The organism is Roseivirga sp. UBA838, from assembly GCF_002296035.1.
In the GTDB taxonomy this organism is placed as follows: domain Bacteria; phylum Bacteroidota; class Bacteroidia; order Cytophagales; family Cyclobacteriaceae; genus Roseivirga; species Roseivirga thermotolerans.
The window spans coordinates 1-55,485 of the sequence record NZ_DBHC01000041.1 but is presented as its reverse complement, the minus strand read 5'-3'; the positions used below and the strand labels follow the sequence as shown (position 1 = coordinate 55,485).

60 protein-coding genes and 1 tRNA gene are annotated in these 55,485 nt (G+C 44.1%); 26 read left to right on the top strand and 35 right to left on the bottom strand.

Translation table 11 applies throughout. The features are described from left to right. Positions 1-168: 168 nt before the first annotated feature. The 3 genes from B3O12_RS14940 (at position 169) to B3O12_RS14930 (ending at position 3,226) form a co-directional block, all read left to right on the top strand. Positions 169-762, top strand: a complete 594-nt coding sequence (locus tag B3O12_RS14940; RefSeq protein WP_286756879.1) for a 2OG-Fe(II) oxygenase — start codon at positions 169-171, stop codon at positions 760-762. A 41-nt stretch (positions 763-803) separates the two neighbouring features. Continuing rightward, a complete protein-coding gene (locus tag B3O12_RS14935; RefSeq protein WP_286756878.1) occupies positions 804-1,811 on the top strand; it encodes an ImmA/IrrE family metallo-endopeptidase in 1,008 nt (335 codons plus the stop codon). 212 nt (positions 1,812-2,023) lie between these two features. Then, positions 2,024-3,226: a YncE family protein gene (locus tag B3O12_RS14930; RefSeq protein ID WP_286756877.1), complete on the top strand. Its 1,203-nt coding sequence runs from the start codon at positions 2,024-2,026 to the stop codon at positions 3,224-3,226. A gap of 143 nt (positions 3,227-3,369) precedes the next feature. Here B3O12_RS14930 and B3O12_RS14925 read toward each other — a convergent pair whose 3' ends face one another. Beyond that, positions 3,370-4,071: an SIMPL domain-containing protein gene (locus B3O12_RS14925; RefSeq protein ID WP_286756876.1), complete on the bottom strand. Its 702-nt coding sequence runs from the start codon at positions 4,069-4,071 to the stop codon at positions 3,370-3,372. Positions 4,072-4,273: 202 nt separating this feature from the next. Between B3O12_RS14925 and B3O12_RS18765 the strand changes: the two genes are divergently transcribed. Continuing rightward, positions 4,274-4,546, top strand: coding sequence for a LuxR C-terminal-related transcriptional regulator (locus B3O12_RS18765; RefSeq protein ID WP_349675968.1), 273 nt, complete (start codon positions 4,274-4,276; stop codon positions 4,544-4,546). Between the two features lie 76 nt (positions 4,547-4,622). Here B3O12_RS18765 and B3O12_RS14920 read toward each other — a convergent pair whose 3' ends face one another. The 4 genes from B3O12_RS14920 to B3O12_RS14905 form a co-directional block, all read right to left on the bottom strand. Further along, positions 4,623-5,309: a hypothetical protein gene (locus tag B3O12_RS14920; RefSeq protein ID WP_286756875.1), complete on the bottom strand. Its 687-nt coding sequence runs from the start codon at positions 5,307-5,309 to the stop codon at positions 4,623-4,625. Positions 5,310-5,468: 159 nt separating this feature from the next. Beyond that, entirely contained in the window at positions 5,469-6,197 is a 729-nt protein-coding gene (locus B3O12_RS14915; RefSeq protein ID WP_189628438.1) for an RluA family pseudouridine synthase, read from the bottom strand. Further along, on the bottom strand, positions 6,197-7,774 hold the full coding sequence (locus B3O12_RS14910) for a peptide chain release factor 3 (RefSeq protein ID WP_189628437.1): 1,578 nt from the start codon (positions 7,772-7,774) through the stop codon (positions 6,197-6,199). The genes B3O12_RS14915 and B3O12_RS14910 overlap by 1 nt, the downstream gene beginning before the upstream one ends. 64 nt (positions 7,775-7,838) lie before the next feature. Continuing rightward, entirely contained in the window at positions 7,839-8,708 is an 870-nt protein-coding gene (locus B3O12_RS14905) for a lysophospholipid acyltransferase family protein (RefSeq protein ID WP_286756874.1), read from the bottom strand. A 151-nt stretch (positions 8,709-8,859) separates the two neighbouring features. Here B3O12_RS14905 and dnaK point away from each other — a divergent pair, with 151 nt between their 5' ends. The 3 genes from dnaK to B3O12_RS14890 are packed head-to-tail and all read left to right on the top strand — an operon-like array spanning position 8,860 to position 12,064. Beyond that, a complete protein-coding gene (dnaK, locus tag B3O12_RS14900; protein ID WP_286756873.1) occupies positions 8,860-10,776 on the top strand; it encodes a molecular chaperone DnaK in 1,917 nt (638 codons plus the stop codon). Between the two features lie 24 nt (positions 10,777-10,800). Then, the gene (locus B3O12_RS14895; RefSeq protein WP_286756872.1) at positions 10,801-11,517 is read left to right on the top strand and encodes a TetR/AcrR family transcriptional regulator; all 717 of its coding nucleotides are present in this window, start codon (positions 10,801-10,803) and stop codon (positions 11,515-11,517) included. A gap of 52 nt (positions 11,518-11,569) precedes the next feature. Then, positions 11,570-12,064 carry an acyl-CoA thioesterase gene (locus tag B3O12_RS14890; protein ID WP_286756871.1) on the top strand — a complete coding sequence of 165 codons (495 nt, stop codon included), beginning with the start codon at positions 11,570-11,572 and terminating at the stop codon, positions 12,062-12,064. Positions 12,065-12,150: 86 nt separating this feature from the next. On the opposite strand, the gene B3O12_RS14885 is transcribed toward B3O12_RS14890, so the two are convergent. Continuing rightward, the gene (locus tag B3O12_RS14885) at positions 12,151-12,744 is read right to left on the bottom strand and encodes a hypothetical protein (protein ID WP_189628432.1); all 594 of its coding nucleotides are present in this window, start codon (positions 12,742-12,744) and stop codon (positions 12,151-12,153) included. Positions 12,745-12,746: 2 nt separating this feature from the next. Then, the gene (locus B3O12_RS14880) at positions 12,747-13,412 is read right to left on the bottom strand and encodes a CAP domain-containing protein (RefSeq protein ID WP_189628431.1); all 666 of its coding nucleotides are present in this window, start codon (positions 13,410-13,412) and stop codon (positions 12,747-12,749) included. A 124-nt stretch (positions 13,413-13,536) separates the two neighbouring features. Here B3O12_RS14880 and B3O12_RS14875 point away from each other — a divergent pair, with 124 nt between their 5' ends. Next, positions 13,537-14,007 (top strand): C40 family peptidase, encoded by a 471-nt coding sequence (locus tag B3O12_RS14875; RefSeq protein WP_189628430.1) that lies wholly within the window; start codon positions 13,537-13,539, stop codon positions 14,005-14,007. A gap of 193 nt (positions 14,008-14,200) precedes the next feature. Then, entirely contained in the window at positions 14,201-15,280 is a 1,080-nt protein-coding gene (locus B3O12_RS14870; protein ID WP_286756870.1) for a BF3164 family lipoprotein, read from the top strand. Positions 15,281-15,624: 344 nt separating this feature from the next. Here B3O12_RS14870 and B3O12_RS14865 read toward each other — a convergent pair. From B3O12_RS14865 to B3O12_RS14845, 5 genes are all read right to left on the bottom strand, one after another. Next, positions 15,625-15,698: transfer RNA gene (locus B3O12_RS14865), tRNA-Ala, on the bottom strand. Continuing rightward, the gene (locus B3O12_RS14860) at positions 15,689-15,928 is read right to left on the bottom strand and encodes a GIY-YIG nuclease family protein (RefSeq protein WP_286756869.1); all 240 of its coding nucleotides are present in this window, start codon (positions 15,926-15,928) and stop codon (positions 15,689-15,691) included. Before B3O12_RS14860 ends, B3O12_RS14865 begins: the two co-directional genes overlap by 10 nt. Before the next feature lie 149 nt (positions 15,929-16,077). Then, the gene (locus tag B3O12_RS14855) at positions 16,078-16,680 is read right to left on the bottom strand and encodes a hypothetical protein (protein WP_286756868.1); all 603 of its coding nucleotides are present in this window, start codon (positions 16,678-16,680) and stop codon (positions 16,078-16,080) included. A gap of 5 nt (positions 16,681-16,685) precedes the next feature. Next, positions 16,686-18,305 carry an alkaline phosphatase PafA gene (gene pafA / locus B3O12_RS14850; RefSeq protein WP_286756867.1) on the bottom strand — a complete coding sequence of 540 codons (1,620 nt, stop codon included), beginning with the start codon at positions 18,303-18,305 and terminating at the stop codon, positions 16,686-16,688. A gap of 6 nt (positions 18,306-18,311) precedes the next feature. Next, the gene (locus B3O12_RS14845; RefSeq protein WP_286756865.1) at positions 18,312-20,963 is read right to left on the bottom strand and encodes a WG repeat-containing protein; all 2,652 of its coding nucleotides are present in this window, start codon (positions 20,961-20,963) and stop codon (positions 18,312-18,314) included. Positions 20,964-21,070: 107 nt separating this feature from the next. Here B3O12_RS14845 and B3O12_RS14840 point away from each other — a divergent pair, with 107 nt between their 5' ends. From B3O12_RS14840 to B3O12_RS14830, 3 genes are all read left to right on the top strand, one after another. After that, positions 21,071-21,382: a hypothetical protein gene (locus B3O12_RS14840; RefSeq protein WP_189628419.1), complete on the top strand. Its 312-nt coding sequence runs from the start codon at positions 21,071-21,073 to the stop codon at positions 21,380-21,382. A 63-nt stretch (positions 21,383-21,445) separates the two neighbouring features. Continuing rightward, positions 21,446-21,961, top strand: coding sequence for a DUF4920 domain-containing protein (locus tag B3O12_RS14835; RefSeq protein ID WP_286747370.1), 516 nt, complete (start codon positions 21,446-21,448; stop codon positions 21,959-21,961). 214 nt (positions 21,962-22,175) lie between these two features. Beyond that, a complete protein-coding gene (locus B3O12_RS14830) occupies positions 22,176-22,895 on the top strand; it encodes a pentapeptide repeat-containing protein (RefSeq protein WP_189628417.1) in 720 nt (239 codons plus the stop codon). A gap of 248 nt (positions 22,896-23,143) precedes the next feature. On the opposite strand, the gene B3O12_RS14825 is transcribed toward B3O12_RS14830, so the two are convergent. The 6 genes from B3O12_RS14825 to B3O12_RS14800 form a co-directional block, all read right to left on the bottom strand. After that, on the bottom strand, positions 23,144-23,494 hold the full coding sequence (locus tag B3O12_RS14825) for a hypothetical protein (protein ID WP_286756864.1): 351 nt from the start codon (positions 23,492-23,494) through the stop codon (positions 23,144-23,146). Between the two features lie 3 nt (positions 23,495-23,497). Then, the gene (locus B3O12_RS14820) at positions 23,498-24,676 is read right to left on the bottom strand and encodes a trans-sulfuration enzyme family protein (protein WP_286756863.1); all 1,179 of its coding nucleotides are present in this window, start codon (positions 24,674-24,676) and stop codon (positions 23,498-23,500) included. A 1-nt stretch (position 24,677) separates the two neighbouring features. Further along, positions 24,678-26,135 carry a Na+/H+ antiporter NhaC family protein gene (locus B3O12_RS14815; RefSeq protein ID WP_286756862.1) on the bottom strand — a complete coding sequence of 486 codons (1,458 nt, stop codon included), beginning with the start codon at positions 26,133-26,135 and terminating at the stop codon, positions 24,678-24,680. 157 nt (positions 26,136-26,292) lie between these two features. Beyond that, the gene (locus B3O12_RS14810) at positions 26,293-27,087 is read right to left on the bottom strand and encodes an SDR family NAD(P)-dependent oxidoreductase (RefSeq protein WP_189628413.1); all 795 of its coding nucleotides are present in this window, start codon (positions 27,085-27,087) and stop codon (positions 26,293-26,295) included. Beyond that, complete coding sequence (locus B3O12_RS14805) at positions 27,077-28,063, bottom strand: SDR family oxidoreductase (RefSeq protein WP_286747378.1); 987 nt, start codon at positions 28,061-28,063, stop codon at positions 27,077-27,079. The genes B3O12_RS14810 and B3O12_RS14805 overlap by 11 nt, the downstream gene beginning before the upstream one ends. Further along, a complete protein-coding gene (locus B3O12_RS14800) occupies positions 28,063-28,779 on the bottom strand; it encodes a CPBP family intramembrane glutamic endopeptidase (RefSeq protein ID WP_286756861.1) in 717 nt (238 codons plus the stop codon). The genes B3O12_RS14805 and B3O12_RS14800 overlap by 1 nt, the downstream gene beginning before the upstream one ends. A gap of 172 nt (positions 28,780-28,951) precedes the next feature. On the opposite strand from B3O12_RS14800, the gene B3O12_RS14795 reads away from it, so the two are divergent. After that, positions 28,952-29,677, top strand: coding sequence for a DUF6503 family protein (locus B3O12_RS14795; RefSeq protein WP_286756860.1), 726 nt, complete (start codon positions 28,952-28,954; stop codon positions 29,675-29,677). Positions 29,678-29,685: 8 nt separating this feature from the next. Here the strand turns inward: B3O12_RS14795 and B3O12_RS14790 are convergent, their stop codons facing one another. Continuing rightward, positions 29,686-30,327: a hypothetical protein gene (locus B3O12_RS14790; protein ID WP_189628409.1), complete on the bottom strand. Its 642-nt coding sequence runs from the start codon at positions 30,325-30,327 to the stop codon at positions 29,686-29,688. Between the two features lie 139 nt (positions 30,328-30,466). On the opposite strand from B3O12_RS14790, the gene B3O12_RS14785 reads away from it, so the two are divergent. The 6 genes from B3O12_RS14785 to B3O12_RS14760 all read left to right on the top strand — a co-directional run bounded on the left by B3O12_RS14785 (position 30,467) and on the right by B3O12_RS14760 (position 35,586). Continuing rightward, positions 30,467-30,850: a metalloregulator ArsR/SmtB family transcription factor gene (locus B3O12_RS14785; RefSeq protein ID WP_189628408.1), complete on the top strand. Its 384-nt coding sequence runs from the start codon at positions 30,467-30,469 to the stop codon at positions 30,848-30,850. Positions 30,851-30,852: 2 nt separating this feature from the next. After that, positions 30,853-31,548: a YjjG family noncanonical pyrimidine nucleotidase gene (locus tag B3O12_RS14780; protein WP_286756859.1), complete on the top strand. Its 696-nt coding sequence runs from the start codon at positions 30,853-30,855 to the stop codon at positions 31,546-31,548. Positions 31,549-31,625: 77 nt separating this feature from the next. Beyond that, a complete protein-coding gene (gene pruA, locus B3O12_RS14775) occupies positions 31,626-33,257 on the top strand; it encodes an L-glutamate gamma-semialdehyde dehydrogenase (RefSeq protein ID WP_189628406.1) in 1,632 nt (543 codons plus the stop codon). Positions 33,258-33,797: 540 nt separating this feature from the next. Continuing rightward, on the top strand, positions 33,798-34,280 hold the full coding sequence (locus B3O12_RS14770; RefSeq protein WP_286756858.1) for a hypothetical protein: 483 nt from the start codon (positions 33,798-33,800) through the stop codon (positions 34,278-34,280). Then, positions 34,267-34,704, top strand: a complete 438-nt coding sequence (locus B3O12_RS14765; RefSeq protein WP_286756857.1) for a PaaI family thioesterase — start codon at positions 34,267-34,269, stop codon at positions 34,702-34,704. The genes B3O12_RS14770 and B3O12_RS14765 overlap by 14 nt, the downstream gene beginning before the upstream one ends. A gap of 384 nt (positions 34,705-35,088) precedes the next feature. Beyond that, the gene (locus B3O12_RS14760; protein WP_286756853.1) at positions 35,089-35,586 is read left to right on the top strand and encodes a hypothetical protein; all 498 of its coding nucleotides are present in this window, start codon (positions 35,089-35,091) and stop codon (positions 35,584-35,586) included. 225 nt (positions 35,587-35,811) lie between these two features. Here the strand turns inward: B3O12_RS14760 and B3O12_RS14755 are convergent, their stop codons facing one another. The 4 genes from B3O12_RS14755 to lepB all read right to left on the bottom strand — a co-directional run bounded on the left by B3O12_RS14755 (position 35,812) and on the right by lepB (position 39,934). After that, a complete protein-coding gene (locus tag B3O12_RS14755; protein WP_286756851.1) occupies positions 35,812-36,816 on the bottom strand; it encodes a DUF4407 domain-containing protein in 1,005 nt (334 codons plus the stop codon). 121 nt (positions 36,817-36,937) lie between these two features. Further along, complete coding sequence (locus B3O12_RS14750; protein WP_286756849.1) at positions 36,938-38,311, bottom strand: M28 family peptidase; 1,374 nt, start codon at positions 38,309-38,311, stop codon at positions 36,938-36,940. A 10-nt stretch (positions 38,312-38,321) separates the two neighbouring features. Continuing rightward, positions 38,322-38,756 (bottom strand): hypothetical protein, encoded by a 435-nt coding sequence (locus B3O12_RS14745; RefSeq protein WP_286756848.1) that lies wholly within the window; start codon positions 38,754-38,756, stop codon positions 38,322-38,324. Further along, a complete protein-coding gene (gene lepB, locus B3O12_RS14740) occupies positions 38,756-39,934 on the bottom strand; it encodes a signal peptidase I (RefSeq protein WP_189628399.1) in 1,179 nt (392 codons plus the stop codon). The genes B3O12_RS14745 and lepB overlap by 1 nt, the downstream gene beginning before the upstream one ends. A 175-nt stretch (positions 39,935-40,109) precedes the next feature. Here lepB and B3O12_RS14735 point away from each other — a divergent pair, with 175 nt between their 5' ends. From B3O12_RS14735 to B3O12_RS14720, 4 genes are read left to right on the top strand one after another with little or no spacing between them, the layout of a single operon-like run. Beyond that, on the top strand, positions 40,110-40,745 hold the full coding sequence (locus B3O12_RS14735; protein WP_286756847.1) for an ABC transporter ATP-binding protein: 636 nt from the start codon (positions 40,110-40,112) through the stop codon (positions 40,743-40,745). After that, positions 40,742-41,986, top strand: coding sequence for an ABC transporter permease (locus tag B3O12_RS14730; protein ID WP_286745853.1), 1,245 nt, complete (start codon positions 40,742-40,744; stop codon positions 41,984-41,986). The genes B3O12_RS14735 and B3O12_RS14730 overlap by 4 nt, the downstream gene beginning before the upstream one ends. Further along, on the top strand, positions 41,986-42,453 hold the full coding sequence (locus tag B3O12_RS14725) for a hypothetical protein (protein ID WP_189628396.1): 468 nt from the start codon (positions 41,986-41,988) through the stop codon (positions 42,451-42,453). The genes B3O12_RS14730 and B3O12_RS14725 overlap by 1 nt, the downstream gene beginning before the upstream one ends. Beyond that, positions 42,440-42,868 (top strand): hypothetical protein, encoded by a 429-nt coding sequence (locus tag B3O12_RS14720; protein WP_189628395.1) that lies wholly within the window; start codon positions 42,440-42,442, stop codon positions 42,866-42,868. The genes B3O12_RS14725 and B3O12_RS14720 overlap by 14 nt, the downstream gene beginning before the upstream one ends. A gap of 19 nt (positions 42,869-42,887) precedes the next feature. Here B3O12_RS14720 and B3O12_RS14715 read toward each other — a convergent pair whose 3' ends face one another. From B3O12_RS14715 to B3O12_RS14685, 7 genes are all read right to left on the bottom strand, one after another. Further along, entirely contained in the window at positions 42,888-43,328 is a 441-nt protein-coding gene (locus tag B3O12_RS14715; protein WP_286756846.1) for a c-type cytochrome, read from the bottom strand. Beyond that, positions 43,318-43,953 carry an SCO family protein gene (locus tag B3O12_RS14710; RefSeq protein ID WP_308440952.1) on the bottom strand — a complete coding sequence of 212 codons (636 nt, stop codon included), beginning with the start codon at positions 43,951-43,953 and terminating at the stop codon, positions 43,318-43,320. Before B3O12_RS14710 ends, B3O12_RS14715 begins: the two co-directional genes overlap by 11 nt. A 2-nt stretch (positions 43,954-43,955) precedes the next feature. Further along, positions 43,956-44,498 carry a CopD family protein gene (locus tag B3O12_RS14705; RefSeq protein ID WP_286756845.1) on the bottom strand — a complete coding sequence of 181 codons (543 nt, stop codon included), beginning with the start codon at positions 44,496-44,498 and terminating at the stop codon, positions 43,956-43,958. Between the two features lie 325 nt (positions 44,499-44,823). Then, a complete protein-coding gene (locus B3O12_RS14700; RefSeq protein ID WP_286745859.1) occupies positions 44,824-45,651 on the bottom strand; it encodes an MOSC domain-containing protein in 828 nt (275 codons plus the stop codon). Then, on the bottom strand, positions 45,648-46,472 hold the full coding sequence (locus tag B3O12_RS14695) for a hypothetical protein (protein ID WP_286756844.1): 825 nt from the start codon (positions 46,470-46,472) through the stop codon (positions 45,648-45,650). The genes B3O12_RS14700 and B3O12_RS14695 overlap by 4 nt, the downstream gene beginning before the upstream one ends. Continuing rightward, a complete protein-coding gene (locus B3O12_RS14690; RefSeq protein ID WP_286756843.1) occupies positions 46,469-47,080 on the bottom strand; it encodes a TIGR04282 family arsenosugar biosynthesis glycosyltransferase in 612 nt (203 codons plus the stop codon). The genes B3O12_RS14695 and B3O12_RS14690 overlap by 4 nt, the downstream gene beginning before the upstream one ends. A gap of 1 nt (position 47,081) precedes the next feature. Beyond that, positions 47,082-47,471, bottom strand: coding sequence for a rhodanese-like domain-containing protein (locus B3O12_RS14685; RefSeq protein WP_286756842.1), 390 nt, complete (start codon positions 47,469-47,471; stop codon positions 47,082-47,084). A 248-nt stretch (positions 47,472-47,719) separates the two neighbouring features. On the opposite strand from B3O12_RS14685, the gene meaB reads away from it, so the two are divergent. After that, a complete protein-coding gene (gene meaB / locus B3O12_RS14680; RefSeq protein WP_286756840.1) occupies positions 47,720-48,700 on the top strand; it encodes a methylmalonyl Co-A mutase-associated GTPase MeaB in 981 nt (326 codons plus the stop codon). 164 nt (positions 48,701-48,864) lie between these two features. On the opposite strand, the gene B3O12_RS14675 is transcribed toward meaB, so the two are convergent. Further along, positions 48,865-49,572, bottom strand: coding sequence for a head GIN domain-containing protein (locus tag B3O12_RS14675; RefSeq protein ID WP_286745867.1), 708 nt, complete (start codon positions 49,570-49,572; stop codon positions 48,865-48,867). Positions 49,573-49,755: 183 nt separating this feature from the next. Here B3O12_RS14675 and B3O12_RS14670 point away from each other — a divergent pair, with 183 nt between their 5' ends. Beyond that, positions 49,756-51,090: an NAD(P)/FAD-dependent oxidoreductase gene (locus B3O12_RS14670; RefSeq protein ID WP_286756839.1), complete on the top strand. Its 1,335-nt coding sequence runs from the start codon at positions 49,756-49,758 to the stop codon at positions 51,088-51,090. Positions 51,091-51,100: 10 nt separating this feature from the next. Beyond that, a complete protein-coding gene (locus B3O12_RS14665; protein ID WP_286756838.1) occupies positions 51,101-52,528 on the top strand; it encodes a 4Fe-4S binding protein in 1,428 nt (475 codons plus the stop codon). Between the two features lie 9 nt (positions 52,529-52,537). Here B3O12_RS14665 and B3O12_RS14660 read toward each other — a convergent pair whose 3' ends face one another. From B3O12_RS14660 to B3O12_RS14645, 4 genes are all read right to left on the bottom strand, one after another. Beyond that, on the bottom strand, positions 52,538-53,272 hold the full coding sequence (locus tag B3O12_RS14660) for a hypothetical protein (protein ID WP_189628382.1): 735 nt from the start codon (positions 53,270-53,272) through the stop codon (positions 52,538-52,540). 247 nt (positions 53,273-53,519) lie between these two features. Further along, the gene (locus B3O12_RS14655; RefSeq protein WP_286756837.1) at positions 53,520-53,936 is read right to left on the bottom strand and encodes a hypothetical protein; all 417 of its coding nucleotides are present in this window, start codon (positions 53,934-53,936) and stop codon (positions 53,520-53,522) included. A 1-nt stretch (position 53,937) separates the two neighbouring features. After that, positions 53,938-54,426: a DinB family protein gene (locus B3O12_RS14650; protein ID WP_286745876.1), complete on the bottom strand. Its 489-nt coding sequence runs from the start codon at positions 54,424-54,426 to the stop codon at positions 53,938-53,940. A 172-nt stretch (positions 54,427-54,598) separates the two neighbouring features. Further along, positions 54,599-55,309, bottom strand: a complete 711-nt coding sequence (locus B3O12_RS14645; RefSeq protein WP_286756836.1) for a pirin family protein — start codon at positions 55,307-55,309, stop codon at positions 54,599-54,601. Positions 55,310-55,485: the final 176 nt, after the last annotated feature.

Here is a 55,485-nt window from a genome sequence, read left to right as displayed (position 1 = left end):
GACAGCCTCTTTTTTTTGTGCTCATACGATTTAGTGCCCTATACTAATAGCCTGTTTGCCTATGATTTGTTCGAACAAGAGCCAATAAGACGACCCGTTGAGATATAAATCCGGATAGTGGGTTGCTAATGTCTTTAAATTAGATAGCTTGGACACTTTATAAGCACCATGAACCCCATAGTATTTCCATTTAACCAACCCACAAGACCTAATTTTTCAGAGTTTGTCTATTATGAAGGGTTCTTTACCGCTAGTGACGTAGAGAGAATAAAAAGCATGTGGGACTCTGAGAATGAGGAAAAGGCTACGCTGAGTGGAGCTAAGGAAGGAACAGATGACACACTACGGAAGACCAAGGTAACCTTTGTTAAGGAGCAACCAGATAGTATTTGGCTTTACCATAGACTGGGAGAGTTAGGAATACAGTGCAACCATGAACGATATGGGTATGATTTGCTCGGCTTTCACCATGAGCTCCAACTGGCCAGATACGGTGTTGGCGACTTCTTTGATTGGCACATGGATTTTGGTGCCGGTGAAATCTCGCATCGAAAGTTGAGTATTTCAGTTCAGTTATCCGGTTCTGAGGAATATGAAGGTGGAGACCTTCAGTTCATGATCAATCAGAATGCAGTAAGTGTACCCAGAACTAAGGGAACTGTAGTAATATTTCCCTCCTTTATACTTCATAGAGTAACTCCAATCACCCAAGGTCTTAGACAGTCCGTGGTGGCTTGGTTGGCAGGGCCGCCATATAGATAATTTAGATTTCGGATTTTCAGATGCGTTTTTAACTTGGTAGAATGAATGCTAAAAAACTTCCGCTCCTATTTCTTTTAATCATTTGCGTGGCTTTATCTTCTTGCCAGTCCGGTGACTCCGGTACTAAGGAGGTCAGGCCGGCCACAGCGTCACTAGTAAAGTGGCAGGAACTAGACACTCTGTCGTTAGATCGGATAAATGCGGATATTGAGGCGGGCAAACCAACCGTAGACGTAGGGATTTACTTTCCTTCTAATTTCGATCCCGATTATAAGAAGGTGACTATGGCCTCTATGCTGGAGAGTTTTTTGGCTGCCAAAGAAATCTACAAACCAACAGACCTGCAGTTAAACCTGTTGTTTGTAAAAACCGGAGAAATAGACCCTTCTTATTTGGCTATTCAAGCCAATGAAGTTCCCGGGGTGCCGGTAACTGAGTATGTAAATACCTATGAACATATGGAGCGACACCCGGCCAGGCTTACCGGGCATGCCCGCGAAGCGTTCGATGCTATTGTAGAGCCCGACCCACAGAATGACCGGACCATTTACCTCATCGCTCTTCAAGATGTTTTCTACCCGTTTTTGGAGGTGTCGGAAGGGAGAAACTGGACAGTGAAGTCCGTCCGCACAGGGGGACTGTCTTTTCCAACCTATTCCTACGGTAAAAACCTGCCACGCCATCTGAGAGGAGTGATCACCATTTCTAACCTCTCTAGAGGAGATCGCAGTAGAAGAACCATAGCCCATGAGTTAGGCCATAAGCTCATGAACGTGAGCCATGAATATAGAGAAACACATCCGGGCCATGAAGTTTATGCCGATGGCGGCCTGATGCTCTACGGAAATGGTGAAGAAATACCTTCCGGTAAAGAGGGAAGATGGCACTTGGAAAGGTTGCTTCTTTCTCCATTCATCTATACGTTCGATGCAGATGGGAGTAAAGTTTGGAATGAAGACTACCAGAATAGCGGCCATTATTACGATCCCATTTACGGGGATAAAGTTGTGCGATTTAAGGGAGTGCCGCCCATTGATCCTAATTGGTAGAAATATTCAAGCTTTGAAGAGTTGACTATTACAGGCAAAACTCTGCCTCTACACTCAGTTTAGTCCCAAAGAATTTTGCGATGAGCAAGCGGGTCAGGTCTGAATTGGCCTTTCGGATAAATTTTTGACGAATTGTTAAATGCAATATAGTTGCATTAGTGTTGTTTAACTATGTTTGCAACATAGTTGCATTTATAAAACCTAAGAACAACATGTTTAAAAAACCTATTCTTTATTTAGCTGCCCTTTTTCTGGTATTTAGTGCCTGTCAGGACGATGATTCTGAGCAGCCGAATCCAATTGTAGATGAGAGTCCGTTTATCAGAGTGTTACTTTCCGACCAGGATAATCCGGACTATTATTTTCTTAACCCTAAAACCAATAAAATTGAAGTCCATGCCGGGCAGTTTGCAGCCGGTCGACTTTATACCAGCCCCGGTAAGCGCTTCGCGGCTGTGATTAACACAGACGATAATTTGGTTTCTTTTTTCGATAGCGGAGTAGAGGCTCATGACGATCATGCCCACATTAAAGGCTCTCCTAAATGGGCTCTAACCAAAGCTCAAGGTTCAAGGCCGGTTCACTTTTACGGCCGAGGAGATGATATGCTCATTTTCAACGATGGTGATGGCACAATAGATCACGCTAAAGAAAGTACCTTGCATACGGCACCTACTACCCGAAACTTTAGCGTGGGAGTGGCACATCACGGTGCTCCTGCTTTGTTTAAGAACGGTACAATTGCAGTAACGGAAAAAGATGGCTCCGTGGCGGGTACCTTGCCGGAGCGAGTGAAGATTGTAGACATGCAGGGTAATTTACTTCATGCGTCAACCATTCAGACAGGAGGTATACATGGTGAGGCCGGAAATGGAGAAACGGTGCTTTTTGGTTGTAGAGAAGGTATTTTACAGGTAGATGATGATGGGGCGCAACGGGTTATTCCGAACCCGGCTTCGTTTGGAACCGGATGGATTGGCACGGTTCTCTATGGCGAAGCGAGTGGTAAGTTTATTGGGGTGCGCTCCCGAACTGGCCTCTACGAAATTGACCTCGAAGCAGGCGAAATAAAGACCATAGAAGAAAGTAGCAAACTCTATGGAGTTGCATATGACTGGCACGGGGAGCGGCTGGTAGTGATTTACTCCGATGGTTTAGTGAAGGTGCTTGATGGGCAGTCGTTTCAGACGCTCAGTTCAAAGGTATTACCTATCGATTTTCCGGCCAGTGGTTCTGTGGGCAACCCGGTTTTTTCAGCCTCAGAGGAGTTTTTGTATATAACCAATGGAATTGAAGGTAAGCTGAGTGTTTATGATATGGAAACGTTGGAGCTTGCTAAAGAACTTAACTTACCGGGTAAACCGGCCAGAATAGCTCTATTGGGAAGTGTGGCACATGATGAAGAATCCCACTAATTAAGTGAGGTTGTCTCAAAAGCTAACTGTCATTCCCGACAGCGATCGGGAATCTCCCCAAACTAACTCTGTAGGCCGAAAGAGATTCCCAGTCAAGCGGGGAATGACGAAAATAGTAGCTTTTGAGACAGCCTCTTTTTATGCTAATCGATGGCGAATTTTACTTGAATACTGGTTTCTACCCTCAGCTTATCAAAGGCAATGGCATCGGCCGCTCTTGATCCGTATAGAGCATCTGAATTTGCATCGATTTTCATTTCATATGCTCTTGGTCTGGAAATGCCGGGGTTGTCGTAGTCCTGAATATGAAGTACAGTGCCAAGTTGTCTGTCCAGAGCGTTTACAAGCATGGAGGCCTTTTGCCGGGCATTTGTAAGAGCCATCAGTTTAACCTCCATTTTCAATTCGTCTTCTTTAGAATATGACACACGTTCAAGGCCAATATTAGAAATACCGATATCGGCCAAATGGCTGATTACTTCTCCGGCCTGGGCCGCTGTTTTCACTTGTACAGTATATTCTTTTGAGGCAAACACATCGGTTCGTCTTAAAAAGTAGAATTGGAAGTTGCTGGTGAGGTCCTTGAGCGTAACTTGTTCTTTTAGGTCAATGCCTAATTTCTCCAGGGTGCGTAGCATTTTTCTTTCCAGAGTTTCTAACGATTCTTTGCCTTTGTTGTCCTTTTCGTTGAGTTGAACAGACAGGTAAATTTCGTCTGGTGTTACTTCTTTGAAAGCGACTCCGGTTACTTCAATGTAGTTCTGGTCAATAAAGTTTTTGGAATCTTGTGCCTGTACTAAAAAGGCTGCGAATAAGAGTATTAGGCTTATTGTATACTTTTTCATAGGATTCAATTTTATTTGAGATAGACAATTATTCTGCCAGTTTTGGTTGGAACTGGCCATTTAAAAACCATTTACCTACCTGCAGGTGTGAGTCCTCTTGCTAAATAGGTTGCCAGGAGCTCATGCCAGAATTTCCTCCTACCGATCTGGGCTCCACACCAATGGGATTCTGAAGAATAACCATTGGGAAGGGTTAAACGGAGTGATTGAAATCGACAGTGACTTAGTGCCTTATAGAGGCCATTTGTGTCTTCACAAATGGTTGTTAAAAGACGCTGTGAAGACACAGCTTGTGGCTAAGATTTATTCGAAAGCCCAACAAAAAAAAACGGTGATAGACGTGAGTAGGCGAGAGAAGGAAGTTCTTGATTTGATTGCCGAAGAGCTTACCCCGCGTCAGATTGCGGAGAAGCTGTGTATTAGCGAAAAACGGTTGAGGGACACCGCGAGAATTTACTGGCTAAGTTTCAGGTAAAGAATATGGCTGGATTGACTCTAAAAGCCATACGCTATGGCTACATCGATGCCATAAGATTCTGAATTGCCCCGATTTAGCGTAGACTATCGATGGTAATATTCACACTTCCATACAGAAAATGATCCTGAGCAATCATAGCACCAGGGGCAATAGTCTTATAATTCTCCCAGGTAAACTCCATGCCCCCCAGTGGCAAGATAGATACCCACATTTTTACGGCAACCGGCCTGTAGTTTTCATCCAGAATCCATACATAAGAGTCACCCGGAGTAGAGCCGCCTGAGGTATATGTGACTTTTAGACCCTGCCGACCATCTTTAAGTTGTACAATGCTCCTCTCCGTACCCGGATCAAAGGCCTTAAACGGAGCACAAAGCCAGAAGCTGTCGTTGTTAAAGAAATTCCAGGCCGTTTCAATCAATTCGTTGATCTGCTGTGAAGAATAGTTTTCACCACTCTGTACTATCCCCGATTTATCCGTAGGGTTTAGTATCACCTCGTGCTCGTCCCACTGCACATTCACAATGTGCTCTTGCCTGTTCCATTCGTAGTGGTGAATACCTTTAAAAGTCCAGCCAATGTGGGTAGTATTTTGCCAGACCTCATAATTCAACGACTCCATCATTTTCATAGCCAGCTCATCGGCCTCAGGACCGGTTTGCCCCTCGGGCTCTTTTTCGTTTTTCAAGAGATAGAAAACAAAAAGCAGGGCAATAAGGGCTACAAAGGCAATGCTGGCTATACGAAGAGTCTTTTTCATTCGGGCTTTTGAAACTAAGATAATGGATGTTTGAAACATCATGGTTGCCAAAACCTATTCAGGATAGATTTTGGCAATGAGTTGTGGGTGGGCTTCCCTGTGTGCGAAGGTGCTGCCAAAGCGCCTGCTTGAGTACTGAATACTCTAAAGGAGAGCTGCTTAGGAAAACATGTTGTTTATGTATTTGTCCTTCACCTTTACGTCATCCAGCGTAAGAAATTGCTCCCAGAACTGATCGTTGGGCAGCCCGGCCATAATAATGAGTGGTTCTTTTTTTACCGGATGTTCAAAGTAGAGCCTTCGGGCATGCAGGTTGATACTTTTGTCCGGATTGGGCTTGGGGAACCCATACTTTAAATCTCCGCGAATGGGACAACCAAACTCTGCCATATGTACCCTGAGCTGATGTGGCCGGCCTGTTAAAGGTTCAAGTTCTATGAGGTAGTGGTTATTCAGTTTGCCCATGACCCTAAAATTAGTTTCGGCCTTTTGCGATCCCTCTACCGGCTCAGCATAGGCCGTAACGGTATTCTTCAGGCCGTCTTTCTTAAGCCAACTCACCAGCTTGCCTTTATTTTGGCTGGGTCTTTTTTTCACCACGGCCCAGTAAGTTTTTTGCACTTTTCGGCTGGCAAAAATTTTATTCATCCTCTCCAGTGCTTTGGAGGTTCGGGCAAAAACCAATACCCCGCTAACCGGACGATCGAGCCGGTGAACAGGATGCAAAAACACCGCCCCTGGTTTATTATACTTTTCGGCAATGTATTCTTTGCAATAGTCTAAGAGGGTTTTGTCTCCGGTACTGTCTCCTTGTACCAGATAGCCTGCCGGTTTGTTCACAATCAGCAGGTGATTGTCTTCGTATAATGGTTGTACTATCTTTTCCATTAGAATTCGCTGGTAAAGTGGAACTGAATATCGGGAAAATTATCCTGAACCATTTGCAACCATGCTTTAGATTCGGCCATAAACACGAGTTTCCCGTCTTTGTCTCGTGCAATGTGTCTTTGCTTGGAGTTAATGAACTCGTTGAGCTTTTTCGGGTCTTTGGAAGAAATCCAGCAAGCCTTATAGAGCTGCATGGGGGCAAACTCTACCGATGCCCCATATTCATGCTTTAGCCGGTATTGAATTACTTCGAACTGAAGTTGTCCAACCACGCCTACTGCTTTTCTTGAGCCCAGTTCAAAGTTGAACAACTGGGCTACGCCTTCATCCATCAGTTGGTTGAGTCCTTTTTCCAACTGCTTGGTTTTCATGGCGTCTTTATTGATTACCTCTCGGAAAATTTCGGGAGAAAAAGCAGGTATGCCCCTGTAAACCCCTTTTCGGCCATTGGTAAGTGTATCGCCAATCTTAAAGTTACCCGTGTCATACAGACCAATAATATCACCCGGGTAAGCCTCATCTATGGTTTCTTTGTCTTGTGCCATAAAGGCAGTGGCTTGCGATATGCGAAATTTCTTGTCTTGCCGGGTATGATAGTAGTTGGATCCTCTTTCAAACTTACCTGAGCAAATGCGCAAGAAGGCGATGCGGTTTCGGTGTTTTGGATCCATGTTGGCGTGTATCTTAAACACAAAACCTGAAAACTCTTTGTCGGTAGGTTCTACCAGTTCGTCATCTAATTTTCTCGGTTTTGGATTAGGAGAAATCTTTAGAAAGGTGTCTAGCAATTCCTTCACTCCAAAATTATTCACAGCTGAGCCAAAAAAGACGGGGGCCACCTTACCACTCAGGTAATCATCTACATTCAGTGGGCCGTAAAGCTCGGTGAGCATTTCAACATCTTCTCTCAACTGTTGGGCATAGCGTTCGCCAATAATTTTCTCCAGTTCAGGCGAATTAATGTCAGAGAACTTGGTGGCCTCTTCGTGCAGTTGTTGTCCGCCTTTAAACAGCCTTAGGCTTTTATCATAGAGGCTATAAACACCCTGAAAGCTTTTTCCCATACCAATGGGCCAGCTTAGTGGGTGCACCTCAATATTCAGTTTGCCTTCAATTTCATCGAGCAGGTCATAAGGGTCTTTTCCTTCACGGTCTAGTTTGTTAATGAAAGAAATTACGGGAGTGCTTCGCATGCGGCATACTTCCATCAGTTTTTCAGTCTGAATCTCTACGCCTTTAACACAGTCTACCACCATTATTACAGAATCTACTGCGGTAAGGGTTCTGTAGGTGTCTTCGGCAAAGTCTTGGTGACCGGGGGTGTCGAGCAGGTTTATTTTAGTGCCTTCGTATTCAAAAGCCATTACCGAGGTGGCCACAGATATACCTCTCTGTTTTTCAATCTCCATCCAGTCGGAGCGGGCATGCATATCAATCTTGCTCGATTTTACGGCTCCGGCTTTTTGAATGGCACCTCCAAAAAGCAACAGCTTTTCCGTAAGAGTGGTCTTTCCCGCATCGGGGTGACTGATAATGCCGAAGGTTCTCCGTTTTTCTATCTCCTGCGCTAAACTCATCTCGTTGAAATTGAGGTGCAAAAGTACTTAAATTATGCTGCTTGGCACAAGGAAGTAAGAAATGTCATTCACCGGGTTTGCGCTTTCTTTTCCAGCGCTTATGGCTCCATAGCCAATATTTGGGTTCGTTCAATATGGTTTGCTCCAGTGCCTGAGTATGCATTTCAGTAATGGCGCCATGCGGCTCATCCAGTGGGTTTTCTGTCAAAAGTTTGAAAGTGGCCTCATGGTAGCCGCGCTTTATCTTGTCTATTTGGAAATAAACCACTGGAGCGTTGAGCTTCCGGGCAAATTTTTCCGGGCCAAAAGCCACAGCCGTTTCCTGATTTAAAAATGTAGTCCAGTATACCTTCTTAGCCAGGGTTGGCGATTGGTCTATGGCAAAGAAAATAGCCAAAGGAGTGGAGCAGTTGTCCAGTGCGCCCTGTTGTACCTGGCTTCGGGAGAACAGGTGCATTCCAAATTTTTTGCGACTTTCAAGAATCTTCTTCTCAAAGAATTTACTTTTTATGCGCTGGTAAATTCCGGCTGTTTGCATGGCCATACAGGCATTGACTGACATGGCCAAATACTCCCAGTTGTTATAATGTCCGCCTACCATAATTACACTGCGTCCTTCGGCCTGATAGCGGTCTGCTACATCGGGGTTTATAACCCTAAAACGGGCCAGTGCCTCCTCGTTGGTCATGGAGAAGGTTTTGAAGGTTTCGAAAAGACCATCGAAGAAATGGTGGTAGAATCCACTTCTTATTTCTTTTAGCTTTTCTTCGGAAATACCCGGAAATGAGCGTTTAAGATTGTTGGTTACTATTTTGGAACGGTACCTGAATACACGGAAGAGTAACAAATATGCAAAATCGGAGAAGGCATATAGCAGTGGCCAGGGTAGTAAGGAGACAGGTTTTAAAAACAGATAATAGAAGAGCCTCATCATTTGGGTTCAAAACTAACCATTGTCAGCATATCTTTCTGCACCTGGCTCTATTTTCTGTCAATGTGTCACCGTCTGTCACAAAAAATCAATTGGCATAACCCTTGTTCCATACGTGGCGGATTTTGAACTAGAAAATATTTATAGATAGATCATGGGAAAAATAATTGGAATAGACTTAGGTACTACCAATTCATGTGTTGCGGTGATGGAAGGTAACGAGCCTGTTGTGATCCCAAACAGTGAAGGCAGAAGAACCACGCCATCAATTGTGGCATTCTTGGATAATGGTAATGGAGAGAGAAAAGTGGGTGATCCTGCCAAGCGCCAGGCCATCACTAACCCAAAAAACACAATCAGCTCAGTGAAGCGATTTATGGGTAAGAAGTTTTCGGAAATGAGAGAAGAAACAAAAAACGTTTCTTACGAGCTTGAATCCGGAAGCAATGACACCGTACGGGTAAAGATTGGTGACAGAAAATATACTCCCCAGGAAATTTCGGCTATGATACTTCAGAAAATGAAGTCAACAGCTGAAGATTTCTTAGGGCAAGAAGTAAAAGAGGCAGTAATTACTGTACCGGCATATTTTAATGATGCAGAGCGTCAGGCCACCAAAGAGGCCGGTCAGATTGCCGGTTTGGAGGTGAAGAGAATTATTAACGAACCAACGGCCGCAGCTCTGGCTTATGGCTTAGACAAAAAAGATAAGGATCAGAAAATTGCCGTTTACGATTTGGGTGGTGGTACTTTCGATATCTCTATTCTTGAGTTGGGCGATGGTGTATTTGAAGTGAAGTCTACCAACGGTGATGTACACCTGGGTGGTGATGACTTTGATCAGGTAATTATCGATTGGCTGGCCGAGGAGTTCCTTAAAGATGAAGGCATAGATCTTAGAAAAGACGCAATGGCTCTTCAAAGACTCAAGGAGGCGGCTGAAAAGGCTAAAATTGAGTTGTCTTCTTCCAGCTCTACAGAAATTAACCTGCCATACATTATGCCGGTGGATGGTATTCCGAAACACTTGGTAAGAACCCTTTCAAGAGCCAAATTCGAGGCGTTGGCAGATAACCTCGTGAAGAGGTCTATGGAGCCTGTTAAGAAAGCTCTGGAAGACGCTGGCTATAGTACTTCTGATATCGATGAGGTAATTCTTGTGGGTGGTTCTACCCGTATTCCTAAAATTCAGGAAGAAGTTGAGAAATTCTTCGGAAAGAAGCCTTCTAAAGGAGTTAACCCCGATGAGGTGGTGGCCATTGGTGCGGCTATTCAAGGTGGTGTTTTAACCGGTGAGGTAAAAGATGTACTTCTGCTCGATGTTACCCCACTTTCACTGGGTATTGAAACCATGGGCGGAGTGTTCACTAAGCTTATTGAGTCGAACACTACCATTCCGGCTAAAAAATCGGAGGTATTCTCTACTGCGGCCGATAACCAACCTTCAGTTGAAATTCATGTGCTTCAGGGGGAAAGACCTATGGCCAAAGACAACCGAACCATTGGTAGATTCCACTTGGATGGTATTCCACCAGCCCCAAGAGGAGTGCCTCAAATTGAAGTAACTTTCGATATTGACGCCAACGGTATTATGAACGTTTCGGCCAAAGATAAAGGCACAGGCAAAGAGCAAAAAATCAGAATTGAGGCTTCTTCCGGACTTACCGATGAGGAGATCCAAAAGATGAAGCAAGAGGCTGAAGCCAATGCCGAGGCAGATAAAAAAGAAAAAGAGAAGGTTGAAAAACTAAACACTGCCGATGCCCTCATATTCCAGACAGAGAAACAGTTGAAGGAATATGGCGATAAGCTTTCTGAAGGCAACAAAAAGCCAATTGAAGAGGCTTTGGCCAAGTTGAAGGAGGTACACCAGAAACAAGACCTGGATGCTATTGACCCAGCTGTTGAAGCACTGAACAAGGCTTGGGAAGGAGCTTCTCAAGAAATGTATGCTGCTTCTCAGCAAGCTCAAGGCGATGCGCAACAGGCTGGTGGCGAACAAACTGCAGATAGCAGTGCCGGAGGCGGAACTGGCGATGTATCCGATGTAGAGTATGAAGAGGTGAAATAACCTTATTACTCGATAAACAATAGATTGAACCCTGACTTTGGAAGAAGTCAGGGTTTTTTGTTTGGTCTTTGCCTGCAAGTTGGCTTTGAAAAAGAGACACAACTGATGCACCCCCAGGTTCAAAGGCCATACTTCAATGAAGAAATTGAAACGATAAATAGACCTTTTGGTCTAATTGTATATATTTACAACATGAATACCCGCGAACGGCTGATTAGTATTACTTCCGACTTGATTAGGAAGAAGGGTTATTTTGGTACGGGAATCAATGAGATTCTTAAACAGGTAGCCGTGCCTAAAGGCAGCTTGTACCATCATTTTCCAAATGGTAAGGACGAGCTTATTCGTGAGGCGGTTTATTATGGAGGAGAAAGCCAAATGCACAAGTATGGCAATGCTCTGAGGGGAAAGCCTGCAGAAGAGGGTCTGGCGGCCATGATTGACGTGATGGTTGAAGAACTGACGGCATCTAATTTTGAGGATGCATGCCCAATTGCGGCTGTGGCCATGGCCTCAGGTTCTATAGACGATGACATTAGGGCTGCTTGTGCGAAAGTCTTTGTGGGTTGGCAGAACGATCTGGCCGGATACCTCGAACGAAGAGGGGTAGACAATGCCCAACAAAAGGCAGAAGAGCTCTATGCCATGTTTGAAGGTGCCTATGTGCTTAGCAAAGCACATAAGGATGTGAAGTATCTGCTATTACAGAAAAAGTTTATAGCAGTGATTTTGAATTCGTAATATTTTTTTCACCAAATATAGACCGACTGGTCTGTAAATTATGACCATGCATATGTACAATAAAAAACCTGTTTCTTCAGCCATAATTCGATTTCAGGATTGTGATCCTTTTGGTCACTTGAATAACTCCAAATACCTGGACTATATGATCAACGCCAGAGAAGATCATCTCATTCGTGAATACGATCTGGATATTTTCCGAATGGCCAGAACAGAGGGGAAGTCGTGGGTGGTTGGTCGCTCAGAAATAGTTTACATGAAACCGGCTCTGGTTATGGAGTCTGTGAAAATTCAGAGTCAATTGATCGATTTTTCAGAAAAACATGTTCAGGCTGAGATGATTATGTACAACGAGACTATGGATCAGGTTAAGGCAGTTCTATGGTCAAAATTCGTGCATTACGACCTAAAGGCCTTAAGAAGTGGAATTCATACTCCTGAGCTTATGGGGCTTCTGGAGCAGTTGCATGAGCCTTTGGAAGAACAACTATTGGAAGTAAGGGCAAAGAAATTGGCAGGGGTACAAATGACCCCGGCCATCAACTGATTTACTCATTTCTCATATTGAGATAGAGTTTGGCTAAAAGACCATCATACGGATGGTCTTTTTATTTGTCTCTGGCTCAAAATAGTTTAATAAGCAACTGCAGCGGCTTTTTTGTTAACCTCTGCCGGAATAGTTTTCTCAATAGCCGACTTGAAGCTGTCGTCATATATAAGAAACAGCCACTTGTTGTACTTGGGGTCATGAATACCCATTAGGAACTTCTGGCCTTTCACATTAATGTAGTTTTGAGACTTATTATAAACCACGTTTTCCTTGCCAAAATTGCTTTGCAGGGCGGGTACCAGCAAGGGAGCAATCCCTCTCAAATCATCTGTTGTTAGCGGAAGCTCCATCTCAAGATTGTATTTAATAAGAGCGTATTTACTTTCTTTTACTGTTGGTAGAGCTTTCTTATCGAGTACTTCCATATTTTTGAATTTCAGCTCAATACCCGATTGCTCCAGTAGCTCAAAAACCTGAAACATATCTTTTTTAGAGGTGTGCTCAAATACAGGCGGATACATAAAATCCAGCACTTGTGTATAGTTACGTTGCTTTATAAGAGTCAGGAATTGAGATACCTGAGAGTCTATGGCCGAGGCATCTTTAGGGTTTAACTGTTGCGCACTCAGAGCCACCGAACATACCGTTAGCAGCCCTATCAAAATCACTTTTTTCATCTTTAGTTAGGTCCTTTATCTTTTGACGATTTACTCTCCACTTTTGTGAACAATTGGAAGTTTTGTGTAGCTATCCAAAAACCGTTCCCTTGTTTGTACACATCCTTATATTTCTGCCATTTGCCCTCGTAGTAGTATATACCACAGCCGAGTTCTACCACATTTTCGGAATACAAAGTGGCCCTATGAGGAGGCGAGTCTATCCAACTTTGAACGATGTGATCGGCCAATTCAATATATGTACCAAACTGCCGGCCACCAACTGCATGTATATTTTCCGCAATATTAGGGTTTTTAATACCGGCTAGGGCCGCCCGATCTTCCGGGGTCCTGCGTTTTTTATTTTTGGGGTGAGTATGATCGAAAAAATCGTCTTTGGCCATATGATATGAATGATTATAGGCCATAATCTCCAAATTGGGCTGATGGTTTACAGGGTTAAGTCCTTTTTCTATACGGGCTTCGTTTGTCACATAAAATAGGGCCGCTTGCAGTAAAGGGTAGTCTACTTTCTCTTTATCAAGCCGCTTCTGAAATAACTTAAAGTCGCGAAAGTTACTGTCATTAATCTCTGAATACAGCGATTCTTTCCACTTGCGTTGTGCATGACTTTCTAAGGGTAGGGCTAATAGCAGCGATATGCAAAATGTGTATGTTAGTGACTTCATTGTTCAGAGGGGTTTTCCGGCTTTTGCTATCTCTTGTTAATTTAAGGAATGCGCAGATGATCTTGGCTGAAAAGCCCAATTAAAACGAAAAGAATTAAATTTGACCACATACCTCATAAGTTTCATGCGCTTATCAATTGTTTCAAAAACCCTGTTTCTGCTTGTCTTATTTTCGTTGTGGAGTTGCAGCGGTCATTTAGCCCGTTCTAAAAAAGTAGAGACTGTGGTGCAAACAGCCCGCTCATACATTGGTACGCCATATAAGTATGGAGGAACCACCCGAGTGGGAATAGACTGTTCGGCACTGCTTTATCACTCCTTTAGAAGTGTAAAAGTTAGTTTGCCTCGTACTTCAGAAGCCCAGGCCAAGCAAGGCAAGAAGGTAAAAATGAATGAATTAAAGGTTGGAGACATGGTGTTTTTTGCCACAGGTAAAAGCAAACGACAAATAAACCATGCGGGTATTGTAAGTAGAGTAGGCGGACGTTCTGAGGTTTGGTTTATTCATGCTTCTACCTCACTTGGTGTTACTGAAAGTAACCTGTATTCCCCTTATTATCTGGAGAAATTCAGGAGAGCAAGGCGCATGTTTTAAAAAGTATTGGCTTGTAAAACGGCCACAAAAAAAGCTCGTCATTTGACGAGCTTTTTCTTCACAGCACCTTAGAGACCATTTGTGAAGACACAAATGGTGGCAAAATAACGAAACATACGCCATGAGACTTAAGTAAGTAACCCTATAAACTTAAATCAAACCTCATACCCCCGTCTTAGGCGGGGGTCATATTATGAAAAAGGCATATATTTTTATAGCAATACTATTTTTTGGATGTAAAGAAGAGAAGGTTCTTTTTGATCAGAGTGATATTGAGGTGCCTAAAGTGTTCAAGCTCTCACCTGACAATAGTTGGGATTTCTTAAGAAACGAGTTGTCGCCCATTCGCGATCTTATATTAAAGGACTCGCTATTGATCATTAATAAAATCTTCCCAAGCCCATTCTATTATTCTGTTTACAATATCCGAACAGCAGAGAAGTTAGTTGAGTTTGGCGTACAAGGCCAAGGACCTGAAGAGTTACCTGATTACTCTAATGCAAACCTTAATAGTAAGAATGCAGATATATTAGAAATTATTGTCCCTAATGCCGGTGGAGCAATTTACTCAGTGGATTTAAAATCACTTAGAAACAAAGATGTCACTTTAAACAAAGTAGCAGAGTTGGGCTATAATCCATCTAATTTTGCCCATGTTGACTCAATATATGTAATTGATTTTGGAAATAGGTTTGACGTAGTGGATCGATTTGGCAATCATATTGAATCAGCTATCGACTATCCCTTTGAGAAGGAAACAGCCTTACCTGAGAAATTATGGAACTTAACCCATCAAGGGTTAATGAAGAAAAGGCCAATGGACAATAGGATCGTATTTGCTTCAATGTATGGTCCAAATATTGATTTAATGGAGTACTCAGAGCACCTCACTTCTCTCTTAAAAATACATGTACGTGAGCCTAAGGTTTTTGATAATTCGGGAAAACTTGCTTCGGGTGATGCCGAGTTGGTTGGGGTTACTGTATCCGATAAAAATGAAATGGCATTTATAGATGTAGAAGTGACCAACAGTTTTATCTATCTTCTCTACAGCGGTCGCTCTTATGAAAAAGATGGTGACGATGCCTTGCTTGGAAATAGCGTTTATGTTTTAGATTGGGATGGAAATTTTCTTGCCTTGCTAAGCTTGGAGAAGAATACTAGGGTTATTTCGGTTAACCAATCAGATGAGATTTTAATCGCTCTAGATGAGGAGAAAGAAACTACAAATCTTCTCGGTTATAAATTGCCAGATTTTGATAGTCCCAGGTGAGAAGTTCCTTTGGCAAAATAAGCTTTACTGTTCAACAGAGTAAGTATTTAGGATTTTTAATAATTCTGCCCGGCATAAGTTCTCTTTACTCTTCAACTTTGAATAGTGATGAGTAACTGGAGAATTGTATATAAAGTGCCGTTGGTTACTCTCTACAACTCAGAAGGTTCTGTATACACTACGATCTTTTAGGGGTAAGGGAAGACTACACGTTATATGTATAGCATCGCCTCATTGGCATAATGGACAGTACCGATGTCTATCGGATTAATAATTATAAGGGAGGATTCAGAACAGTGCTTTAAAGAAAAAAGCCCTGCATTTCTGCAAGGCTTTTGATGCTGTGGAGGATACCGGATTCGAACCGGTGACCTCTACACTGCCAGTGTAGCGCTCTAGCCAGCTGAGCTAAACCCCCAATGATTTGCGAAACCTTCTGCCAGCAGCACTTTTAAGGTACTTTTCTCGCTGACGAGCTTCGGCTATTGTATGGTAGTACTCGGTGTAAACAATCTCCCATGGCATTTTTGATTTGGTCGACTTTACCTTTCCTGCATTATGTTCTTTTTGGAGCCGTCTTTCGGGCTCTTCGCTCATTCCCACATATTGGGATTGATCTTTTTCACTTTTGAGTATGTAAACGTACATTCTCTCGTAGTAGCGCTCCCCGTCCGTACCGAGCGTTACGGCTCGGGCGGGTAGCCAGCTGAGCTAAACCCCCAAACGGAACGCAAATATAGTGGTTGAACTGAATACTGAAAATAGATTGTAGAAAAAATGCTTTTGAACCACACCGCTTACTTAAGAGTCGCTTCGATTGTGCTATAAATCGGAGCAGAAAGCAGTTGCTTAAGTAGTGGTAGCTGCTTCGTATCTAACTCTAAAAAATACCACCGGTTATTCGTATAGAGGCTTAATAGATGACTTTCTGATTCTATCTTGAAATACCTGCCCTTTTCTACAAATTCTACCGACTTGTATTTTGGGTTAGCAGCAAATACCGCCTTAAGGGTAGGAAAGTCTTCAGTAGAGTACATGTCTTGCTGAAAGTATACCTGTATGTTGGCCTTGTAGGTGCCAAAGTAAACTTCAGTACTTTGATCGCCATTTTCCTCAAGACCAAGATGGGTTATTTCAAACGCCTTCATTTTGTCGAACTGAATCTTAAAGCCCATGGACGAAATGGCTTCGAAGGCGCTTGTCATAGCTTCTTTTGGAAGCACTGTAAACAGCTGTGGGTAAATTCTATCCATAACAGCGTCCCAGTCCGACTCTCCAATAAGCTGCAAGTACTCTTTAAATTCTTTCTTTGCCTCTTTTGCCCGGGCTTTACTTTGTGCCCAGCCATTTGTGAAACATAGACTGCAGCTAAATACGGCAATCAGTACAAGTCTTTTCATGCTGTTTACTTTAAGGCTTCACTTATGGGTTGCCCAGTGGTGCCGCTAGGCATTCGTATGTTGAGTAGCATACTGATGGTGGGGGCAATATCGGTAATGTGTATAGGCCTAACGGATGTACCGGGCTCAATGCCCCAACCATAGAACATTATGGGGATGTGTGTGTCGTATGCCCATGGGTTGCCATGACCTGTACCTTTGGCACCTCCCCATTGCCAGGCAGGTTCCATCACCATTTTTACATCGCCACTTTCTTTGGGGTGATAGGCGTTCTGAATCAACGATTGCACATGGCTCTCATAGCCATTGCGAGTAAGGTCTATGCCCGGAACAGCCAGGTATATACCTGGAAATTGCATGGCGTGTTGAGCAACAAAAAGTTGCGCTTCATATAAGTCTACACCTTTGGTCTTTAGGGTGGAATGGTTGAAAAAGATGTCCATTCCTGTATTCTCGAACCACTCCGCTTCTCCAAAACGCTCGTTCATAGCTTGGGAAAGGTACTCTGAGAAGTTACGGCTGCCAAAATTGTCTGCCCGGAAGCCCAGATCTTTCATTCGGATAGAGTTTTCTGCCACGGCATGGTCAGCCGAAAGAAAAACCACATAGTTGCCTTTGCCTAACTTTTCATCGAGTTTGTTCAGCAAACGCTCAATTTCCCGATCCAGACGAACATAAGTGTCTTGCACTTCTTTGGATTGTGGACCAAAGTTATGGCCAATGTAATCGGTACTCGAGTAGCTTATGGCCAAAAAGTCAGTGACTTCATCTTCTCCGAGGCTTTCGCCTTCCAAAGAAGCCAGAGCCAGCTCGGTGAGTATGGTGTTTCCCCAAGGGGTGCTTGGCAGCAAGCCAAAGTTTCCGTTTTGTTCGCGAAGTTGTGCCAGATGATACGGAAAAGTAGGGTTTTCCTTGCCTCGAAAGCCACCTTCGTATTTAGAATTATCTTCTCCACTCTCAGTGTAGTTTTCTTCGGGGAGAAACAAAGCCCATGTGTTGTTGAGGTATTCATCGGCCAATTTTCGATCGTTGAATTGGCTTACCCATTCAGGGAGGGTTTTCATGTAGTAGGTAGATGTCATAAAGTTGCCGGTTTGGCTATCGTACCAGTATGAGCCATCGGAAAGATGGCCTCCCGGAAGAGCCGAACCTCGGTCTTTAATAGACATGGCCACTACTTTGGCTTGTTGCTGGGTGAACATTTTGAGTTCATCGGTAATGGTTGAACTATAGAGGTTGGCTGGTGAAATGCGTCCGTTTCTTACACTACCGCCAACGGCATTGGCTGTGGTATCTTCAGCACAGTATACTCCTCGCTTTAACAGACGGCTATACCAACTGTTGTTTACAATGCCGTGTATTGATGGAGTGGTGCCCGTATAGATTGAAGCATGCCCTGGTCCGGTGCTGGTAGTGGCATAGTTGTAATGTGCGTTTTTGGCCATAAAGCCTTCGTGCATCAGTCGCTTAAAACCTCCGGTACCAAAATCGTTTTCAAACCGCCATAGGTACTCTTGCTTCATTTGATCTACCACAATGCCCACCACAAGTTTGGGATTGGTGTTTTGTGCTTTAAGTGTAGCCAATGAAAGGCAGCATAGAAGGCTCAGCGTAATTTTTTTCATGAAGTATTAATTTGTAGGACAAGCTATTTTATAATATTCCTCTTGGCGGAAACTTTGTGTAAAGAGTTTATTACCCTTTTTGTCGTAGTATATAACTACATAAATGTTGGCTTCCTTCACCAACTTAACAGCAAAATAAACGGGGTTGGCCGGAGTGCCCAGAAGGCGTATAAAGGTGTAGGTAGGCTGAATTACTTCGCCCATGCTTTCACTATAAATACCTTGCCCGTTTACGGTGGTTATAAAAAGGGTTTTATCTTCTTCGCCCACATCGATGATTTCGAACGATTCGATCTGTTCGTAGAGCAGGTCTTCATTCCTGATGTTTTCCAACATCCACTCGTTTTCTATTCTTACCAGGGCAATGGAATCGTTGAAGTAAGTTACCTCATCGAACTCAAAGGCAGTGAGGGCTTTGCCTTCTTTGTTTACAAAGCCTTTGTACCGTCCCTGAGTGGCCACCAATACAGTATCTGAATATGGCTCGAGCAACTTATCGAACTTGGGGCCAATGTTAATTCCTCTGGTAGGGTTAATAACACCAAACTTTCCTTTGTCTAAGAGGCTTACATAGCCACTTTCGTTAGAGCCAATGCCATCGTACACAAAATTGAGCAGGTAGTGGCCGGTGCTATCGGCTAGTGCGGCATTTCTTTTTTGCAGGCGGATGAGGTTAGGGCCAAGTGCCGTTACTTCATTAAAAGTTGAGGAGAGAATTTCTCTGCCGAACTGATTATATATTTTCCGATACTTCTTTTCGTTGGAGAGCATAAAGAAGTCGTTCACAGCCGGATCTCCAGTTTTAATATAAGTTTGTGGTATAAGTAGCTTTGGTTCCCAGCCTTTTTCAAGAGCTATGCGTTTTCCATTTTTAAACTGAGCCCAATTTTTGTTTCCCTGCCATATAAGTGCCATGTTTTGGCCTAAAAGCTGAAGGGAGTCCAGGTTGGTCATAGGGGGCAGATCGCCAACCTGATCGTAGAGAGCCCATTGGTTGTTGAGCTTCGTAGCCAGCCATTGTTCGCTTTCTTTTACCTGCTGCAATTCCTGAGTAGCCAGTTGAGGGTATCGGTCGTGCAATACACGAATACCTTTGGAGCTTACCAGTTTCCAGCCATAGGGTTCGTCATATATTTCATAATTACCAAAAGGAATAATGACCCTTAGGCGTTCGTCTAATATGGCTTCTTGTCCTTTGCTGCTTACCCAAATGCGGCCATTCTCCAGCAGTTCAACTTCATCATAAGCCATTTCAATAGAAGGTGTTTCGCCATCAAGGGCGGGGTGCAGTACTTCCGGGGCCACCAAGGCCATGCGTCCATCTTTTTCTAACAGAATAAGGCTTGCCAGGGTATCTATTCGTGTGTAAGCATGAGGCAGATAACTGAGTCCATTAATGCTTGTGAGTCCGTACAGACCTTCGCTTTGGGTACGAATAAATGACTCGTTTAAAACCGCAATTTCTTCTTTGGGCTGGTCAATGATTAATTGCCCCGACTTGTGCATGAGGGTTTGCCCTTCATCGCCATAGAGCACTATAAAGCCATAGCCGGCATCTTTGGCATCGCTAATGTTGCCTGAATAAAGCAGTTTTCCATTTCGCGCAATAATGGCCCCGCTGCCGTTGTATTGCCCAATCACAAAATCGGTAGTTATGGGTTCACAAAGACAACGCTGCGGAATATCTGTGTACAGGGTTTTTAACTGAGATTGCCCTTGAGCATTTAGAAATTCTATGGTGTTTTCCGTGAGTTTGGGTATCCAATAGCCCTTTTCCAATAGCTGAATTTGCCTGATTGAATCCCCCCACAATGGCGAGGGGTAGAAATCCAGAAAGTCGTCAGTGCCAAATTTTTGTTTATACGTATGATACATGCGCTTATAGGCTATAGCCAGCAACTCTTCTGAGGGGTACTCTCTAAAGAAAGCAGCATAGTCATCGAGGCGGTTAGTGGCAGTACTTATTCGGAAGATTTCATGAACAATACTGTCCAAGTAAGGGGTGTCGGGGAATTCTTCCAGAAAAGTTTTGTAAGAAGCCAGCTTGCCATCGGTGGTGCGCTCCTTAAAAATGAGCAGTCGGTATAACGAGTCGGCTCTGGCATATTCTTTGGCTTTCGGATATTGCTCCATAAACTCCTTATAGGCTTGCCATGAATGCTCAGAGCTGGCTTTAGAAAAGGCAATGGAGTTGCGCAAATCTATGGCCTGTGTTACTTGCGAAGCATCGTTGTGGCGAGCAATAAAGGCGTTGTAGTTTTCTATACTATGTACACCTTTTACCTCTTCAAATTTCAGGCTGTCAATTCTGTCTTTGAGCTGTTCAAGCCTTGCCGAATCCACCATTACATCGGCCAGACTTTCCAGGTCTTTAGGGTTTTTAATGGTTTTGAATTGCCTGATGGATCTGTTCACCTGGTCATAGGCTTTGTCCGTATCATAGTGTTCCAGGTTCGGTTGGCTATAAATCTGAGCATATAGGAAATAGGCGGCAGGGTTAAGGCTGTCTTTTTCAACCGACTTAGCCAATGCTTCCAGGGCTTTGGTTATCTCGCCTTTCTCATAAAACCGGAAGGCTCTTTTGGGAATTTCCAAACTCCAAAAAGAAACGGCCAGAAGCAGCGCAGATATAAATAGTTTTGGGCTTTCAGTTCTCATAAGCACACCACGGCAGCAAAAATAATAAACCCTTTGGCATATGACTCGTTATTGGTCGTGTTTGCATTCATGGATTTTAGGCTTAAACGTTTTTCTTTGCTTCAGGTATGTCAATCAATTCCAGAATAGCAGAAATAATTAAGGCTTTTGGCGACAGTGAAAGCGCTTTTGCCAAGCGCATGGAGGTAAGCTCATCGGTGATGTTCAATTTGGTGAACCCTAAGGGAAGACTAAGCTACCCCAGTGGCCCGGTATTGGAAAAGTTACTTTCGTTGGAACTTGACGGCCAGCGCATATCGGCTGAATGGCTCATGCGTGGAGAAGGCGAAATGTTTGCAGCGGGCAGTGGGTTTAGAAGCCCGGAAGAGGCCCTGGATTATCTGAAAGAGGTGATCGATGAATTGAAAAAGGAAAAATAATTAGCCGCTGCCTATTAGTCTGGCATTGAATGACTTGTTAATTTTGAAACAAACTAAAACAACATGAAAAAGATATTTTTAGCTGTAGTAATGCTGGCCACTGTTTGGGCTTGTGCCGATAAGAAAACGGAGCAGACAGAGGTAAAAGCCGATAAGGCCGATGTAGTAGGGACTTACGGTGCCGAAATCTCAGAAGAAGGAGCCATTTCTGTGGAGTCTATGATGGCCAAACTGGAAACTTCCGATTCGGTGATGGTGAAGGTAAAAGGCGAAATTACAGCCACATGCGCCATGAAAGGTTGCTGGATGAACCTAGTGTTGCCCAACGGAGAAGAAATGAGAGTAACCTTTAAAGATTACGGTTTCTTTGTGCCGAAAGAGGGAATGGAAGGCAACTATGCCCTTATTGAAGGAATTGTTACCCGCACCCTAACTGATGTAGAAACATTGAAGCATTATGCCGCTGATGCCGGTAAGCCGGAAGAAGAAATATTGGCTATTACTGAACCAAAAGACGAACTTTCTTTTGTTGCCAATGGTGTAATTATTTACAAAGGAGAGCAAGCCGCTTCTGAATAAATAATAGTAGCCCCGTATAGCTGTCTCGTAAACCAGAATTGATGTCGTGCTGAACCCACCTGGTGTAGGTTGGATCAGGAGGATGTGAACAGGGTTTGCGAGACATTTTTTTTGTTTTCATGCAACCCCTTCGGGTTTAAGTTCATCTTAGAAATACTTGTAACGATTTCATAGTTCGCAAGTCTAACAACTACAGCATTATAACCCGAAGGTCATGTCAACAAACAAACTCAAAACTATTACCCTTACTTTATTTGCTTTACTTCTGGTGGTTCAGGGCAACGCCCAAACCATAGTAAAGGCTTCTGATATAATGGAAGCCCTGAAACGCGGTGAAGATGTGAGCTACTCCAATGCCACCATTGAAGGTGTGCTCGACTTTACGTTTATGGAAGAAAAACTACCGGAACTACCAACAAAAAGGCGATGGTGGCGCGATGGCGGAGATAACACCGTCAACGAATCCATAGAGAGCAAGGTGTCTTTTGTAAACTGCACATTCAAAGACGCTGTAATTGCATACTATCACGACAGAAGAACGGAATACACCTTCACGGCCGATTTTGAAAGAGATGTGCGCTTTGAGAATTGTACTTTTAGCCGTGATGCCATGTTCAAGTATTCCAATTTTGAAGGTGAGGCTATTTTTGCCGGCTCTACTTTTGAAGAAGAAACCACTTTTAAATACGCGGAATTTGAGAACAGAGCCGATTTTTCCAAAACAGTGTTCGATGAAGACGCTATGTTTAAATACACTAAGTTTAGAGATGGAGCCAATTTTAATGCAGCCAGGTTTGAGCGATCGCTCGATATGAAATACACCAAAGTACGTGGTAACCTGGACGTGAAGGATATGGAAGTACGCTGGGATATTATTACCAAGTATGCGGAAGTAAATGGGCGAAGTTTCTCCCGATATTTACTAGACAACTAGTTTGCCTAAATAGAAATGCGAAGAGCCGTTCCGAACAATCGGGATGGCTTTTTCTTTTGGTAGATGCTTTTTCTCTTTAGAAGATGTAGGGAAAGAGGGAGTACATATCGCTTCTATGATGGTAAATGTTGAGATATAATGTTCTTGCAGAGCACTTCTGCTCCGTCCAGGATATTGGCTGTGCAGTGGTTGAGAGCGTTAATCTACGAATAAGAGATGATCAGGAATTTATAGAGTTAGCTTCATGTTTAGCGATTATCCAGATAGATCTCAGCACAGAATTTTCGATGCCCGTCCACGGAGCGTATCCTATTTAGCTGGCTATCAATGACTAGTAATTTTGTTAGTTGGTCGTTCGCATTGAAGTTCCTGAACTGGCTTTCATCATAATCGAGCAAGATTGAATCACCTCTGAGTACGAAGCTACCCACAGCTGTATTGAAGCCATTGTACAGTATGCGGAAACGATTTTCTTTTTTATACAGGCCAATAAAATGAAGTTCATCACTAGCGGCAAAGATTAGCTCTTCTTTTTGATAGCAGCCCAATAATAGACCCAAAATGGTAAGTATGAGAGGTATGGTTTTCACCCTTTCCATTTTCTAAACTAATTCAAGAGCCCTATCCAAATCTCCAATCAAATCCTCTTTATTCTCCAGGCCTACCGAAATGCGCATGTCTCCGAGCGAAATACCCAGACTTGTAAACTGCTCCGGGCTCAACTCTTTCAGATAGCTAATGGCGGGAGCATAAATAAGGCTTTCGTGGCCGCCCCAGCTCACTCCCAGATGAAAGTATTTCAGGCTATTCACAAAAGTTTTGATTTTTTCCAAATCATTGGTTTTTAGCTGAAAGCTCATTAGCCCTGTAAAGCCTGTCATTTGTTTTTTGGCCAATTCTTTCTGATCGAACGAATTGGCTCCGGGATAACGAATCAACTGAACTTTAGGGTGATTTTCCAGAAAACGAGCCACGGCCTGTGCATTTTCCTGATGCTGTTTCATTCGAATAGGTAATGTTCTCAGGCTTCTCAGGAGCAGCCAGGCTTCGAAAGGAGCTATTTTGGCTCCAATCCACTCAAATTCCTTCAGCGAAATGGACTCCACATCTTCTTTGGTTCCAACAATCAATCCGGCCACCACATCGCTATGGCCGCCAATGTATTTTGAGCAAGAATGCATTTCCAAATCAATGCCCATAGCCAGCGGTTTCTGAAAAATAGGGCTCGCCCAGGTATTGTCGATCAGGGTTTTAATACCCCTGTCTTTCGCCAGTTGGGCGATCGCTTCAATGTCTTGTAGAGAAAAAACGGCCGAAGAAGGACTTTCCAGGTATATTAATCGGGTATTTGGCCGAATGGCATGTTCAAAGTCAGAGACTTCTTTACCGGTAACGTAAGTTACCTCCACATTGAACTTGGGCTTGAGGTAGGAAGATATGAAGTTGTTGGCCGGGCCATATAGATTTTTTATGGTCACTATGTGATCGCCTGCATTTACGCAGTGTAAAATAGCGGCAGAAATGGCGGCCATTCCAGAAGGAAATAACTGCGCTTTTTCTCCACCGCAGAGTGCCGCCAACTTCTCTTCAACCAACTTTACCGTAGGGTTTCTTCCTCGGGTATAAATAAAGCTGTCCATTCGGTGGTCAAAGGCTTCATCTATAGCATCCCAGTTTTCGAAGGTAAAAAGTGAGTTCTGAAAGATGGGAGGCACAACGGCCCCATTAGGGTTTCTTTCGGAATCATGCGCCAGCAGGGTTTCAATATTTGCTTTGTTCATCTCACTCATTTTTTGGGCCTTTTTCGGCATCAACTTCATTATAAAAACAGCCTTTTCCGGTAATGGCCAGCAACGGAGCAATAATCAGGTTGGCCAGGGTGGTTAGTTGCCAGAACCAGTATTGCTCAACGGCAACCCCCAAGGTAGCGGCTATAAAGACTCCCGTTGTGGTCCAGGGAACACTATTTTCAAGCATGGTTCCGTAATCTTCAATCGAACGGGAAAGCACTTTTCGTGGAATGCGGTGTTGGTCATACTTTTTGGCAAAAGCATCGCCAATAATAAAGCTGGTGGCTGTTTGATTAGAAGTAGTCACATTGGTGAAACCTGTAGCGACTAAAGAAGAGATAATGACAGACGGCCTGTTTTTAGCAAAAGAAAAGAGTCTGTCTACAATTCTTGGCATGGCATTAATCATATCTATGGATCCCACGAATACAAAAATTATTATGGCGATCATAAAAGCGAAGCTCAACTCATAAAGTCCACCGCGCGAAAAAAGGGTTACAATACTATCCGGAACCTCTTTCATCCAGCCAGCCATAGAAGTTTCAAAGCCTGTGTTTAAGGTTTTAATCACATTTTCCAGACTATAGTCTTGTAGAATGATAGCCAGTAATGCTGCTACAATAGAAGATGACAACAGGGTTGGCAAAGTGCCTTTTTTCCTTATTGAGCCATACAGTACAATGAGGGGAGGAATAAACAGCAGGGGGCTAAAATGGAACATTTGCTCAATGGCCGATAAGGTTTCTTCAACCTTTGCATTATCCACTTCTCCGGAATCAATCGGGTTAACCAGCCCCATAATGAAGTAAACAATCAGAGCGAAAAGAGCTGCCGGTAAAGTCGTGTTCATCATAGATCGGATGTGTGCATATAAATCGGTTTCAGCGGCCATAGCGGCCAGGTTGGTGGTGTCGCTAAGTGGAGAGATTTTGTCTCCGAAGAAGGCACCCCCAACAATGGCTCCAGCAGTTATGGCCAAATCGGCATTTACTGCCTGTGCAATACCAATCAGCACTACTCCTATGGTGCCAATGGCTCCCCAGGAGGTGCCGGTGAGTGTGGAGAAAATAATCGGAATCAGAAAGGCCAGCACGTAGAGGTAGTCCGGGTTAATGAGTTTTATACCGTAATAGATAAACATGGGTATGGTTCCGCAAACAATCCATGAGCCAATGATAATGCCTATGGCCAGCAAAATAAGCAGAGCAGGTAGCCCCTTTGCCTGCTTTCGGACAATGGACTGAAGGATGTCTTCCCACTTAAAGCCCATAATAAGCAATTGGGCGATGGCAAAAACCGAAGATATGAGAAACACAATTTCTAAGGGGAAGGCCTCCTGATTGAGAAACTGAGGCCTGAGAATAAGCCCATAGCCAATCATAATTGAAAGAAATGCTACAGGCAAAACGGCATGATAAAACTTAACCTCGGGCTTTTTTGTAGAATTCATAAGCAAAAAGTGCCGAGAAGATAGTGAGACTGCCTAAGAATAAAAATTGCTAAGCCGGAATCGGTTATACCCTGCTGCCGAAGCAAAGATAAAATCACAGATCAGTAATTGCCGAGTAGGATAATGCAGGGTAACCCACCGGGCGGGAGAGCAGCGGTTACTTACTGTTTTTAATAAACTGTTTGGCGAGTATGTTTAGCCTGGCACGATAAGGCACTACAGTGCCAATACGCTTATATAGCCGGGGAAAGAAACCGGGAATAACCACTTGCCGGCCCTGAAGCATTTTGTCTAGGGTATATTGAGCCACTTGCTGCGGGCTTCGGCTGGAGAGTCGGGCCATTAGTCCCAGTTCCTTTTCGCGCAACATCACATCCGGATTGGTAGGTACCGATGCCGGGCACAGTACTGTAATGCTCACCGATGAACCTTCCAGCTCTTTGTTGAGAGAGCGCGAAAAGGAAAGCACGAATTTTTTACTGGCCGAGTATATTCCTTTAAAGGGGATGTCGTAGAAGGCGGCCATACTGGCTACGTTAATGATATTGGCCTTCGGAAGGCTCATCATCATAGGAAGAAACAGGTGGGTTAAACTAACCAGCGAAACCATGTTTAGCTGCATTTGCCCTTCATAAAATTCTGAAGGTCGGCTCACAAAGGGGCCAGAGTTGCCCAGGCCGGCATTGTTAATCAGTAAGTCTACAACGTAGCCTTTTTCCTGGCACCAGTTGAGAATCTGTCTTGGAGCTCCCTGTTCCATAAGATTAATGCCCAGGTGATGGAAAGATAGGTCTGTGTATTGGCTGCTTAGCTGGTTGGTTACCTCCTCAAGCTTTGGTTCAGGTAAAGCCACCAAAAGCACGTTTTTACCTCTTGCGGCACATTCTTCGGCAAAGGCTTTTCCTATTCCGTTGCTAGCCCCTGTAATTAGGGCATATGTTTTATTTGCCATTCTTTAGCCAGTTCACAGTTTCTTCAATTCCTTTTTTTAGCGGAGTAATCTCATAGCCCAGTTCCTTTTGTGCTTTTTCGCTGGAGACCCTCCATTCATAGAGGTATTTTTTTACCCAGCCCGGAGTAATCATTGGCTGACGCCCAAAGTTTTCGGCCATAAACAGCTGGATTTTGCCAAAGGTGAGCATGGCTCCCAGTGGCATTTTATAGAGCTTGTGTCTCTTGCCTCCAATTTCGGCAATGGTGTCGAACAGCTCATGGTAGGTAGCATCTTCTCCTCCAAGCAGGTAGCGTTCGCCCGGCCTGCCATTGGCCATGGCCAGTTTGTGGCCATTAATTACATCTTCAACATACACGTAGTTTCCGGTGCTCATTCCATCGCCAGGCATAAACTTCCATTTGCCTTCAATGTATTGCTTCACCAGTTTGGTCACAGAGTTACTCACATTGAGCGGGCCCGGACCATATACACGGGTGGGATTTACTATAACCACGTGCTGCCCTTTTTGTACATACTCTTTTATTCGCAGTTCCGATTCATACTTGGAGCTTTCATAAGGCGTAAAGAAATCTACCTTGCGTGGAGTGTCTTCATTCACCGGGCCATCTATGGCCGGTCCGATAACTCCTGCCGTAGAAGTGACCAGGGTTTTTTTAACACCTTGTGTTTTTGCAGCCTCCAGTATGTTCAGGGTGCCATCTATATTCACCCGCTCAAAGGTATTGTCTTTGGCCCATACACTGGCAAAAGCCGCCAGGTGATACACCTCATCGCAGCCTTCCATACCTTGCAATAGGGCTTCCTTAGCAAACAAGTCGCCTTCAACCATAGATATACGGTCGTGCTCCAGATTTTTGGCTTTTGCTTTTGAACGAATTAGAGCTACTACCTCGTGCCCTTCATCGGCCAGGTTTTTGGCTAATTTCTGGCCTATAAAGCCAGTGCTTCCGGTAATGAAGATTCTTTTCGGCATTAGATCACTTTCATTTCAGGGTGATGTTTCAAAGAGAAAAAGAAGTTAGACAAGGCCAACGTTATGTGGACGAAGAAAGCCACCCAAAAGGTTCCGGTAGTTAGGGTAATAAGGCAAAGCACAATACCCAACGGAATAGCACCAATGGTTTCTTCTAAATTCTTAGGTACATGTACCAATGCATATATGGCAGCATTGAGCACTATAGCAGGCCACTCACCCATTAGCGGCACGGTGGCAAAGAGCAACAAGCCTCTAAACATGAGCTCGTAGCCAAAAAGATAGGCCACCCAGGTAAAAGCATTGGTAGCCACCATTGGCTTGGTCCATTCCTTTTCGCGCACGTTGGGGTAAAAAGCCAGATTCTTCTCCTTTTTGGAGTTAAAAAAATTCATGGGAATAGTAATGGTCGCTAGTCCCAAAATCCAGGCCAGGCTAGTGCCGTGGTTTTTAAAGGCCACGCCATAGTCTTCAGGTGTTTTTCCCATAACCATCATCATTATAATAGCCGGAACAACACCTATGCTCATAGCTCCCAGGTAGCGTGTCATCCATAAGAATTTGGTATTGCCTCTTTCGGCTCCAAAACGGCCCTGATACTTGTTTTTAATTTTAGTGGATATCGATACAAAGTGATAAAGACTAAAACCAATAGTAACCAGCGCAAAGGCAAGAATAGGTTCCAAATATTGTGGGTTCCAGGCGGGAATATTCATGAAGTCGGGTTCAGATAGTGGGCAAAAATAATAACATCTGATAGATTAAGGCAGCCTGAGGCGCTAATTAACATTGAAGAGGCAGTGTAAGGACTGCGAAATGACTGGTGAGCACCGAAACCAGCGACAAATTGATTTTATTGCACTTAATTTGAAGAGATAATTGCAGACTATGAGAATAATTGTTGGCATACTACTTTTGCTAAGTGTAGGAGTTGTTAGGGCGCAGGAAATTAGTGGCGAAGAATTACTAAAGCGGGCCATTCAGTTTCATGATCCGGGCAATCGTTGGTCCACCGCTTCTGTTAAGCTCATCATAGATATGCAAGCCCCTAACCGACCCGTACGAAGAAGTGAGGTGTCTATTAACAACTCGAAAGGCTCATTTTACTTGCGAATGTTGCAAAGAGGACAGCTTTTGGAGTGGATGGTAGACGGGCGCGACTCCACTGATTTTCGGGTAGACTTTTTACCTCCGGCCGACTCTCTTCAGGCCGATTCCCTAAGTTTGACTCCTGAAAGAGCCAGAAGGTGGAGGAATTATTATTCCTACCTCTACGGACTACCCATGAAGTTGAAAGACCCGGGTACCCGGATCGATCCTACGGTACTAAGAACCCAGTTTGCCGGCCTGGAAACTTTGCAGCTAAAGGTTAGTTATGATGCCCAAGTGGGTAAAGACACCTGGTACTTTTATTTTAAGCCCGAAACTTATGAGATGGTTGGTTATCGGTTTTACCACAATGAGACAGCCAATGATGGAGAATACATTGTGCTGGAAGGCATGGAGATTAAAAATGGCCTGCGTATTCCTAAAAACCGCACCTGGTACACCAATGCAGATCATACACTTTTAGGCACAGATTACCTGGTTGATCTTAAGGTGAACGAGAAGTAGGCTTATACCTAGTTCTTCTTTTTCTTTAAGGAATTGATGAAGTTGGCCCATGCAAAAGGATTGAGCAATGGGTTGGTTCTTGGCCCCGATGAATATTGCAAATTCTGGAATTGCTGATTCATCATGTAACGGTAGTTCATGCTCGAAGAACCTTCCAAAGGCATGGTTCTCACCAGTTCCCGAATAATTTCAGGCTCATAGCTGTTCAGTACATTTTCTTGCTCACGGGTAAGGTTCATGGCGAGAATGGCCTCTTTAAAAAGTTCTTCCGTTGGGAATGGGTTAACCTCAATATCGGCCAGTTGGGTAACTTCTTCTTCTAAGGCGAAAATTACGGTTACTCTATCACCCACCGAATCGGGTACTACCACTTTTCGGTTTTTGAAACCAATAGCACTAATAGTAAGCGTATCTCCGGCCACAAAGGCCTTGCTAAACCAGCCTCTGAAGTCGGTAGGAATACCCCGGCCACGTTCGTCATAAATATGAACCCCGGGTATGGTAATGGTACTGTCTGCGTTCATCACCAAACCCGAAACCTGAACAACATGTAACTCAGAAGGCTGTTGCGCTTTGCTTTGCAAGGATAGCATGAACAAACCGGCAATGATGAATAGAACTTTGTAGTAAGAAGATTTTTGCAGCAGCATAATATTGTTTCAAACGTAAAGATAGCCAATTAGATATGACTCTTCACTTCCCTTGCTTTTACAAACTTAACAAGCAGTTGAGGAAAATTGATTGGTGTATTCGATTAATTCTCCCCAAATTAACAAGAATTAACCGGCCATGCGACTTAAGAATTTTAGCTTATCCTTTGGCAGCCAGATATTTAAATCCGTTTCGGAAGAATCGAGGATTCGTATCTTACATTTACTGTACCGTAACGGAGAGCTGACGATTTCCGATTTGGAGCATATTTTGGAGTTTACTCAAACCAAAACCTCAAGGCATGTAACCTATTTAAAGAACTCCGGAATAATAAGTGCGCGCAAAGTAGACCAATGGGTCTTTTATAGTTTGCGCGAAGAGGTAGAAGAAATAGTACATCGCATTTTTGAGTTTTTGGTGAAAGATACTACGCTGCAAAAAGACCAGGAAACGTATGAAATTTTGGCATCTAATCGCGAGCTGGCTCAAAACCGTTTTCAAAACAGAGTCTTCTATAAATAACCTTGAGTAAGTACCAGCATATTTTTTTTGATCTGGATCATACCCTTTGGGATTATGATGCCAATGCCGCAGAAGCCTTGCATGAATTGTATGAGGTGCACAAACTGGAACAGCTTGAAGCCTTTACAAAACAAGATCTTGTGGCCATGTTTTTTGAGGTAAACCACAAGTTGTGGGATTTGTATAATCACCACCGCATTGGAAGAGCAGATATTAGAAAGCGCAGGTTTCCTGAGATTTTTCATAAACTGAGGGTGAGTCCCGAACATTTACCCGCAACTTTTGAAGAAGAGTACGTGGCGCTGGCACCTACCAAAAGCAGGTTGTTCGATTACGCCACAGAAGTGCTCGACTATTTATCGGCCAGGTATAAGCTGCACCTTATCACCAATGGTTTCGATGATATTCAACATACCAAGCTCAGATCTTCCAATCTTACACCTTATTTTCAACGTGTTATAACCTCTGAGTCTTCGCGCTCGCGGAAGCCTAATCCCCGAATTTTTGAGGTGGCCTTTGAACTTACCGGAGCCGATTGCTTCAATTCCATTATGATTGGCGATAACCTCGACTCGGACATAGCAGGGGCCAAGCGGGTAGACATGGACCATGTTTGGTTTAACCCAACACGAATGGCTACAAATGTGGCAGTGCAACACGAGATATCGAACCTTCTTGAGCTTAAAAGCATTCTCTAATCACGGATAGGTTTTGCTTCCGTAGGCGAACTCTTATATTTGCCGCTATAGAAATGTATAACCCTAAAAAGTAAACTATGGCAACCGGATTTTTCAACGTTCCAGTAGCAAAAAACGAACCTATATATAGCTATGCTCCGGGCTCTCCAGAAAGAGCCAAGCTCAAAGCAGCTATTGAAGAGGCGCGTTCAAAACAAATAGATATTCCCATGTACATCAATGGGAAAGAAGTGCGCACCGATAAAAAGAAGCCGCTTTCTCCTCCCCACGATCATCAGCACATTTTAGGGTATTTTTCTGAAGGAGATGCCTCACATGTTCAGGCATCGATAGATGCTGCCATGGCAGCCAAAAAAGATTGGGCCAACATGAGTTGGGAAAATCGCGCCAGCATCTTCTTGAAAGCTGCCGAGTTGATTGCCGGTCCGTACCGTTATAAAATGAATGCAGCTACCATGTTGGGGCAGTCTAAAAACGCTTTTCAGGCCGAAATTGATTCGGCTTGTGAGATTGTAGACTTCTTGAGGTTCAACGTGCAGTACATGACGGAGATCTACAAGCAACAGCCAGAGTCTTCAGCAGGTATCTGGAACCGCGTAGAACAAAGACCATTGGAAGGCTTTGTGTTCGCACTTACTCCATTCAACTTTACAGCCATTGCCGGTAACTTGCCAACAGCTCCGGCCATGATGGGGAATACGGTAGTTTGGAAGCCGGCTTACACACAAATCTACTCTGCACATGTGCTTATGGAGGTGTTTACCGAAGCGGGTGTACCTCCGGGGGTCATTAACCTTTTCTATGTAGACGGACCCACTGCCGGAGATGTGATTTTTAAACATCAGGACTTTGGTGGTATCCACTTTACCGGTAGCACAGGCGTATTCCAGCACATTTGGAAAACTATTGGTGAGAATATTTATAAGTACAAGTCGTACCCTAGAATTGTGGGAGAAACAGGCGGAAAAGACTTTATAATCGCCCACGAGTCTGCCCATGCCAAGGCCGTTGCTACGGCTATTTCACGAGGTGCTTTTGAATTCCAGGGGCAAAAGTGTTCGGCTGCTTCAAGAGCTTACATTCCGAGCAACATGTGGGAAGAGGTAAAAGGTTATGTAATAGAAGACCTTAAAACCTTCAAAATGGGAGGTACAGAAGACTTTACCAATTTCATCAATGCAGTAATCGATGAAAAGTCTTTCGACAAAATTGCTAAGTATATTGATGATGCCAAGGCAAGCGATAAAGTAGAAGTGATTGCCGGTGGTAACTATGACAAATCTAAGGGTTACTTCATTGAGCCAACCGTATTGTTAACTACCGACCCGAAGTACACCACCATGTGCGAAGAAATATTTGGCCCGGTAATTACCATCTATGTGTATGAGCCAAAAGACTTCGAAGCCACTTTGAAGTTGGTTGATGAGACTTCTCCATATGCATTGACCGGAGCCATCTTCTCGCAAGACAGATATGCGCTAGAAGTAGGGGTGAAGGCCCTGGAGCAATCTGCGGGTAACTTCTACATCAATGATAAACCAACAGGAGCAGTTGTAGGTCAGCAGCCATTTGGTGGAGCCAGAGGCTCAGGAACCAACGACAAGGCCGGTTCAATGATCAACTTGCTCAGATGGGTGTCTCCAAGATTAATCAAGGAAACATTCGTTCCACCGGTAGACTATAGATATCCTTTCTTAGGAGAAGATTAATAACGAATAAGTAGGGCCGTCTTAAAAGCCTGGTTAGCGTCACCCTGAACTTGTTTCAGGGTCTCTAGATAGCTGACAATCAAACTAACAGATTCTGAAATAAATTCAGAATGATGAGGTTTGAAGCTTTTAAGACGGCCTTCTTTCTTTTATAACTTTTCCAATGCATTTAGGCCAAAGCCTTTTTTTTGAAACTTGGGCGGAGGCGACTTATCTTGATAAAAGCATAAAGGCTTCATTATTGTGTGGGTTTTCATGAAAAGAGGTTGGAGTACTTATGAGTGAGCGTTTCTGAATTAAGGTGCTTCAGAGAAATGTAGTTGAGCCTGCAACTTGAAATACCTATGATCTTGTTCGTCCGAAGAATCAATAGAGCTCTATTCTTAAAATACTGAGAAGAAAATCGCTTTCGCTTACTCAGGTCATTCAGCTATATTGAGGATGTTGAAAAGAGCCATTGCCTTAACCTTTCAATTCTAAGCCTTGAGAAAGGCTAAACATCGAATTGTGAGGGCAGTTCAAGAACTGAAGTAGATAAGTATGGAAATAACCCGGGCAGAACAGTATTTAAGAAAAGATGCGCCTATTCATTTGGCTGACCTCACGGAAGAAAGTGCGGCTACATGGGGCAAAATGACACCTCAGCATATGGTGGAGCATCTTATTATTACCTTTAAAATGTCAGTGGGTAAAATCAATATTCCCATTGTAACTCAAGAAGAAGAATGGCCGGCCACCAAGGCATACTTAATGAAAGATAGCCCGATGCGCAGGAATGTGCCTTCTCCGGTAGGAAACAATGAGCTGTTGCCTTTGAGGTTTCCCGGCTTACACACGGCTAAGACCAAGTTGCTCGAAGAAACATTATCTTTTCTGGAATTTGCACGGGAACAGCCCGATTTTATAGCCAACCATCCTTTTGGAGGGCCTATGAAAGCCAGCGAATGGCTACTTTTTCATCGCAAGCATTTCAAGCACCACTTTATTCAATTCGGACTAATTGAGGATTATGTCAAACGATAGACACTATACATTTTTGGCAGAGGTTTTTCAGGCTGCCCCAATCAACCAGAGAATTTTTAGTGGCTCTGAGCTCAGGCTTTCAGAGGGCTCGGCAGAGTATCGACTGGCAGTAAAAGAAGACTTCTTTCATGCGGCCATGGCCATGCACGGGGCCGTATATTTTAAGATGCTGGACGATGCCGCGTATTTTGCGGCAGCTACGCTTGAGCAGGAATACTTCATTGTTACCAAGAGCTATGAGATTCACTTTGTTCGTCCGGTTACTGAAGGGCAGCTTACCGCCAGAGGCACGGTGATTGAAGCCAGAGAAGGAGAATGGCTGGCGCAGTCAGAGATTATAAATGAGCACGGAAAGGTGGTAGGAAAAGGGCAAGGGCTGTTTGTGCGTAGCCGCCAGCGCTTTTCTGATATACAGGGATCATAGCTCAAGATTAACCATTATCCGTGTGTCCTTAACGTCTAGTAATTTGCCTTTGTGGCTGCCGGTCAATATTTCGTAAACATTTCTTTTTAGCTCTTTAGAAGCCAGCTCACAAAAATGAACCTTGAATGTTTTCCCTAGTAGATTGAGATTCTCCTCCGAGTACCATCGATCGTTCGATTGGGCCCTTATCAACTTTACTTCCATAGCCGTATTGATAGGGAAAGGTATTGTTTCAATATCAATCAGAATTCAATGAATAATGAATTGATTGTTAAGGTATTCCGTTGAGCCAGAGTATGTTCCTTTAGGCATGTAAACGCACAAAGCCTGTAACTTTAAAGGTCGGGCTGCGTCTTTAAGTCATCAACAAACTATAAGGTCATCATGAAAAAACTCATCTCATTTTTTTGCCTTTGTCTGGTGGGCACCACCTCATTGGCACAATCTAAAATTACCGAAAAGGAACTTCTTGGAGAATGGCGCATGGTCATAGACATCGACTTAGATGAAATAGAGCGCGATTTGGAGGATGAAAACTGGCTGGCAAGAAAAATTGCAGGTTCTGTCACTGGTTTAGTATCTGACATTCTGGAGGAGATTGATATCAAGATGGACTTTCGCGATAATGGAGAGGTCAAAATAATGGTCAGGGCATTTGGAGAACGAGAGGTGGAGTATGCCGAATGGAGAATAACGCGCGAAGGAGAATTAGAAATCTTTGACAATGACGACAGGCGTTGGAAGAACAGGCATGTAAACTTTGGCCATGACGATGACGTGTGGCTGATGGACAAGGGAAAAATTGTTCAGTATGAAAGAGGCTCAAGGGGCCGATTGGAGCGAGGAGATGTTTATCTGGAGAAGGTTAAGAAAGACTGGTAATAGCTCCCCAAAGTATCTTGCTGCAACTCCGGTCATGGAGTTGCAGCTTTTTTTGTACTAGCCAAAGAACCTGGAGAAAGTACCAAATCCACAAGCATAGCCAACTCCCTGCCATCAAGATATGGTCGTATGCTTGTGTTTACTCAAGTACTTATTAGACGAATACAACGTATAGAATTACACCTGTAACTTGTTGGCCGACCTCGGTTGCAAAGTTTGAGGGTATTAGCTAACCAGCGGACTTAGCCGCTCTCGCGTATCAAAATCCATTTGTGCAATCTTTTCGAGATTGTGGTTTTTAAAGAAGTGTTCTCTAATCTCTAAAAGCTCATCGTATGGCCCCCTGGGAGCCAGTATTTTCACAATTACGGGCGAGCATTCCAGCATTATAAACAGAGCTATAATAAATATGTTGGCCCAATAGATGGCTTTGTTTTCCAGACTAATCTGCCGGAGTGCCTCCAATTGGGCTGCCATACCATTCCAGGGGTTTCGTTGAATACCGGCCAACTCCATGTTTTGCTTTTGCCTCAGCGCGGTGAGCTCACCTTGCAATGCTTCTATTTTGGGAGAGTTGGTAGCAATGCTCAACTCCAGTTCGGTCTGTGCCCTGTCGGCATCGGCCTTTTTTAACTGATAAATTGGCCCTGCATTTCTTTGCATAGAGCCTCCCGTACCATCGGCTTCTTGTCTGGCCAGGGTTGCAAGTTCGTTGCGTTTAGCCCGTTTGGCTTCTATTTCTACTTTCAAAGTATTGATCTGCTCCTGCAGAAGTGATGCTTGTTGCTGGTAGCGTTGGTCTATGGTGGCTATTTCTTTCTGGTAAATGGTTTCTTCCAACAGCACCAGTTTTCGGTCGATCTCTTTAGAAAAAATCTTGAGTTCCAGTGGCTTGGAAATTACGATGGCCAGCATAACCGCCAACAAAATTCTTGGACTAGCCATGAATAACTCATGCCACCGACCCTTACGGTTTTTCTTCATGGTAGAGACAATAAACCTATCGAGGTTGAAGATAACACAACCCCAAAGAAGCCCGAATGCAATGGCCCATCCGCTGTGAGAGAAAATGGTATGAAAGGCATAACCTCCGGAAAGTGCAGCAAGCAGGCCGGTAAAAAATACGGTGGCTCCAATGCCGGTAAATTTTGAGGCTTCGGTAGGGCAGCGCTTTAAAAGCGACTGGTTGGCTCCGGAGCAGAACCAAAAGAAATGCTTGAGGGAATTCATACGTTGAGTTTTTGACTTGGTGTAGTCAATAACGGAACGCGTTTTAATATGTTGTAATAATTAGTACCTTTTTATGCAAGGTAGCTAATACAGGCACATCACATAAGTGCTGTGGGGTTACTTATAAACCATACTGATCAATCAGGTAAATAAGTGCAGCCATGGATGCGGCTCCAAGTTCCAGTTCTCTTTGATTAACGGCTTCAAAGTTATCGATAGGAGTGTGGTGGTATTTGAAGTACCGTTGACTATCGGGCAAATAGCCAATAGTTGGTACATCTTGGGTTCTAAGCGGGCTTATGTCTGCACCACCACCGCCACGTTTAAACTGAAAAAGCCCATATGGTTCAAAAAGAGATGCCCAGCCCAGCAATTTATTCTGTTGGGACTCGGTGCCGGTAATACCAAAACCAACCGGTAAAAAGCCGCCACGATCTGATTCGAGTGCCGCAATGTGCTTTTCGTTGTTCTCTGCTGCCAATTCGGCATACTTCCTTCCTCCTCGCAATCCATTCTCCTCATTCATGAACATTACGGCCCGTATGGTTCTCTTGGGTCGGTAGTTAAGGGCTTTGAACAGTCTGAGTACTTCTATGGATTGTACACATCCGGCACCGTCATCGTGAGCACCCTCCGATAAGTCCCATGAGTCCAGATGACCACCCACCACAATGATTTCATCGGGAAACTGCGTTCCCTTTATTTCTCCCACCACATTGTATGAGAGTACATCTTCATGCATCTGGCTATGAGTCTCGAAATAGAACTGCAGTTCGGGGTCATCATGGAGCAAATCACTCAGAAAATCGGCATCGGCAGTGCTTATGGCCACGGCCGGAATTTTAGGCACGTTTAGGCCGTAGTTCGTACTTCCGGTATGCACAACACCATCTTTATAAGAGCTTAGTGAGCGCACAATAACCCCTATGGCACCATACTTGGCGGCTTCTGTCGGGCCACTACCTCGTTGGTTTGAAGCTCCGCTATAGGCCGAAAAAGTATCCAATAGCCGCGGATCCATAGGGCGATTAAAGAAGACGATTTTTCCTTTGATGGTTTTCTCTCCCAGTTCTGCCAGTTGTTGAAAGTCTTTGACCTCTATAAGCCTTCCCAGTGTTCCTTTTGGGCCTGTACCTACCGAATTGCCAAGGGCTGTTACTTCAATGGGCATTGACCCATATTTTTTGGAGTTAACAATTCTTCCTTTTTCAACCTCCCCTCTTTCCCAATGAGGCACCATTACGGGCTGCAGGTACACGGTGTCGAACCCGTAGGCCATCATCTGTTGCCTGCTCCACTCTACGGCTGCGGCCGCTTGCGGAGAGCCGCTCAACCGGCCGCCAATGTTTTTGGTAAGGTATCGGAGCATTTCATAGCTCTCTCCCTTTGCAAGGGCTTCATCGTATATTTTTCGAATAAAGGCTGCGTCTTTTTCCTGGCCATGTACGGCTGTGGCTAAAAGCAGTAAAAGGGAAAGGAGCATTATTCTTTTCATGGCATTTCGGTCAGTCTACAATCTCTGCCTCCTGTAAAATATACATGAGTTTTAAGGGGTCATCGGCATTGATTTTAAGCTTGCCCCTTACCTTTATTCTCTTTTCGGTGAATTTGATTTTCTCTTTGGCAAATACTTCGGCCACCGTTTCGGGACCTGCACCTCCGCAAAAAAAGCAATTGGCAAATGGCAAAGAAGAAAGCACAAAATAGGACTCTCCCTGGAGCTCTTCGAGGGGGATCATCCAGCCTTCCAGTTCGATTACTTTACCATCCAGTTTTTTAACCTCATCGCTAAAAGTAGGGTAGTCGATTTCAAAATTGAGTGTTTCATCGAATCGCTTTTCTATAGTGACTTTAGAAAGCGTTTTCCATCCATTGAAGTCTTGTCCAAAAGTGGTAAGTCCAAGAACCAGACCGATAAGTAGTAGGCTGTGCTTTCGCATTATTTAATGAGATCAAACATTCGGTTGAAACGCAAACGCTCAAAAAAGCCTGCATCGGGGTTTGTTCGGTCTACCGACCAGAAGATAAAAAGCGGTTTGCCCACAATGTGGTCGTATGGCACAAAACCCCACGACCGTGAATCGAGCGAATTGTGTCGGTTGTCACCAATCATAAAGTAGTATCCTTGCTTGAAGGTATAGCTATCTATTTTTTTCCCGTCAATGAATACTTCGTAGTCCTTAATGTTCACATTGTCGTTGTGTTCATACTCCCTTATTACCTCGCCATACAGAGCCACATTTTCTTTGGTGAGTTCAATGGTCATGCCTTTTTCAGGCATTACCAGAGGGCCAAAGAAATCGCGACTCCAGTTAAATAGCGGGTCACCGGGGTAAATACCGCGGTCTTCTCCGAGCTCGTAAACTATTTCTTCCACGCTGTCAATAAAAGGCAATTTTTCCAATGCGGCAGCTTTCTCGGGAGTGGTGTTCACCTCAAAGCCAACTTTACCATTGTAGGCACTGTTGGGCACTGCACTGGTAGCATAGGTATCAAAAGGATTAGTGTCCTGGTAATCGGTAATACCCAACTCTCGCATGTACCGGGCGTGTACACCACGCTCGGTAGCAGCCAGGTAGCTGGTCATCATGTTGGGTGGGTTATCTACCGGCTTTCCGTTAATGTAAATTTGCTTATTACGCACCTCAAAGGTGTCTCCGGGAACGGCCATGCAGCGTTTTACATAGAAGGTCTTCATGTCTACAGGAAAGCCTTTTTCATAATCAGGAGGGTAGTTAAATACTACGGGTTCTCCTCTTCTTGGCTTTCTAAGGCCGGGCAGGCGGTACTGGGGCAGTTGGATAATGTCTGAATACGATGGAATTTCTTTTCCGAAAAGTTTTATGCCCCAGAAAGTTTGGTGGGCCAGTGGAAACTGGATGGGCGTTTTGGGCGTTCTGGCTCCGTAGTGAAACTTGCTTACAAAGAGATGGTCACCAATGAGCATAGAGTTTTCCATGGAACCTGTGGGTATGGCAAAGGCTTCCACAAACAGTCCGCGTATGATGGTAACCGCTATGAGCGCAAAAAGTATATCGTTGAATAGTTCTCTAAAAAAGCCTTTTTTCTTTTTTTCCGGCTTCTCTTCTTTTTTCTTTCTCTTTAAGAAATCGAGCATAATAGAGTCTTATAAATAGTCGGCTTTAAAGGTATTATAAATCTGCGAATTATGGGTATTTCTACCCGGTAGATGAAATGCCTAACGGGCGAATGTATGTATAGGTTGAGACTTATCTGTTGGGCGGTTTCAGTTTTTGGCTCTCCTTCGCTTATTTTGAGGCCAAACAGGCACTATGATCTTTATAAATGACCTCGCTTTTGGTTATGCCTCGCACAAGGTGCTTTCTATTCCGCAGTTGCAGGTGGAGGAAGGTAAGCACCTTCTTATTCTTGGGGCTTCGGGCAGCGGAAAAACAACCCTTCTTCATATTTTGGGAGGCCTTCTGGCACCGCAAGAGGGAACGGTAAGGATTGGCCAAACCGACTTGTACCGTTTGAGTGGTGCGCAACGCGATAAATACCGGGGGCAGAATATTGGGCTCATCTTTCAAAAGGCGCATCTCATTAGTGCACTAAGTGTACAAGATAATTTATTGTTGGCTCAGTATTTAGCCGGAATGGCGCAAGACAGGGGGCGTGTAAAAGAAGTGCTTACTAATCTGGGGCTTGCAGATAAGCTACACAAGAAAGTTAAGGCACTGAGCCAGGGTGAGCAACAACGGGTAACTATTGCTCGCGCATTACTTAACAGACCCCGTGTAATTTTGGCCGATGAGCCTACAGCCAGTCTGGACGATACCAATGCGCACAAAGTCATAGACCTTTTGAAAAGTCAGGCAGAACAGAACAATGCCTCGTTGCTCATTGCCACCCACGATCAACGTGTAAAAGATCAGTTTGAACTTCAACTAAACCTGGCTACCCTATGAACCTGATTATACTTAGCTGGAATTACATTAGGTCTAAGCCTCTCAATACGCTGCTGAATATGCTGCTTATGGCTTTGGGTATTGCCATTATTTTGGTACTTATTCTGCTGAGCTCTCAGCTAGAAGAAAACCTCAATAAAAACAAGCGCGGAGTAGACCTTGTAGTTGGTGCCAAGGGCAGCCCTTTACAGCTTATTTTGGCCAACGTATACCACATAGACTTTCCTACAGGCAATATAAAACTGGAAGAAGCCCGTGCGCTCACCAGAAACAGACTCATAGCAGGAGCTATTCCGTTGGCTTTGGGCGATAATTACCGGGGCTTTAGAATTGTGGGAACCAACCACGAGTATGTACAACTCTATGAAGGCTCCCTTACTTCCGGCCAATTGTGGAAACGAAACATGGAAAGTGTTATTGGTGCCAATGTTGCCGAACGATTGAACCTGAAGCCGGGAGATACATTTTTTGGAGCACATGGGCTCTCCGTTGCCGATATGGAACATGAAGAGCGTCCTTATAAAATTGTTGGGGTGTTGGCCAGAAATAACTCTGTTTTAGATAATCTGATCCTTACCAATATTGAAAGTGTTTGGGCAGTTCATGAGCATGAAGAGGAGCATGAGCATAGTGAACATGCGGATGAACCGGAGTTGGGTTCGGCCTATGAGAGTGGTTTGCCCGAGGGCGATGAGGATGCAGAAATCACCTCCATGTTGCTTAAGTTCAGGTCGCCCATGGGGGCTGTCACCCTTCCACGAATGATTAATTCCAATACTAACATGCAGGCAGCCTCACCGGCTTTTGAAACGCAGCGTTTGTTCTCTCTGCTGGGAATTGGTGTAGAGTTGCTCAGAAGTTTTGCCTATATCATTATCATTATAGCCGGTTTGAGCATATTCATTTCGCTGTACAATGCACTGAAAGACCGAAAGTACGACTTGGCCATTATGCGTTCGTTGGGAGCTTCAAAAACCAAACTATTTGTACATGTAATACTCGAAGGGGTAATTATTACCGTGTTGGGGGGAGCTCTGGGATTTGTGCTGGGTCACGGACTAACAGAGTTTTTGGCAGGCCTTTACGAAAAATCAGAAGCCATGGGGCTTACCGGTTTGGTTTTTGTGAAACAAGAATGGTGGGTTGTAGTAATTAGTATAGGTATAGGTTTGTTGGCTTCGGTAATTCCGGCTGTCAATGCCTACAAAACAGATATTTCAGACGTATTAGCCAAAGAATAATGAAGAAGATAGTTGTACTGATTGTATTGAGTATATGGGGGACCGGCTTGTTCGGTCAGGAGGTAAAGGCTAAAGGCCCAAAGCTCTGGAAAACCCTGGCCGATGTGAAGTATGAAATTCAAAAAGACGAATATGGCGATGTGTATGTGCCTGTTTTTGGAGAAGACATACAGGCTATTAAAGATCAGCTGGTAGAGGTAGAAGGCTATGTAATTCCTTCAGACATTACTTTTGTCAATGATTATCTAATTATTTCTTCGCTACCTATAAGTGAGTGTTTCTTCTGTGGCTCAGGCGGACCGGAGACGGTGATGGAAATTCACCTGAAGAAAGGAGAGAAGTACAAGTATAACTCCAAGCGGCTAAAGTTTAGAGGAAAACTGGTGCTGAACGCAACCAATCCCGACAAATTGATGTATCAGTTGGTGGATAGTGAATTTTTAGGTTTGGCCGATGATAGTTATTAAACCCCTCAAGTACGTTTCATTCATATTGTTCTTCTTTCTTTTGGTTGTAGGTTGTGGCAATGCTTACAATCCGAAGGCTCAGCGTGATGCCATTTTTAAAGTACACGATGAGGTAATGCCTAAGATTGGAGAGGTGATGGAGCTGCGGAGAAAAGCCCTGCAAAAGGCTTCAGAGATTGCTGAAAAGGAGGCCGATCGAGCGGCTCAACTCAGAGCGCTTGCTCAACAACTGGAACAAGCCAATAACGGCATGATGAGTTGGATGCGCGAGTGGAGTAAAAACTCTCAGAAATATATGGAGATGAAAGCCGGAGCTTCTGAACAGGTGGAATATCTGAAGAAAGAAATGGAACGGGTAACGGAAGTGAAAGAAGCCATTAACGGAGCAATTGCAGAAGCCAAAAAAGCACTTTAGGAGTACTTAGGCAGTAGCATCAACGGTTCAGCGATTTCTTTACCGCGTCCAATGAAACCCCTCCATAACTGTTTCCCCAGGCATTGGTTATGTAGGTAAGTATTTCGGTTACTTCAGAAGCATTCAGGCTGGTATTGCCCGGCATTGGTTGCCTGTACTCAATACCATTGACAATCAGAGGCTCTTTTGCACCATTTACTATTATTCGCGCTGCCCTACCCACATCGTTGAGAAGGTAGTCGGCCCCTTTTAGAGGTGGAATCAGCTGTCCTAGTCCCTCACCGTTTTCCATATGACAGTTGGCGCAATGGGTGCTGTATAGCCTCTTTCCATTAGTGAAATATTTGATTTCAGTATCGTTGAGGCGATTCAATACTTGCTCTCCTTCAGAGGAGCCACCACCACAGGCCGTGGCAGTAGCCAGAGCGAACAGTATGGGTACAATTAGTTTACTGCTCATACTCGGCAAGCAGTTTCGGAATATCATTGATCAGTGCAGTTACTTCTTTGGGGTTGGTGCCGTCATACTTACCTCTTATTCTTCTTTCCTTATCTACCAGTAAGAATGCTCCACTATGAATAAAGCCACCCGGAGCATCTTCGTTTTCCCCCAGAGGAACCATGTATCCTTCTCCACTTCCTATCTGATAAATTTTATCCTTATCTCCCGTGAGAAAATGCCAGGTTTTATTGTCCGGAACACCTAATCGCATGGAGTAGTCCTTTAGGTAGGCTACGGTGTCGTGCTCGGGGTCTATGGTGTGCGAAAGAATAGCAAAATTGGGAGTGTCTTTGAACTGCTCATATACTCTCAGCATTTGCTGCTTCATTACAGGGCAAATGGTGGGGCAGGTACCAAAGAAAAAGTCTGCCACATATATTTTATCGGCCACCGTTGCTTCTGTAACAAGGGCACTATCCTGATCTACAAATTGAAAGTTGGGCACGGTATGGTATAGAGTATCTATTTTTCCGTTTACCTCCTTGTATTCAGGTATCCCCAGTATGGGCAATCGGCTGTTTTTTGGCGATGAACAGGCTATGGCAACCCAAGCCACAAGCCACAAGCAAACTCGTTTCCACATCTTCATTTCTTCTTTCGTTCTCGAAGTTTTTTATACCCTTTAATGCCCAACATGAGGGCCACAGTTACCAATACGAAGCCAGCTGTTCCTTTGATCCAGTCTAATTGGTTTTTTAACACAATTAAGAACACCACAGAGATAAGTACTAAAGTGGCTACTTCATTGAGAATTCGTAGTTGGATGGAGTTGAGCCTGGCCACACCGTTTTGTAGCTCCTTATACAAACGGTGACAGTACAGGTGGTATCCGTAGAGAAGCAATACAAAGCAAAGCTTTATTTGCATAAAGGGCAGTTGCAGCATATCCGGATACTGAATGATCATGCTAATGCCCAGAGCCAGTGTTATGAGCGCAGAAGGCCAGGTAATGATGATCCAGAGTCTTTTGGCCATTAGGGCAAGCTGAGTACCTAAAATGCTTTTTTCCGGCTCCGGTTTATTCAGTGCTTCTGTCTGGTATACAAAAAGGCGAACAATATAAAAAAGGCCTGCAAACCAGGTAACTATGAATATAATGTGAAGTGCCTTTATGTATAAATTGGCCATGGGCGCAATTTAGTCACTAAAACACAATTGGCCGACCGTAAATGTGCTTTTGATAGGCCTATTGACTAAGTAGGTTTGACTCTGGAGTAATTACTTTCTTTTCCTAAGGTATTTTTTATTCAAAAGCCATTCAATACCCAGCGATATCCAAGCAACCGGGAGAATGAATATGATAAAAACGGTATTGTTGAGCCTGAGTTTTATGCCTTAGCAAATATGGTAGATCAATGACCCAAAGATTTCATTTGGGGTACGCTCCAATACATAAAAGGTCAGTAGAATTAAGTATAACCAGAAGGGTACTAACCGGTATTTGCATTGCCGGTTAGATAGCAGGGTCTTTTCGATGGATTGTTTCTACCCGGAGCCCCACAGAAACTTCTCCTGAATGTTCAGGTATAAAATTCTCGCCAAAAAGAATTTTATTTCCTGATTTGCGATATCCGGCCAATGTTCTGAGAGGTTCTGCACCTTTCTCACCCGTATTTTGATCGATAGTGGTCATAACGCAGCGAGCGCAAGGCTTAACCCCTCTGTAGGTCAGACGGTTAATCATGATTTCGGCCAGAGTATCTTCTTCATGTGGAGCAAGCCCTTCCAGAACAAGGTTGGGTCTGAACCTGTTCATGGGAAGTTCATAACCCAGCTTTTGGTTCAGAAGATTAAGCGATGCCTGGCCAATGATGAGTATGGGATATCCATCGGCAAAGCTCACATGATCGTCAGTCGCAGGGGCATAACGCTGATCGGCTATTCGCAGGCTGCTTTCAGGCATATACACCAACCTTGTGGCAAAACCCAATACGCTAGAAAACCATTGATTTATGGGCTCGGGTGAGGGAAGGGCCTGACACGAGTCGTCCCATACGGTTACTTCTATGGGGTCTGCAATTGGTGCTTCAAGGTCAATGCTTAGTGGCTGCAGTTTTCCGCTTCGGTCTTCAATTACCATGCTGTGGTTTTCTATTCGCGGTTGCAGAAGGGCCAGTTGCTGATGTTCCCTTTGGCTTACAAACCGTCCATTTTCATCAACCAACATCCATCGCCTGTCGTATTTTAGTCCCCTTCTTTCAACAGGGCTTGTGGTTAGTTCAATTCCTCCCAAAGATTTAATGGGGTATATGTAGATGTTTTTTACGTAGATACTTTTCATTGCCAGTATTTATATCGGCTTACACTTTTTAAGGTCAGGTTGAACCCATCCCAACCTATTTTACTCAGCATTATGTTGGGATATTCTTTCGAAAAACTGTAGTTGTTCTTTTTTTCCTTGTCTAGCTGAACATTGACTTGCCAAAGTGAATCTCCATCAATTACCTGAAACTGTGCCCGATAAACTTTGGGTTCAAAGGTTTTGGTATTCACCTGCGATTCTACAACCTGCTTTTCAAATGTAAGGCCATCCTGGAACCGAAGAGCCCTAAGCAAGTAACTCAACTGATCCTCCCAGATTAAATCAGCTCCTTCCAAAAAAGATTGACCATCTCCAAAACCATCGAAATAGCTATTGTAGTCGTACTGATAGCCTGTGGGTGAAAGAGTAAATTGCTTGAAGGTATTGCCGCACCATTCCTGGCCGGTATGAGTCATTTTGTGCAGCTGCTCCGGTTTGGCTCTTTTGTAGAACAAGCTGGTTAGGTAGTGATAGGGGTAGTTGTCTGTTTCAAAGCGGGCAAACTTGTTCACCTTCATTACGCTGAACAGGTCGGTTCTGGAGTAGTCATCTGTCTTTACATTGTATGCCTTGTTAAACTCTTCTTTTACGGTAATGTAGGTGTATTCAAAGTTTCTTGTTTTTCCGTAAACCCTTCTTTGTGCATGGTATTGAGCTACTTCGGCCTGGCCATCTTCCCAAAGGCTCTGCATGGCCCATTCATGATTAAATACCGGGCTGTTGGCATAAGGAGCCTCCTTAGTTTTGTGTTTACCACAACCGAGGCATATGAGGGCTAAGAATAGCAGTCGCGTTTTCATGCTCTATGTACTTTAAGTATGTCAGCAGCCCACTCGCCCAGATCGGCTTCGGTGTCTACATCGCTCAAGGTTTGCAATTTGGCTACGCTGTAACCCAAGTGGTTCAAGTCGGCTTCGGTAGCCGCGCAAACCGAGGAAGTGCTCCATTCTTTATTTTCGAATATTTCGAATATCGGCTGATTCATTCCCAGCAGGTAATATCCACCGTCATACGAAGGGCCAATGACAACGTCATGCTGCTTCAGTTCTTCAAAAGCCCGTGCAATTAGCTCCGGGTTCAGGTCGTAGCAATCGCTACCAATTATGCATACTCTTGCGGCTCCGGCATCAAAAGCTTCTTCAAAAGCGGCTTTCATCTTCACTCCCAGATTCCCTGTTGTCTGTATGGCCTTAAGAAAATCTGCATTGGACCATACGTCCGACCGGTCTATAAACTGATCGTAATAAACCACTCTTTCTACCTTTACCTGAACAGAGATATCGCGGGTTCTCTCCAGCAAACGCTTGTAAACCTCCAGAGCACAGAGGTCTCCCACGGTGGCCGCCAGGCGCGTTTTTGCTCTTCCAAGAGCCGGGTTTTTCACAAAGATGATCAGCCTTTCTTTCATTTCAGTACACCGCTTTTCCTTTTCTCAACAGCAGAGAAAAACTTTTGTTGTAGGTATGAATACTATCCGAAGGTAGTCCTGCCGAGTTAACTACGGGCAATTCGCTATTGGCCCACCCTAAAATTCCGTCTTTCATGTCGTAAACCAGACTAAACCCTGCATTGCGGAGCTGCCGGGCCACTCGGTTGCTTCTTACTCCAATGGTACAGTACACCAAAACAGGATGGTTTTTGGGCAGAGAGTCCAGGAGCGATCCTTCAAAACGCAAGGCTCCCTCAATATGACTCAAAGCAAACTCTTCTTCCGTACGCGCATCGAGAATGGTGGGGGTCTGGTGGGCAATTATTTGAGTAGCCTCTTTGGCTTTGATGCGCTGCACTTTTTTTGTCATTCTCCACGTGTATATGCCACTTTCATAAAAAAGAAACCCGACCAATAGACTGACCGTGGCTACAAAAATTACGATACGAATTGGCTTTGCGGATTTCACTATGGCAAATTAACCAAAGCCATTGGCAGCACCTAATGGCTTACTCATTTATGGTTAGCATAGTTGGAGCCTAACAGAGAAGAATTTCATGAACATGAAGGGTATCTTATGGGTGCTTTAGCACGAATTCATTTTCTTTGTTTACAAGCATGCGAAGAAAAAAACTCAGTACAGAAGAATTGATAGATGGTATCAGAAAGGGTGACCGTCTGGTACTAAGCCGTGCCATTACACTGGTGGAAAGTCAGCGACCCGAGGATATGGAACAAGCTGAGGTGCTTTTGCAAACCCTTTTGCCTGCTACAGGGAGATCGTTCAGGTTGGGCATAACGGGTGTGCCAGGAGTCGGTAAAAGCACTTTTATAGAGGCTTTTGGGACGCTTTTAACAGAGAAGAGACTCAAGCTTGCTGTGCTCACTATAGACCCAAGCAGTCAGCGTTCCAAAGGCAGTATTCTGGGCGATAAGACCCGCATGGAAGAGCTTGCCCGTAACCCCAATGCCTTCATTAGACCTTCTGCTTCTGGAAGTACCTTGGGAGGAGTGAGTGGCAAAACCAGAGAGGTAATGCTATTGTGCGAGGCGGCCGGTTTCGATTTTATAATTGTGGAAACAGTGGGCGTAGGCCAGTCCGAAACGTTGGTTCATGGCATGGTCGATTTCTTTTTGTTGCTAATGCTTGCAGGAGCTGGAGATGAGCTTCAGGGTATTAAAAAAGGCATAATGGAAATGGCCGATGCTGTGGTAATTAACAAGGCCGATGGAGATAATCTGAAACCGGCAAAACGGGCCAAAGTAGAATATCAAAATGCCCTGCACCTCTTTCCGGCTAATCTTAGTGGTTGGATACCCCAGGTAAAGACCTGCTCAGCCCTGGAAAAAAGCGGCTTGGAAGAAGTATATGAGATGCTCGACAAGTTTAAGCGTAAGGTAAAGAGCAATGGTTACTTCGACAAAAACAGGGCCGATCAACAGGTGAGTTGGTTTAAAGAAAATCTGACTGATTTATTGCGGACATCATTTTTTAAGAAGCCCGAAGTGAAACAACGCTACGAGGAAAAGCTTAAAGAGGTTCAGTCGGGGAAAACTCCAGCACTGAATGCCGCCCGAGAGGTGATTAGCATCATCTAGTACCGTATATTCATTGAACTGATAAGACAAAAAAAGAGGGTGTCTCAAGAGCTTGCTTATTGCTATTCCGAGCCTTCTTTAGTAGCAAAATAGTTCGTAATAGCTGATTTGAGTCTCTTGAGACACCCCTTGGTTGTATTTTAAATCGTGGTTTAGAGGCTGTTCTATCCTTTTCTTATGCTTGAAGCACCAGAAGAGTCAGCACTTACAGAGGCTCCTCCACGGTATCGTACGCTAGAAGCACCACTGGCATGAACTTCCAGTCTTCCCGTAGCATATACATGGGCCGATCCTGCTCCGCTAACCCGTATGTCGGCATTTACCGATTCCAGATCGTAGGCCCGGTATACGGTGGCACCACTGGTTTTTATCACTTGCTCACGGGCTTCGCCTTCCAGATTAATTACGCACGCACCCGATGCTTCCAGATACAATGCTTCTACCTGCATTTCTATATTAAGAACCGAAGCACCCGATAGTTCCAGATCCAGTTTTTTGCCTTTCAATACATCTCTGGTTTTCAAAGTCACCGCTCCACTCACATTGATTCGCTCAAGCGACTTTACTGTCAAATAGGCTTTTGGAGATTGTCGCATTCTTCGGGTTTCGCGAGAGTCCTGTATTTTAATAATCAGCGTTCCGCCTCTTACTTCAGTTACTATATCATCAATGAAACGGTCTTCGGCTTCAATTTCCAGCGACTCCTGGTTTCCCACACTAATTTCTACCTCAAATGCGCTGCTTACCGAAAGGGCATTGAAGTTTTTTACTTCTCGTTTCTGGCGCGTTTGTCCCAACAGGGCCTGACCGGCTATGATAAAAACGGCCGCGATAGAAAGAGTTAGAAGTCGTTTGCTCACAAAATTATTCATTGTATTAAACTTAAAATGTGCTCTAAAGATAGCCCAATGAATTAAAGGTTGCATGCTCGCTAAAATATTCTTGTTTCGGCCCTTCTTAGGAAAAGGCTTAACTTGTTCTAACATTGCATGCAAGTCGTGAACACGACAGTGTAGCAGAACTTGTTTTTACAATTTGAGCGTAATAGCCATTATATGCAGCACATTGTTATAATCGGCAATGGCATTGCCGGTATTACTACTGCCAGGCACCTCAGAAAACTGAGCAGTGACAAGATTACCGTGATTTCTGCCGAAACCGATCATTTTTTTTCCAGAACAGCCCTTATGTACATTTTCATGGGGCACATGAAGTACGAACATACGAAACCCTATGAAGACTGGTTTTGGGAGAAGAACAAGATAGAATTGAAGAGGGCTTACGTAAAGGCCGTTGATGTGGAAAGTAACCGGTTAGAGTTCCAAGACGGGTCTACCATGGCCTACGATAAACTGGTAATTGCTACAGGTTCTAAGCCCAATAAGTTTGGCTGGCCCGGGCAAGACCTTAAAGGAGTTCAGGGGCTTTATAGTTATCAGGACCTTGAACTTATGGAATCTAACACCAAGGGTATTAGGCGCGCTGTAGTGGTAGGAGGAGGCCTGATTGGTATAGAAATGGCCGAAATGCTTTTGTCCAGAAACATTCCGGTAACTTTTTTGGTACGTGAAAAAAGCTTTTGGAACAATGTGTTGCCGGCAGAAGAATCGGCCATGATCAACCGACACATACACGAGCATGGAGTAGACTTACGCCTAAATACAGAGCTCGATGAAATTTTGGCTGACGACACAGGCCGAGTGAAGGCTGTACGAACCAAAGAAGGGCAACTTATAGACTGTCAGTTTGTGGGACTTACCGCAGGAGTTTCTCCCAATGTAGAGCTTCTGAAGTCTTCCGGTATTGAGCTTAATCGTGGAGTGTTGGTAGATGAATACCTGAGAACCAACGTGAACAATGTTTTTGCAGCGGGCGATTGTGCAGAGTTTCGGAAGCCTATTGGCGAGCGAAAGTCTATTGAACAGGTTTGGTATACCGGTAGAATGATGGGGGAGGCTCTTGGCAGAACATTGGCGGGTAAACCAACAGCCTATAAGCCGGGTCACTGGTTTAATTCGGCTAAGTTCTTCGATATAGAATATCAAACCTATGGTTGGGTTTGGCCAGAGAAAAAAGCAGATGAGTCTGAGTTTTACTGGGAACATTCTAAAGGAAAAACTTGCCTGAGGTTGCGATGGAAATCGAGCAACGGGCAGTTGGTGGGAGTAAACAATTTTGGTTTTAGGCTCAGGCATCAGGCTTTTGATAAATGGTTTAGAGAAGAAAAGACGGTGCATTATGTGCTGGAACACTTGAGAGATGCCAATTTCGACCCTGAGTTTTACCGCCAGCATGAAGAAGAAATTATTGCCCGATTCAATGCCGAAAATGGCACCCAGTTGAAGCTCAGAAAAAAGAGTTGGCAACGTATTTTACAATTGGTTTCATAAAAACGTTCCTATGTCTGCAGCAGACCCTAGTTTATCTATAGCCAATCCGCATCCTCATAAGACCGATGCTATTCAAAAAGCAGGACTTGCTCTGGCGGGCCTGGGCTTACTTACTCTGTTTTTGGCCTGGGGCAATGTACCTCTTCCAAAAACCTTAAGTCTGGCCTTTGCTCTTGGAGGTATTATTTTCGGTACAACCCTTTACTCCTGGAGGCTTTACATGAAACAGCCGGAAGGGGTTAAAAATAATGGGGTCATGTTTAAAAGCCTTACCAGCAGAGGTGTTTTGGGTTGGGTGGCCGGAGTAGTGCTTACGGCTTTCTACGTCATTATCTACTGGTATCCTGAATACCTTGGTTATAAGCCTGGTGGAGCCAACGAAGGTTTTGTGGCCTTGTTCGATCCGCTGAGCCGGTTTTTTAAAGGAAAACCCGCCAGTCAGTGGTTTTTATATGGCACCCTGTATACCGTTTCCATTTTGGCTTTGGGCATTAAGTTTTTGTTTAAATACAGGCACAATGCTTATCAGATAAAGCGCACTCTGGTAGTAATTGCCGCACAACTTTTTCTCGCTTATCTCATACCCGAAATATTGGCCGGCTTGAATTATAACGATGCCACCAACCCTCAGGGAGAATACCTGGGCTATTATGATACCGACATTAAAAACACCTGGCCGCTTGACTATGACTTCTTTTACGATTGGCACCTGGATGCCATGCAGCAAAAGGCCTATCAGCCGGTGGGTATGCTTTATTTGGTTATTGGTATAGCCATGTTTCTAGTGTTTACTCCGGTGCTTACCTACTTCTTTGGCAAGCGCTGGTACTGTTCGTGGGTTTGTGGTTGTGGGGGCTTGGCCGAAACGGCAGGAGATCCTTTTCGACATTTATCATCAAAAAAACTTAGTGCCTGGAAACTGGAACGCTGGCTTATTCATGGAGTGATGATTTTTGTTTTTGTGATGACGGCCGCAACGCTCTATGGTTACTTCTGGAATACAGGAGAGGTTTTTGGGCTGAATATTTACAACAATTTTCAAAAGCCCTATGGCTTTTTAATAGGCGCTACATTTTCAGGGGTCATAGGCGTAGGGTTTTACCCTATGCTGGGCTCAAGGGTATGGTGCCGTTTCGGCTGTCCTATGGCCGGATATATGGGCATTATTCAACGGTTCAAATCGCGCTTTAGAATTACCACCAATGGTGGCCAGTGTATTTCTTGTGGCAACTGTTCTACTTATTGCGAGCAAGGAATTGATGTGCGCTGGTATGCTCAAAGAGGGCAAAATATAGTGAGGGCCTCATGCGTTGGCTGTGGAATTTGTTCAGCTGTTTGTCCAAGGGGAGTGCTGAAATTAGAGAATGGGCCGGATGAAAAGCGCATGGATGCTCCGGCCATTATTGTGGGCAACGATAGTGTAAGCCTTAATCAGTAACCGTTTCGGCTAGGGTTTTATCAATGCCTGCTCAAATTCGAAGTCGATGGTGCCATGTTTAGGGATGGTAAAACTTACCGTATAGAACTGAGCATCTCGGTTTCGCTCAAAAAAGAGCAGGCCGCTTATGTATTCGTTGGTGAGAACGGTAGTTTTTCTAACCGGTGTTTCTTCCCAATATACCCGGGTGTTTTTTATTTCCTGCAGAAAGGCTTCTCTGCGGTCTAGTGCCAATTGCCGGCTATCGCTCATTTGATTGCGCTGTATAAAACGGGCATCTGCTTCTTCTTGAGAAATTCTCGGATCGGTAGACTCTACAATGGTAGTAGCAAGGTCGGTGGCATTAATAAAAAGCTCAGAGATTCTATCGTTGACGAGTCTGGCTTCTTCACGAGCGGCTGAACGATCATATTCTAAAATTTTCAGCTCCGGATCTACTGCCTTTTGTGTGCTCAAATGGAACATATCAGGAGCATAGGCAGAAATAAGGGCATTACTCGGATCGAATATGAGCGTGTCTGAAGAGCGATTGTCATATAGTACATCGAAAATCAACATATCACCATCGTTTCGATAGTAACTGAGCGTTATGTAATGGCCATTCAATTCTTTGGTAATGAACTTTCTACCGGCTATCCATTTGCCTTCGTTATCGTTGGCCGAAAGCTTACTAATGGGTATAGGTGAGGCACAAGAATAGGCCAATGCAGATAAAAGGAGAAGGGTAAGTAGTTGTCTATTCATGGTTTTGACTTTGCTCATTGCCTATCAAACAAAATGCCACTCTGGGTTTTTGTATTTTAGGTTCACTCGATAAAGTCCGTATGGCGCATGATTCTACCCTTTGCACCATTTGTGAAAACACAAGAGGCTCTTATAAAGCCCTGTGAAGACCCCAACATGTGATGGAAGTTATATTTTACTTCCATGTGATCTTCATTAGTGTCTTTATGCATTTAAAATAAATGAAGATTAATAGGACCAATAGAAGTCAAAACGAAAAACTTACTTCGTGCAGGCTTTTGATTGGCTTACCTTTTCTGGTGGCACATTTCCAGGGGCCTGATGCCAATAGAACTTTTGTAATGTATGGGTGGAATACTTCCGGCAAAGTGGTGTGCTGTGTGACTACATTCACCAGAACTACTTTATTATTGGTACCCACAGTGTAGTGTAAAACAATTACTCCTTCTTTGTTCACTGTAGATAGGGAGTCTGGCAGCCTGACAGACTTTTTCAGATATTCATCCAGGCCCTTTTTGCCTCCTTTAAACTGAGCGAAAACAAGATTTGGGTCGGGCGATTTAATAACAGGAGAAAAGGGTTGGTTTGATTCTGACTGACCAACTAATGGCAGGGTCAATAGCATTAAAACAAGGAATGAACCTAGCCGAAATAGTAGGTTCATCTTAATCATTAGTTTGGCTCAATAAATTTCTAATCTGCCCCAAATGTTTCTTAAGGTGAACCACATAGTCTTCCATTAAATAACCGAGGGTTCCTGGAGCTTCTTTTAGGTCGGGGCCTGAAGGTTGAAATGCGTTCGGAATAGAGAGTTTTTTCTCCCTCTTCGAGGGAGAGGTATTAAACATGAGGTTGGAAAGAAGAAGGTTAAACTGTCTCCACATAATGAGCAGGTCTTGCCATTCCTGATTTTGATAATCCTGAGCGTCTACCCATTCGTTTTGCTTATAGCCTTCAATGCTAAGGTTTTCTTCAAATTGTGCACGTACAAAACGTCCATGATTATTGGAAGCAGAGTCGATCAGATGGCCTAAAATCTCCTTGGCCGACCATTTGTCAGGTGCAGGTTTTACGGCTGTGTCTTTGTCGTCTACAAGTATAAACTCCTCGAAGGCCTGAAGGGTAATTTCGCGCAGGTTAAAGTCAGTTCTCATACCGCAATATAATGTTTGGAATGCCTCTGTCCTATGGAGCTCTTGGCCAGACAGAAATTTTTTAATAGGCCAATGTATAGCAAAACCGACCAACTGGTAAAAGTTGGTCGGATTAGACAAAGTTTTATTTGGTTTTGGTACTTCCGGGTCTGGTGAGCCTTCCTGCAGCCGGTTAAAACTGCATTGGTACCTCTATCGCCAACACTTCGGCATACGATTTGGCCTTTACTTCAACACTTTCCGTTTCCGTAATGCCTACAGCATCTCGCGTGCTTAGCGACTCACCTGCTACCTGAAGGTCTCCGTTCAGCACAAATAAGTATACTCCGTTGCCGGCCGTCTTTATTGGATAGTGCAGAGTGGTGCCGGCATCCAGATTGGCCAGGCTAAAATAGGCGTCTTGATTTATCCGGAGAGCATCGCCCTCGTCAGGAGATACCACCGTTTGGAACCGGTTCATTCGATTTTCGGCATGGAAGGTCTTTTGTTCGTAGCACGGTTCAATATTCTTTTCCTTAGGAAATACCCAAATCTGTAGAAAGTGTACTTCTTCCTCCCGACTATGGTTATACTCCGAATGACTTATTCCACTTCCGGCCGACATAATCTGTACATCGCCCTGGCGGATTACTTTATGGCGCCCGGTGCTGTCTTTATGTTCCAAATCTCCAAATAGAGGAATGGACACTATTTCCATATTGTCGTGTGGATGTGTGCCAAAGCCCATACCCGCGGCTACCTGGTCATCATTGAGCACGCGCAATGCTCCAAAATGTACCCTTTCAGGGTTATAGTAACCAGCAAAGCTAAAGGAGTGATGACTCTTTAACCAACCATGATCAGCAAAGCCACGGCTTTCAGATTTATGTACTACGGTTTTCATTATATGTCCTTTCTTGAATTTATATGTATGTACATGAAAATAACTGATTGATTTGATTTTCAGTTCAATCTTTCATCTTTCAGGTGTTTAGTGCGAAGTTACAGTAGCCAACGAGAATAGCACTGTATATTGAAACCATCATTCCTCATGTGTTTTAACCTGAGTTCGATGTACGA

Excerpts from the sequence above, each read along its gene's own strand:
- B3O12_RS14940 (WP_286756879.1), top strand. The coding sequence starts at position 169 with ATGAACCCCATAGTATTTCCATTTAACCAACCCACAAGACCTAATTTT.
- B3O12_RS14935 (WP_286756878.1), top strand. The coding sequence starts at position 804 with ATGAATGCTAAAAAACTTCCGCTCCTATTTCTTTTAATCATTTGCGTG.
- B3O12_RS14930 (WP_286756877.1), top strand. The coding sequence starts at position 2,024 with ATGTTTAAAAAACCTATTCTTTATTTAGCTGCCCTTTTTCTGGTATTT.
- B3O12_RS14925 (WP_286756876.1), bottom strand. The coding sequence starts at position 4,071 with ATGAAAAAGTATACAATAAGCCTAATACTCTTATTCGCAGCCTTTTTA.
- B3O12_RS14920 (WP_286756875.1), bottom strand. The coding sequence starts at position 5,309 with ATGAAAAAGACTCTTCGTATAGCCAGCATTGCCTTTGTAGCCCTTATT.
- B3O12_RS14915 (WP_189628438.1), bottom strand. The coding sequence starts at position 6,197 with ATGGAAAAGATAGTACAACCATTATACGAAGACAATCACCTGCTGATT.
- B3O12_RS14910 (WP_189628437.1), bottom strand. The coding sequence starts at position 7,774 with ATGAGTTTAGCGCAGGAGATAGAAAAACGGAGAACCTTCGGCATTATC.
- B3O12_RS14905 (WP_286756874.1), bottom strand. The coding sequence starts at position 8,708 with ATGATGAGGCTCTTCTATTATCTGTTTTTAAAACCTGTCTCCTTACTA.
- dnaK (WP_286756873.1), top strand. The coding sequence starts at position 8,860 with ATGGGAAAAATAATTGGAATAGACTTAGGTACTACCAATTCATGTGTT.
- B3O12_RS14890 (WP_286756871.1), top strand. The coding sequence starts at position 11,570 with ATGTACAATAAAAAACCTGTTTCTTCAGCCATAATTCGATTTCAGGAT.
- B3O12_RS14885 (WP_189628432.1), bottom strand. The coding sequence starts at position 12,744 with ATGAAAAAAGTGATTTTGATAGGGCTGCTAACGGTATGTTCGGTGGCT.
- B3O12_RS14880 (WP_189628431.1), bottom strand. The coding sequence starts at position 13,412 with ATGAAGTCACTAACATACACATTTTGCATATCGCTGCTATTAGCCCTA.
- B3O12_RS14875 (WP_189628430.1), top strand. The coding sequence starts at position 13,537 with ATGCGCTTATCAATTGTTTCAAAAACCCTGTTTCTGCTTGTCTTATTT.
- B3O12_RS14870 (WP_286756870.1), top strand. The coding sequence starts at position 14,201 with ATGAAAAAGGCATATATTTTTATAGCAATACTATTTTTTGGATGTAAA.
- B3O12_RS14860 (WP_286756869.1), bottom strand. The coding sequence starts at position 15,928 with ATGTACGTTTACATACTCAAAAGTGAAAAAGATCAATCCCAATATGTG.
- B3O12_RS14855 (WP_286756868.1), bottom strand. The coding sequence starts at position 16,680 with ATGAAAAGACTTGTACTGATTGCCGTATTTAGCTGCAGTCTATGTTTC.
- pafA (WP_286756867.1), bottom strand. The coding sequence starts at position 18,305 with ATGAAAAAAATTACGCTGAGCCTTCTATGCTGCCTTTCATTGGCTACA.
- B3O12_RS14845 (WP_286756865.1), bottom strand. The coding sequence starts at position 20,963 with ATGAGAACTGAAAGCCCAAAACTATTTATATCTGCGCTGCTTCTGGCC.
- B3O12_RS14840 (WP_189628419.1), top strand. The coding sequence starts at position 21,071 with ATGTCAATCAATTCCAGAATAGCAGAAATAATTAAGGCTTTTGGCGAC.
- B3O12_RS14835 (WP_286747370.1), top strand. The coding sequence starts at position 21,446 with ATGAAAAAGATATTTTTAGCTGTAGTAATGCTGGCCACTGTTTGGGCT.
- B3O12_RS14830 (WP_189628417.1), top strand. The coding sequence starts at position 22,176 with ATGTCAACAAACAAACTCAAAACTATTACCCTTACTTTATTTGCTTTA.
- B3O12_RS14825 (WP_286756864.1), bottom strand. The coding sequence starts at position 23,494 with ATGGAAAGGGTGAAAACCATACCTCTCATACTTACCATTTTGGGTCTA.
- B3O12_RS14820 (WP_286756863.1), bottom strand. The coding sequence starts at position 24,676 with ATGAACAAAGCAAATATTGAAACCCTGCTGGCGCATGATTCCGAAAGA.
- B3O12_RS14815 (WP_286756862.1), bottom strand. The coding sequence starts at position 26,135 with ATGAATTCTACAAAAAAGCCCGAGGTTAAGTTTTATCATGCCGTTTTG.
- B3O12_RS14810 (WP_189628413.1), bottom strand. The coding sequence starts at position 27,087 with ATGGCAAATAAAACATATGCCCTAATTACAGGGGCTAGCAACGGAATA.
- B3O12_RS14805 (WP_286747378.1), bottom strand. The coding sequence starts at position 28,063 with ATGCCGAAAAGAATCTTCATTACCGGAAGCACTGGCTTTATAGGCCAG.
- B3O12_RS14800 (WP_286756861.1), bottom strand. The coding sequence starts at position 28,779 with ATGAATATTCCCGCCTGGAACCCACAATATTTGGAACCTATTCTTGCC.
- B3O12_RS14795 (WP_286756860.1), top strand. The coding sequence starts at position 28,952 with ATGAGAATAATTGTTGGCATACTACTTTTGCTAAGTGTAGGAGTTGTT.
- B3O12_RS14790 (WP_189628409.1), bottom strand. The coding sequence starts at position 30,327 with ATGCTGCTGCAAAAATCTTCTTACTACAAAGTTCTATTCATCATTGCC.
- B3O12_RS14785 (WP_189628408.1), top strand. The coding sequence starts at position 30,467 with ATGCGACTTAAGAATTTTAGCTTATCCTTTGGCAGCCAGATATTTAAA.
- pruA (WP_189628406.1), top strand. The coding sequence starts at position 31,626 with ATGGCAACCGGATTTTTCAACGTTCCAGTAGCAAAAAACGAACCTATA.
- B3O12_RS14770 (WP_286756858.1), top strand. The coding sequence starts at position 33,798 with ATGGAAATAACCCGGGCAGAACAGTATTTAAGAAAAGATGCGCCTATT.
- B3O12_RS14765 (WP_286756857.1), top strand. The coding sequence starts at position 34,267 with ATGTCAAACGATAGACACTATACATTTTTGGCAGAGGTTTTTCAGGCT.
- B3O12_RS14760 (WP_286756853.1), top strand. The coding sequence starts at position 35,089 with ATGAAAAAACTCATCTCATTTTTTTGCCTTTGTCTGGTGGGCACCACC.
- B3O12_RS14755 (WP_286756851.1), bottom strand. The coding sequence starts at position 36,816 with ATGAATTCCCTCAAGCATTTCTTTTGGTTCTGCTCCGGAGCCAACCAG.
- B3O12_RS14750 (WP_286756849.1), bottom strand. The coding sequence starts at position 38,311 with ATGAAAAGAATAATGCTCCTTTCCCTTTTACTGCTTTTAGCCACAGCC.
- B3O12_RS14745 (WP_286756848.1), bottom strand. The coding sequence starts at position 38,756 with ATGCGAAAGCACAGCCTACTACTTATCGGTCTGGTTCTTGGACTTACC.
- lepB (WP_189628399.1), bottom strand. The coding sequence starts at position 39,934 with ATGCTCGATTTCTTAAAGAGAAAGAAAAAAGAAGAGAAGCCGGAAAAA.
- B3O12_RS14735 (WP_286756847.1), top strand. The coding sequence starts at position 40,110 with ATGATCTTTATAAATGACCTCGCTTTTGGTTATGCCTCGCACAAGGTG.
- B3O12_RS14730 (WP_286745853.1), top strand. The coding sequence starts at position 40,742 with ATGAACCTGATTATACTTAGCTGGAATTACATTAGGTCTAAGCCTCTC.
- B3O12_RS14725 (WP_189628396.1), top strand. The coding sequence starts at position 41,986 with ATGAAGAAGATAGTTGTACTGATTGTATTGAGTATATGGGGGACCGGC.
- B3O12_RS14720 (WP_189628395.1), top strand. The coding sequence starts at position 42,440 with ATGATAGTTATTAAACCCCTCAAGTACGTTTCATTCATATTGTTCTTC.
- B3O12_RS14715 (WP_286756846.1), bottom strand. The coding sequence starts at position 43,328 with ATGAGCAGTAAACTAATTGTACCCATACTGTTCGCTCTGGCTACTGCC.
- B3O12_RS14710 (WP_308440952.1), bottom strand. The coding sequence starts at position 43,953 with ATGTGGAAACGAGTTTGCTTGTGGCTTGTGGCTTGGGTTGCCATAGCC.
- B3O12_RS14705 (WP_286756845.1), bottom strand. The coding sequence starts at position 44,498 with ATGGCCAATTTATACATAAAGGCACTTCACATTATATTCATAGTTACC.
- B3O12_RS14700 (WP_286745859.1), bottom strand. The coding sequence starts at position 45,651 with ATGAAAAGTATCTACGTAAAAAACATCTACATATACCCCATTAAATCT.
- B3O12_RS14695 (WP_286756844.1), bottom strand. The coding sequence starts at position 46,472 with ATGAAAACGCGACTGCTATTCTTAGCCCTCATATGCCTCGGTTGTGGT.
- B3O12_RS14690 (WP_286756843.1), bottom strand. The coding sequence starts at position 47,080 with ATGAAAGAAAGGCTGATCATCTTTGTGAAAAACCCGGCTCTTGGAAGA.
- B3O12_RS14685 (WP_286756842.1), bottom strand. The coding sequence starts at position 47,471 with ATGACAAAAAAAGTGCAGCGCATCAAAGCCAAAGAGGCTACTCAAATA.
- meaB (WP_286756840.1), top strand. The coding sequence starts at position 47,720 with ATGCGAAGAAAAAAACTCAGTACAGAAGAATTGATAGATGGTATCAGA.
- B3O12_RS14675 (WP_286745867.1), bottom strand. The coding sequence starts at position 49,572 with ATGAATAATTTTGTGAGCAAACGACTTCTAACTCTTTCTATCGCGGCC.
- B3O12_RS14670 (WP_286756839.1), top strand. The coding sequence starts at position 49,756 with ATGCAGCACATTGTTATAATCGGCAATGGCATTGCCGGTATTACTACT.
- B3O12_RS14665 (WP_286756838.1), top strand. The coding sequence starts at position 51,101 with ATGTCTGCAGCAGACCCTAGTTTATCTATAGCCAATCCGCATCCTCAT.
- B3O12_RS14660 (WP_189628382.1), bottom strand. The coding sequence starts at position 53,272 with ATGAATAGACAACTACTTACCCTTCTCCTTTTATCTGCATTGGCCTAT.
- B3O12_RS14655 (WP_286756837.1), bottom strand. The coding sequence starts at position 53,936 with ATGAACCTACTATTTCGGCTAGGTTCATTCCTTGTTTTAATGCTATTG.
- B3O12_RS14650 (WP_286745876.1), bottom strand. The coding sequence starts at position 54,426 with ATGAGAACTGACTTTAACCTGCGCGAAATTACCCTTCAGGCCTTCGAG.
- B3O12_RS14645 (WP_286756836.1), bottom strand. The coding sequence starts at position 55,309 with ATGAAAACCGTAGTACATAAATCTGAAAGCCGTGGCTTTGCTGATCAT.